Below are 56974 nucleotides of genomic sequence, written 5' to 3'. Positions count from 1 at the left end.
AAAATCGTCGGAATGCCGGCATCGATGAAAGTCGCTTGTAACTTACCAAAACCTGGCACTTCAAATTCATCAACGACGTTGCCGGTTGGGAACATAGAACTGCCCTTCCCGCTCTCATCAGCGTCTTCATCTGAAGCTGGGTCCATAAATTCAACCTGTACTTCGGCTGCTGGGAACGTCACACCGTCCAGTTCAAAGTCACCAGTTTCTTGCACTTCACCGTTGGTGATCGGCACATGCGCAATAATGGTTTTCTGAATATTCGCTTGCCAGATACGCACCACACAGGTGCCATTATCAGGAATACGCGATGCGTCGACTAGCCCATTACTAATGGCAAATGAGCCGACGGCTGCGGTTAAGTTGCCGCAGTTACCGCTCCAATCAATAAATGGCTTATCAATCGACACTTGGCCAAATAAATAATCCACATCGTGGTCGGCACGTGAGCTGCGCGACAAAATTACCGTTTTACTGGTGCTTGACGTTGCGCCGCCCATACCGTCAGTGTGTTTGCCATAAGGATCAGGGCTACCAATCACGCGTAATAAGAGTTTATCGCGAGCGGGACCTGGCGTTTGCGCCGCCAAAGGCAAATCGTCGAGTTTAAAAAACACCCCTTTTGAGGTGCCGCCACGCATATACGTGGCGGCAATTTTCAGTTGTGGAGGAAAAGCCATGGCGATTATACCTCACCCGCTAAAAAGTCTTGTGCGAAACGTTGAAGCACACCACCGGCTGAGTAAATTGACACTTCTTCGGCGGTATCCAAACGGCACTTGGTTGGCACTTTAACGGTTTCACCATTGGCGCGATGAATCACTAATGTCATCACGGCACCCGGCTTCACGTCACCTTCAACATCAAAAGTTTCGGTACCATCAATGTTTAATGTTTTACGGGTGGTACCCGCTTCAAATTCAAGCGGTAACACACCCATACCTATTAGGTTGGTGCGGTGAATACGCTCGAAGCCTTCGGCAACGATACATTCAACCCCAGCAAGACGAACACCTTTGGCAGCCCAGTCACGTGATGAACCTTGGCCGTAATCAGCACCCGCCACAATAATCAACGGTTGCTTGCGCTCCATGTAGGTTTCAATCGCTTCCCACATGCGCATGACTTTGCCTTCTGGTTCAACACGCGCCAACGAGCCTTGAATCACTTCACCGTCGTCGTTCAATACCATTTCGTTGAACAATTTCGGGTTAGCAAAGGTCGCGCGTTGCGCCGTCAAATGGTCGCCGCGATGCGTGGCGTAGCTATTGAAATCTTCTTCTGGTAAGCCCATTTTTGCCAAGTACTCGCCAGCCGCACTGTCAGCCAAAATTGCGTTTGAAGGCGACAAGTGATCGGTGGTGATGTTATCACCAAGTACCGCTAATGGACGCAGGCCTTTTAGGCTGTTACCCGAAGCAAATGAGCCTTCCCAGTATGGTGGACGGCGAATATAAGTGCTCTGCGGACGCCAGTTGTACAGCGGATCGGTTTTCTCACCGTAATCCACATCAATGCTAAACATTGGGTCATACACTGTGCGGAACTGCTCAGGTTTCACCGCTTGTTTCACAATCGCATCAATTTCTTCATCGCTTGGCCAGATATCTTTTAAGGTGACTGGCTTACCATCGTGATCAAAGCCCAACACGTCTTTTTCAATATCAAAACGAATGGTACCCGCAATGGCATAAGCTACAACTAATGGTGGTGATGCCAAGAATGCTTGCTTCGCATACGGATGAATCCGACCATCAAAGTTACGATTACCTGAAAGTACTGCGGTTGAGAATAAATCACGCTCAATAATTTCTTTTTGAATTTTCGGATCTAGCGCGCCACTCATCCCGTTACAGGTGGTACACGCAAAACCAACCACACCAAAACCTAAATTCTCAAGTTCAGGTAGGAGTTTGGCGTCTTCAAGGTACATTTTTACAGTTTTCGAACCTGGTGCCAGCGAGGTTTTAACCCATGGTTTTCGGGTTAAGCCCAGTTTATTCGCGTTACGCGCAATCAAGCCCGCAGCAATCATGTTGCGTGGGTTACTGGTATTCGTACAACTTGTGATGGCTGCAATGATCACGGCACCATCAGGCATCAAACCGTTCTCTGGTTGCTCAATGTGTTTCGCAATACCACGTGAACTCAGTTCGGCTGCCGGTAATAAGGCGTGCGGATTCGAAGGGCCAGCTAAGTTACGTTCAACTTTTGACAAATCAAAGGTTAATACACGTTCATATTCAGCACCTTTCATGCTGTCAGCCCATAAGCCTGCGTGCTTAGCGTACTTCTCAACCAATTCAACTTGCTTGTCATCACGACCGGTTAATTTCAAGTAGTCAATGGTCTGCTGATCAATATAGAACATGGCCGCGGTGGCACCGTATTCTGGCGTCATATTTGAAATCGTCGCGCGATCACCAACTGACAAGGCATCGGCGCCCTCGCCAAAGAATTCCAAATACGCACCAACTACGCGTTCTTTACGCAAGAAATGTGTAATCGCGAGTACCAAGTCAGTACCGGTAATGCCAGGTTTCAATTTACCGGTTAATTCAACACCGATGATATCTGGCAGGCGCATGTAAGAAGCACGACCCAACATCACGCTCTCGGCTTCTAACCCACCAACACCCACGGAGATAACACCAAGCGCATCAACCATTGGCGTGTGGCTATCCGTACCCACACAAGTATCTGGAAATGCCACGTTGTCACGTATTTGCACCACTGGAGACATTTTCTCAAGGTTGATTTGGTGCATGATGCCATTACCTGGCGGAATCACATCCACGTTTTTAAACGCAGTCTTTGTCCAATTAATGAAATGAAAGCGGTCGTCGTTACGACGGTCTTCGATGTCACGGTTTTTCTCAAAGGCGTCTTTTTCAAAACCCGCATGCTCAACCGCCAGCGAGTGGTCGACAATCAACTGAGTTGGCACCACTGGGTTTACTTTTGCAGGGTCGCCGCCTTTAGCAGCGATAGCATCACGTAAACCTGCTAGGTCAACTAATGCGGTTTGACCAAGGATATCGTGACAAACCACGCGCGCTGGATACCATGGAAAATCTAAGTCACGTTTGCGCTCAACAATTTGTGTTAAGCAAGCGGTTAAATCTTCCGGATTACAGCGACGCACTAACTGTTCAGCTAAAATTTTTGAGGTGTATGGCAGGCCGTCATATGCGCCTGGCTTTATCGCTTCTACCGCGGCACGTGTATCGTAATACTGTAACGTGGTGCCCGGGAGCGGTTTACGAAATTCGGTATTCATGGCTATGCCCCTTCATTAACATCAGTGTTTTCTATCGGAAAGCCAAAAAGAGGCACCGAAGTGCCTCTTTTTCATCTGCTTAGCGGTCTTCCAAAGCAGGTACTGGACGCGGTGCCGGACCGATATAGTCGGCACTTGGGCGAATAATGCGGTTATTCGCGCGCTGCTCCTTCACGTGCGCAGTCCAACCGGTGACACGCGACATCACGAAAATGGGCGTAAACAACTTGGTTGGAATGCCCATGTAGTGATAAGCCGAAGCATGGAAAAAGTCGGCGTTCGGGAACAGTTTCTTCTCACGCCACATCACTTCTTCACAACGCACAGATACATCATATAAACGGCTATCACCAAATTCCTTCGAAAGCTTCTCAGACCATTCTTTGATGATATCGTTACGCGGATCGAATTCACGGTAAATCGCATGCCCGAAGCCCATGATCTTCTCTTTACGCTCAAGCATGCCCATTAACGTCTTCTCAGCATCATCGGCATCTTTCATGTTTTCAATCAATTCCATGGCCGCTTCGTTCGCACCGCCATGCAATGGACCACGCAATGAACCAATTGCGCCGGTTACACATGAGAAAATGTCTGACAAGGTTGAAGCACAGACGCGCGCAGTGAAAGTTGACGCGTTAAACTCGTGCTCTGCATAAAGAATCAGCGAGGTGTTCATTACATCAGTGTGCAACTTCGATGGTGCTTTATCATGCAATAAATGCAAGAAGTGCGCGCCAATTGAATCGTCGTCGGTTTGCGTCTCGATACGCTTGCCTTCATGGCTAAAGCGATACCAGTACAGCAAGATGCTTGGGAAAGCTGCCAACATGCGCTCAATTTTCGCATCCGCTTGGCTGAAATCTTCTTCGGGCTCAATGTTGCCTAAGAACGAACAACCGGTACGCATTACATCCATCGGGTGCGCATCAGCTGGAATGCGCTCAAGCACATCTTTCAGTTCTTGTGGCAAACCACGCTGCTTTTTCAAGCGTGCTTTATAGTCAGCCAGTTGCTTTTTATTCGGCAACTCACCATGCGACAACAAGTAAGCCACTTCTTCAAAACTCACTTTGTCAGCTAATTCTTTAATGTCATAACCGTAATAGGTTAAGCCTGAACCGCTTTTACCAACGGTACATAGTGCTGTTTCGCCTGCGACTTGTCCGCGCAAACCCGCGCCTGTTAATTTCTTATCAACCATCTCTAACTCCTTATATAAATCGTTAATCGTTAGCCGTTACTCGTTATTCGTGGTTATCTTTTTCGATTAACTAATAACGAATAACGAACAACGTTTTTTATTTTTTGAATAACTGATCGAGTTTGTCTTCGAACGCGTGATAATTCAGGAAGTCATACAACTCCGCGCGCGTTTGCATACTATCGACAACATCTTTCTGATGACCCTTTGCCAAAATGCTCTCATAGACGTTGAGTGCCGCTTTATTCATGGCCCGGAAAGCACTTAGCGGATACAAAACTAACTCGATGCCAACCTCAGCTAACTCGTCTTTGCTAAACAGTGGCGTAGCACCAAACTCGGTGATATTCGCAAGTACTGGCACATCAAGTGCTTTGGTGAACGCTTGATAGTGTTCAAGGGTATGAACGGCTTCGGCAAAAATAGCGTCCGCGCCAGCGTCAACACAAGCTTGTGCGCGTTCAATGGCGGCATCCAACCCTTCTTGTTGGAACGCATCGGTGCGTGCCATGATGTAGAACTGATCGTCAATGCGCGCATCAACGGCTGCTTTCACGCGGTCTACCATTTCAGCTTGCGATACAATCTCTTTGTTTGGGCGGTGACCACAACGCTTTTGAGCGACTTGATCTTCAATGTGGAAGCCAGCAGCGCCAGCGCGAGTCATTTCTTTTACTGTACGAGCAATGTTGAACGCCCCACCCCAACCGGTATCTGCGTCCACTAACAATGGCACATCAGTTGCGCCAGTAATGCGGCGAATATCTTCACACACGTCATTTAACGAGGTCATACCCAAATCAGGCAAACCAAACGATGCGTTCGCAACACCTGCACCTGACAAGTATAGCGCTTGGTGACCCACGCGCTCGGCCATCATTGCGGTATAAGCGTTAATGGTACCGACAATTTGCAGTGGCTTATTGTCAGCAATAGCTTGGCGGAATTTCGCACCCGCACTTTGAACTTGTGTCATGTTACTTCCCCAATTGTTGCAGTTTTAATTCGATATTACCGCGCGACGCGGCAATGTGGCGGCGCATCAATAGATCCGCCAATTCACCATCACGGTTCGCAATGGCGTTTATAATCGCTTTGTGCTCATCAAATGCGCGTGAAACGCGTGGCCCGTTCATACCAAGCTGAACACGGTACATGCGTACGAGAAAATAAAGCTCGTCGCACAACATATTAATCAAATATGGGTTTTTACTGCCGATGATAATGCGATAATGAAAATCCAAATCACCAGCTTCTTGGTAATAGCTCTCGCCTTCACGTACACGCTGAGTCGTTAAATGTTGGTCAAGCAGGCCGCGTAATTGTTCAATTTCATGATCGTCCATATTTTCCGCCGCCAGTCGACACGCTAACCCCTCGAGTTCTTCACGAATTTGATAGAGTGCACGAAGTCCTTCAGTGGAAAGTTTCACTACCCGCGCGCCCGCATTCGGAATACGCTCAATCAGATGACAGCGCTCTAAACGTGCCATCGCTTCGCGCAAAGGGGCGCGACTCACGTTGAATTTGCGCGCCAGTTCAGGCTCGCTAATCTTACTACCCGAGGCTATTTCGCCTTCCACGATAGTCCGCTGCATCTCAAGCAGAAGTCGATCGGATGAAGTGACGGGCGACCGCCATAATGGGCTTTGAGGTGAATTCGTCATGATTGTCGACATATTTTATAAACCGCGTGAATGATACGCTTATTTTCAACGAATTCCAAGTGAGAACGCGCCGCCATTGTCGACAATTTATTTTTTAAAGGTGGGATAAGAAATCGTTATCAATAGTAAATAGCATTAAAACACCGTAACTTTTAATTGGTGCTTTTTATCGTATTGCACCATGTAGCCAACCGTACGACTCAACTCAGTGTTTGTATACGCATCATGTACCTCGACCTTCGCCGAACACAATACCTCACCGGTTGCATAATTTGTTCGCAATGTCGTGACACCAACCATCGTTAATTCAACATGACTCGGTAACTTTTCTGAAATTAACTGACGAATTTCTCGTTTGGCTTGTGCCGCGTCACAGGAGGGACTTAGCTCACTGCAGCTCGTGAACAAAAAACAGCTAGCACCGATTATAACAAAGCGAATTGTGCGCAAAATCACCCCTTCTGACACCGCTAGGATAAAAGGAATCCCTTCCTGACCACCTATCCCTGAAGTATCTATCGGGAGATAGATAACATTTTAAAAACATTTAAATATGCACATTGACTTTACATAGAATAGAAAGCTCTCGAGCGAAAGGCAATATAACATTCGCTAGTAAGCATAAATTATCTGACGAAGAGAGGCTTATTGCTCAGCAAGTTCCGTTTTGCTTTGCTTGGTAATCGGCGCGAAGTCATTGTGTTGGAACACATCGTTTAGTATGGACTGCTCCATAAAGCTCCGCATTCCCGATTTACATGGGAAACGAATAATAAGATGAATTTCACCGGCGGCTGGCACTGAGATAGTGACGCGAGGGTCTGCGGATGGTACGTCGATACCGCGATGATCACTCATCCGCTGCATATAACGGCGAGCTTGTTCAACATAGTCGGCGCAGTGACGGTTAGCTGACTCTAACAAGGCTGATTGCGCGGCGTGCCAGTTGTCTTCACGTTTGAACGGTACGGTGAATACATGAAGTACGAAGTCGTGTGTATAGCTTTCATTTACCACAGGTTCAGAAACAAATAACGAGTTGGGAATGGCGATCATTCGCCCCGTACGTTGATGTGAGTGCTTGCCTGGCCCTACTTCCAAAATAGTTGTGGTCAATAGGTTTTGATCGATCACATCACCACGAAACTCTTTAATTTGAATACGATCACCAATACTAAATGCACTGCCCCCTGATTTAACTAGGCTTCCAGTCAAACACATAATAAGTTCTTTGGTAGCCACCACAAAAGCTACTGCTATCGCAACGATACCAAGCGCTAGGGTACGCAGTTCTTCCGCCCAAATCAGCATCAGACCGATAACCATTAACAACAATAATGCATTACGCGTTTGTACAAACCAACGGCGACGCAAATCAGTTGAACGAACACTCTTGCGGATAAATTTTGACAATATGGCACGAATAATCACTATCGCTGTCACCAATATCAGAGTGGCGATAATTGGGCGTAGTAGCTGCTCAGAAAACTGAAATTCGTTAAACAAATTTGTCAATGTATCCGTATACATAGGTTGGCCTAGTCGGTTTTAATTTTTATGACGAATATCTTACACCAGATTGGTAAATATTCCGTCAGTCCCTCGAGTAAAAATGATGTATATGCTATCTTTTATAGCCCAACATGAGGAGTAACTGTATGTCTATTAAAAATATTTTGTTAACTGCTTTATGTACAGCCGCGTTATTTACTACAACGGTTACCCAAACGGCACGCGCTGATACTTGGCAACTTGACAGTGAAAGCTCTGTACTCAACTTTGTATCGGTTAAAAATGATCATGTGGCAGAAACTCATCGTTTTACCGATTTACAGGGCTCCTGGGAGGATAACCAGGTTAGCATTGAAATTCCTGTGGTTAGCTTAGATACCCAAATTCCTATTCGAAACGAACGAATGCTCGAGCATTTATTCCAATCGACCGAATATTCAGTGGTTACTGCAACAGCAAAATTAGAAGATGATGTGTTGATGGCAATGTCAATCGGCGATTCTGTACCGATTGCTGTTGAACTCGATGTGTATATCGCCGGCGAGAGCGAAACCGTCAGTTCCTATTTGCAGGTAACGCGTCTTGCTACAGATCGATTTCTAGCGACGACAACGCAGCCTGTTATTATTGATGCCAAAGCATTTAATCTAGTTGCTGGTATCGACAAACTGCGCGAGATTGCAGGGCTTTCTCGCATCGATTACAGCGTTCCAGTAACCTTTAGCGTGCAGTTTACGCAATAATGGCGGCAGCTGTTCGCCCGGCTACAGCAACCGATGTAGCGCAACTTGCAGCCCTCGAAAGCAGCACTTATGCGGACGAGGGCTACCCTGCTCCGCTGTTTTATCAAGCCTTGGCGCAATGGCCGCAATGGTTTCTTGTCGCTGAAAGCGACAACATCGTTGTCGGTTACGTTTTGGCCGCGCCAGGCTCGGATAAAACCTTATGGATTATGTCGGTACTCGTCGACAAAGTAGCGCGCGGACAAGGTGTTGGACGACAACTAATGCAGTCGCTCATTGCTAATGTACACAACCATACGCGTGAATTTTCTCGATTAGCGTTAACCGTCTCTCCTAATAACCACGGCGCTATTCATTTGTATCGCCAATTAGGCTTCAAAGATATTAAACAAATCAATGATTTTATGGGACCTAGCCAACATCGTTTATTAATGCACTACGATGCCTGTTGACGGTGAGATTAAAACTCTCCTATAGTGGCTTCATAATAATTTAATAAAAATGTAAGGCACGAAGTCTCTTGTCGAAAATACGGATCAACCCTTTTGTTGTTTCGGCAACACTATTTACAACGCTGGTAGCGACCTTAACAATAGGCCTGCTCGGTCTAGTCATGAACGCGATTGTCGAGCCGCAAAGCCTGTTTGAACGGATGCTATCCAATAACTCATCGCTCATCTGTATCGCGATTGGCATTGCTATCGCCGGCCTATTATTTAAACGTTATCAATTACAGTGGCTGGGTGCAGGTATTATCATTGTTGCCGCTCTCCACAGCTTATTGGTCAACACGAGCTTGCATGACATCTTCTACATGTCGTGGTTAAGCGAGTACGAAGCCGCCCTCTACTTGCCTATGATTCTTTTATTCATCGTACTTGGTGTCATGCTGGCGATGAACCCGAAGCATCCGATACAACGCATCTGGATGCGCGTATCTTCGGCTGTGGTAACTGTTTCAGCGGTGATCATGCTTGCTCTGCATGTCAATCCGAACGGTTTTATGCTTCTCGGCCCGCATCCAGATATTACGAGTGTAGCAGCCGTGTTACTTTTGTTTTTGGGGGTTGGCTACAGTTTGCTTTCAAGGCAAGAAAGGTTTGCTTCTGCTTTACCTGGAAAGCAAGCCATGGCTATTGGCTTTATGACCGTATTCCTAACTAGCGTGGCTTGGTATTTTATGGGATACGCTAGCCTCAAGGAAATTCAACAACAAGCCGAGCGTGAAGTGGTCAGGCTGGCAAGTGCTCGCAGTACCATGGCCATGGTGAATGTGCAATTGATGAGCCGAATGACAGAGCGTTGGGAGCAAGCGGCCAGTAAAAATTTCGAGTTTGATCGACGCGCCGATGTCCAAGCCTATCTTCGAGATATCCCTCATTTGCTGAGTTTATCCGCACTCGATACCAATATGAGAACGTTATGGACGGAAGATCGTCCCGACAGCCGCATGCCGAGTCTTGAAGTGCTCGCGATGCCCGAAGTGCAAAATTGGTTGGTGCAGCACCACATTAAAACAAACTTTATGATTCCTGAGTTGCAATTCATGCAATCAGAAGCACCGGCGGTTGCGCTCATGATTTTGCCAATCGCCGATGTGGTTGACGACATGCGCTATTTGTTAGCTGTATTCGATCTGAATCAAATGATGAATCCGGCTACTCGCCTTACGAATGATAGTATCAAGGTCTATACTCGGCTTTCAGAGCAAGCAGAGCGTAGCTTTGAAGATAATAAACCGACCCATGAAAATGAATTGGCGCTCGCATCAACGATTCTTCCATTACCGCACGGACCGGAGCTAGAACTTCACGCAACGCTCTATGAGTTTAAAGAGCTTTCTTACGCCGCCAATATGCGAACCGCAATTGTTAGCCTTGGTTTATTGTTCAGTCTCGCGTTTGTTCTGATGTTTGAACAAAATCGTGCATTACGCCACCACAGTCACAAAATCACACTCACTCAAAAACATTTACGCAAGCAACGCCAAGAGCTGTCAGTAAACGAGCAACGCTATCGCAGTTTGTTTAGTCAGCACCCAGATCCGGTATTTTCACTTGATTGCGAAGGTAAGTTCACTCATGTAAACGATGCTTTTTGTGAACAAGTTGAGGTGACTCGTGAACAATTACTTGATATGCACTTTAGGGCGTTTTTAGACGACCATGAATATGCTCGCATTCTGCCAATCTTTAACGAGATTATTCAAACGGGACAAAGTCATCGTTATGAAGCAGAAGTAATTACCTATGTTACTAAAACGAGAAAGATTTTTGACATTACGAATCTGCCAATCATTATTGGTGGCGATGTTTTAGGTACGTTCGGTATCGGTAGAGATATCACACAAATTAAAGAGCAAGAGCAACAACTCAATTATCAGGCGCGCCATGATAACCTGACGGGCTTGTTCAATCGTGCTGCATTTGAAAGTGAGTTAACGCACTTTGTACGGCAGCAGCAAAGTTCGCCTTCGGAACAACTACTCGCTGTTCTGTTTATCGATTTAGACGGCTTTAAACCTGTCAATGATAGTCTTGGTTTACAAGTTGGCGATGAAATTTTGCAGCACGTCGCCGCGCGTCTGCAACACCACATTAAACAACCAGATATTCTTGCGCGTTTCAGTGGTGACGAATTCGTACTTGCCACGAACCGTTGCGAGTCAATTCCGCAGCTTGAAGCCTTGGTTGCTGAAGTCATGGATTTTATCGATGAACCCTATACGATTGGCAAGCAGAAAATATATTTAACCGCCAGTATCGGCGTGACCGTATACAAACCAAGTGACAAAGATGCATTGAGTCTAATCCAACAAGCAGATGTCGCCCTGGCTCAGGCGAAACAACAAGGTCGCAATCATTGGCAATTTTATAGTCAACAGCGCAAATCCATGTCTGCGTCCGACATTATTTTACGTAGCCAGTTGCAACAGGCTATCGATAGTGAATCATTGCAACTCTACTACCAGCCTATTATTGACTTTAGTTCAGGCAAGATAGTCTCGGTCGAGGCGCTGATGCGCTGGTTTCTTGATGATGGAACCGCCATTTCACCGCTTGAATTTATTCCCTTAGCAGAGTCGACAGGGCAAATTATTCCGGCGGGAGCTTGGGCTTTGAAACAAGCCTGTCACGATATGCAAATGCTACATGCTGCCGGAATCCAACGTGTTGCCGTGAACTTGTCGGCACTGCAGTTCCACCGAGCGAATTTCTTCGAGCAAATCGAGACCGTTCTTAAAGAGACACAAACATCTCCTGAAATGTTGGAGCTCGAGCTCACTGAGAGCATCTTGATGGAAAACACTAATAATGCCATCAGTGTACTCGAGCGTCTGCGAGAACGCGGTATTCGTGTCGCAATTGACGACTTTGGTACTGGATTTTCTGGCTTGAGTTATCTGAAAACTTTACCGGTAAGCAAGTTAAAGATTGATCGGGCGTTCATTAAAGAGCTCGAGCAATCATTAAGCGACCAAGTCATTACGCAAGGCATCATTAACATGGCCAAACAGGTTGGCCTAGAAGTCATTGCTGAAGGCGTTGAAACAAAAGAACAGATTGCTTTATTAAAACAATTCGGCTGTGGCTATGGGCAAGGTTTTTATTTTGCTCGCCCAATGCCACTTGCCGATTTATTAATATTTATCCAAAACCATGACCTGACTTAATCAATTATTTCAGGTCATCGTCATGCTGCTCAAGATCCCACGGTAAGCTACCCGGTGAAATATGCATAAACTGTAAGTAATTCTCGAACTGGTTAATCACATCGTTAATGATGTCATTTGGCTCATAGCCATACAGATCATAAGCTTGTCCACCTTGGCGTAAGAACACCTCAGCACGATAATATTCAGTATCTCGTTTATCGCGCTTGTCGGTTATCGCAAACTGCGGACGCTGATAAGCGCGCATGCGCACTTCATAACTGAAATCAACTTCATCTTGTCGACGAATGGTAAGTATTGCACGAACATGATCAGCGTCGAATGCGGTTTCCGTTTCCCAGTCTTTGGTGCCAAGTTCTTTCGCTACATCGCCAAGGCATTCCATAACCGTATGCTCAACAAACTCGCGCACTTCTGTCTGACGGGGGAAGTCAACAACCCCAGCTAGGCGTTTCTTCCAATACGAAGGGCCTGCGTGCACGCCTCGACGATGGGTTCGCATAGCGGTTTTTAAGCTCGCATATTGATGCCCTTCTATTACCAGCGCCCGCCACATACCAAACGCAGCAATTAAAATAATGACCGCAAACGGTAACGCACTAGTAATCGAAGCGGTTTGCAATGCGCCAAGTCCACCAGCTAGCAATAGCACCCCCGCCACCACGCCTTCGGCACTGGCCCAAAACACGCGTTGCCATACCGGCGTGTCGGCAATACCGCCCGACGCAAGTGAATCAATAACCAGTGAGCCTGAGTCTGATGAAGTGACGAAAAACGTGACAATCAAGACCACCGTGGCAAAAGATAGAATATTCGTCCACGGTAACCGTTCATAGAGCTTAAACAAGGCAATTGCCTCATCATTTTGAACTTCGGTTATTAGCGCTGTGTAGCCTTCATTCATAATCATGTTTAGCGCGGTATCACCAAACACGCTAAACCAGAAGAACGTAAACATGGTTGGGACAAACATGACACCGAATACAAATTGACGAATCGTGCGACCGCGGCTAATTTTCGCGATAAAGAGGCCGACGAATGGTGCCCAAGCAATAGTCCAACCGAAAATAAACAAGGTCCAATTACCAATCCAGTCGCTACGCGAATAAGCTTGAAGGTTAAAGGTACGCTCCACAATATTGTTTAAATACGAGCCAGTATTCTGTAGATAGGTTTCTAAAATATGAACCGTTGGGCCGGCAAAAAATACAAACAATAAGATAAACAGCACAAGCGTCATATTCACGTACGATAACCGTTTGATACCTTTATCTAAGCCAGCAACCACCGACATAATCGCAAACACCGTAATCACCGCAATCGCAATCAGTTGGACCGTCGTATTCACAGGTATTTCGGGCCACAAGTAGTTGAGCCCCGCATTAATTTGAATCACCGATAAACCAAGCGTCGTCGCGATGCCGAACATGGTGCCAAGAATCGCAAAGGTATCAACAGCGTGACCCATTGGACCATGAATCTTTTCACCAATCATTGGGTAGAGCGTTGAACGCATCGACAGTGGAAGGCCATGACGGAAAGAAAAATAAGCAAGTACCAATCCCACCAGACCATAGATTGCCCAAATATGAAAGCCCCAATGGAAGTATGCAATCTGCATGGCTTGCTTCGCCGAATCGACGGTTTGCGCCGCACCTACTGGTGGGCTCGCATAGTGCAGCACTGGCTCGGCTACACCGAAGAAAAGTAAGGCAATACCGTAGCCGGCCGAAAACAGCATGGCGAACCACGCGGGGAAACTGTATTCCGGCTCTGCATGGTCTGGGCCCAATTTAATACGTCCCCATTTGGAGATGGCAACAACCACAATAAAAACCAAAAATATGGCAACAGCCAACATGTAGAACCAACCGAAATCCTTGGTTATCCATGCTAATACATCACTGAACAATTCACCGGCAAGTTCGGGACTACTCAATGTACCGATGACTAACAACGCAATCACTGCAACGGCTGGTATAAAAACCGGCACTAAAATTGCGGAGTTCCATTTCGCTTTTGTGTTCGACATGCGTACTCACTCCCTTTGATTTTTGTTATTTAACCCTATGCGCTAAGAGGAAAAATTTCAAATCTGCGGCAACTCTGATAGCCTATTTCGAAACTTCCTGGAGCACTACAGACTATGTTTCACCGAATTGCTGGCCCAATTGCTGCGGTTTTATCTTACTTGTTGGCTCATTTCCTATTTGGCATGCCTACCGCCGCGGCATGGACGTTAGCAACCACGGTTTGGGTTGCTTGGTGGTGGATAACTGAAACCATTTCGCTTCCAGCCACGTCACTGCTACCCTTTGTACTGTTACCACTTGGCGGTATTGCAAGTGCTAACGAGGTCTCTGCGGCACTTGGTAACCCGATTATTCTGCTCTTCATGGCAGCGTTCATGTTGGCCAAAGCTGTCGAATTAAGCGGTGTACACAAACGAATCGCTTTGAGTTTAGTTCGTAAACTCGGCAACAGCAGCGCCCGCCGCATGATATTTGCCTTTATGATAGCTACTGCTTTTTTGTCGATGTGGATCTCAAATACGGCCGCAGTACTTGCATTATTACCTGTTGCGTTGGCACTGGCTGACGCGAGCCCCGATCACAAATTTCAACGTGCACTGCTACTCGGACTCGCTTATTCAGCGTCAGTAGGTGGTATCGCGACATTGATTGGTACCCCACCAAATTTAATTTTTGCCTCGGTTTACGAGAGTTATACCGGCACCAGTTTTGGCTTTATGCGATGGATGCAAATTGGACTACCGCTTGTCATCATTGGTATTCCAGTTATGGCCTGGTGGTTAACGCGAGGATTAACCTCAGAGGCTCATCTCGAAATCGCCGAAAGTGGCCCAATTCGTAGTGCGGAAAAACGTGTGTTGCTTATTTTTGGCATGGTTATCCTGCTATGGATGACGCGCACGGCGCCATTCGGCGGCTGGTCCGAGGCGCTCGGCTTAGGCACCATGGGCGATGCAACCGTTGCGTCCATGGGCGTTTTAGCGCTGTTTATTTGGCACGATAAATACGGTGTTTCATTGTTAGAGTGGCGCGATGCGGTGTCGATTCCTTGGGGTATTCTATTACTTTTCGCCGGAGGTATTGCACTCGCACAGGGCTTTGTCAGTAGTGGATTAAGCCAAATTATTGGCGATGGTTTGGTGGGTCTGGCGGGCCTCCCGACCTGGCTTTTAGTATTCCTGTTAGCCATTTCCGTTAGTTTTCTTACCGAGGTCACGTCAAATACGGCCACCGCAACGCTGCTTATGCCGGTGTTGGCAGCTGCTGCAGGCGCGCTGAACTTACCTCCAGAGTTGCTTATGATTCCAGCGGCTATTGCTTGTAGCTGCGCGTTTTGTTTACCGGTAGCCACACCTCCGAACTCGATCGTATTTGCGTCGGAACGGCTGACAATCAAGATGATGGTACGTGAAGGTATGGTTTTAAATGTGATTATGGCGGCATTGACTGCCGCCATTGTAATGTTATTTGTGTAGCTATTACTCGTTGAAATTAAAAGTGGATAACGCCCATATAGTCAGCGATATTGACGTCGTATGATGTGGTTTGTTTGAGAAAATCTGACATCGCTTCTAATGAGTCTGGTTCGCCATGAACTAAGTACACCTGTAGATCAGGTGGCAATGGCGAGCTATGCAGCCAATCGCCTATTTCTTGATAGTCAGCGTGGCCAGATAAGCCATCAAGGCTGCGGATCCGTGCTTTAACCGGAAGCCACTCACCATGCACTTTAATACGTTCGACGCCCTGTTCCATCTTGGCACCGCGCGTTCCCCCCGCTTGATGGCCAGAAAACAGAACAGTCGCGCGATGATCACCCAACCAATGTTTAAAGTGGTGTAAGATGCGCCCGCCCGTAGCCATACCACTACCAGCAATAATGATATGTGGCCCATGTTGCTTCGCAATCGCCTTTGAATCTTCAACATGCGGGGTATAAATTACTTGTTGTTCGGCAGCTTGACATTGCTCAGCCGTTAAACGATGAAACTGATGATAATCACCATAAATATCGGAGGCTTTTATCGCCATCGGACTATCTAAGAAAATCGGCATTCGCGGTATTTTTCGCTCAGCCATTAAGCTAACCAGCATATGCTGAAGTAATTGGGCGCGCCCTACTGCAAAACTTGGGATAAGTAATACGCCGCCGCTTGCCGCCGTTTCATTCACTACCTCTGCAAGTTGCTCCCACGGGTCGTCTGCCTCATGACGACGGTCACCATAGGTTGACTCAACCAACAGTATGTCCACCGACGGCATTGGCTCCGGCGGTTTCATCAAGATATCGTTAGGGCGACCGATATCACCACTAAACCCGATTCGTTTACCTTTATGCTCGGCAACAATACTTGCAGCGCCGAGAATATGCCCCATCGGATATAACGAAAACTCAATATCGCCAACTGCAAACTGTTGCTTAAAATCAATTGGATGGAGCAACTTTAAAGCGGCCTCTGCAGTGGCTTCATCATACAAGGGTTCAGGATTTTCGTGGCGACTTAACTTATGGCGACCGTAGAACTTCGCATCCTCTTCTTGAATTTTTCCGCTATCCGGCCACAACAAGCCACATAATCTAGCCGTCGCATGGTGGGTAAAAACAGGACCTCGATAACCATGTTTGTAGAGTACAGGAATAAACCCTGAATGATCGAGGTGTGCATGCGTTAGTACAATTGCATCAACATCTTGAATGCCCATTGGCAAAGGCTGCCAATTGCGTCGACGCAGCCACTTGTAGCCCTGATACATACCGCAATCTACCAACACGCGTGTTGTATCTGTTTCAAGTAAGTACTTCGAACCAGTAACCGTTTCACAACCGCCTAGAAAGGTTAAATGCATAGACGACTCCTTGTTTGCTGGCTATTTTGCTATCGCCAATTAAAGCAACCAGTCAATTGGTAGTAATGCCAGCGTTTTCATGCCTAATCGACGCCACCACGATACGCCAGGTTCAAAATGATAGCGAGTTATTCGTGGACCTAACCGCTCTTCCCAGTAGAGTTTACCTTGTTTATCAAGATCAACACGATACGCATAATTAGGTACGGTATCGCGAAACGCTTGATCAATTTTTTGCGCGAGTGCGGCGCTGTGAATAATAAATCCAAGTTCGGTGTTGAGCGCTATCGATCGCGGATCAAAGTTAAAAGAACCTAAAAAAACTCGCTCTTTATCAACACTGAAGGTTTTTGCGTGCAGGCTAGATGCTGAGGTACCGAATCGCTCTTTACCTTTCAGACGCTGACGCCGCAATTTACGCTCTTGTTTACGCGCAAGTGGCGATACCTTTTGCACTTCATAGAGTTTAATGCCCGCCGTAATTAACGCTTTGCGCCATTTGGCATACCCTGCGTGAACAACAGCGACATCGGTTGCCTCTAACGAATTAGTTAAGATGGTGATATCGACACCGCTAGCCGCTAGTTCACACAATTGTGCGACACCGGTCTTTGTCGGCACAAAGTAAGGCGAAACCAACTTCACACAGTGTTGCGGATTGCCGATTGCTTGCTGAAGTTGGTAAGCCAGCAAGTGTTGCTGCTGTGCTAAACCTAACGTTTTAGTTGGACTATCCGACATCAACCGAACGTCAGCCCAGACAAAGTCTAACGTTTGGGTCAAAAAATCTTGCACAAACGGTAATTCACGAATGGCTTCTATGTATTGCCGTGCGCTAGGGTCGGCTTCAATCACGCTCGCGCGTTGCTCCAATTTCGTCAAACTTTGTGGCTTCGTTAACGTGAACAATTGACTGAGTGGAACCGCTGAGGCGCTATTCCAATATTTCTCAAATTCTTGTTGGGCCTGCTTTACTACCGGACCAATCATCAGCGCATCGAGATCGGCAAAAATCATATCATCGTGCGCACCAAAATATTCATCACCAATATTACGACCACCACTAATCAAAACCTGTTGATCAGCAATAAAGGCTTTGTTGTGCATGCGGCGATTAACCCGAGCAAAATCAAAGAAATAATTAAGAAATCGCGGGCGACGAAGCTTCAGCGGATTATAAAGACGAATTTGAATATTTGGATGGCTTTGTAAGCCAATCAACACCGCATCTAAGCCAGCAGTGTTGTGGTCATCCAGCAGCAATCGCACGTTTACACCACGCTCAGCCGCTTCATGTAGGGCCTCAAACAGTAACGTACCGGTACGATCGTTACGCCAAATATAATATTGAATATCTAGGGTATATTGCGCGTGGCGAGCTAACACAACCCGTGCTGCAAATGCTTCACGAGCATTAATTAGCGGCACCACACCACTTTGCTTTGGGTGTTCAGCTAGTAACGGCTGTATAGCGGTTGCAAATCGGCCTTCAGGCGCCTCGGTCATGGTTTACTAGTAGCATCCTTGTTATCGTCTTTAACCGTCGTCGAATCGTCCGGTAATGCTGAAGATTCCTCGTCGGGGCTCAACGCCCCTACACATAAGCGACAATCGCCGGTGTCACTGACCGAACTCTCAACATAGCGCAATTTATGTCGAGAACGCCCACGGTTAGCGGAAATTTGAAACACGCGCTCGCGCTCATGTTCCGCTTGCTTATCATCGGATTTGTCTACCTTATCACTCATGCTTCGCCTCCAATGCAGTGGCGCGTTCGGCGCGTTGCGCCTCATCGTGAGTTAATTGCCAGCCATGCAACTGCTTATCGATAATATCAGCGAGCGCATCAATATGAGCTGGCTGTGCATTCAAAGCTGGAATATAAGCGTAGTCGATACCGCCGGCTTCCATGAAATACTCGCGATTTTCCTCGCCAATTTCTTCAATTGTTTCTAAACAATCGGCACTAAACCCAGGGCAAACAACCTGAACACGCTTAATTCCCTGCTCTGGTAATGCTTTTAAAGTAGCATCAGTATACGGTTGTAGCCACTCTTCACGACCAAATCGTGATTGAAACGTGGTCATATATTCGTGTTTTTCAAGACCTAATTGCTCGGCGATTAAGCGCGAGGTCTTATGGCATTCACAGTGATAAGGATCGCCATCATGCAAATATCGAAGCGGCACGCCGTGATAACTTAGAATGAGCTTCTCTGGCTTACCATGCGTCTCCCAAAATTTTCGAATACTATCGACTACTGCAGCAATATATTTGGGCTCATCGTGATAATGCCCAACAAAGCGAAAATCAGGAAGCCATCGACGCTTGTTGAAATCTTGACTGATAGCATCAAAGGTTGAACCGGTAGTTGCGGCCGAGTACTGCGGGTAAAGCGGCAATACCACCAGCTTACGAACACCAGCATCAAACAATTTTTGTAGGCCTGAGGCAATGGATGGATTGCCATAACGCATCGCATACTCAACCACCACATCATCGCCATATCGCTCAGCTAACTTCGCTTGCAACGCCTGCTGCTGATCTTGCGTATGAAATAAAAGCGGCGAACCTCGCTCTGTCCAGACCGTTTTGTATGCAGCCGCAGAACGACGTGGGCGAATTCGTAAAATAATACCGTTTAAAATTAACCACCACAGTAAACGCGGTACTTCGACCACTCGGGGATCTGAGAGAAATTCGCGTAGGTAACGGCGTAGCGCAGGCGTCGTGGGTTCATCCGGCGTACCAAGATTGGTAACGAGTACGCCAATTCTATCGGTTTGTGCATGACTAAACTTAGGACTACCTTGAAAACGCATGCTTACTACTCCCTTATGTACACATTTATGTCCACAATTGAACTTTTTGACGAATCTCGCCCGACTCTATCCACTCACGCAATTGATCGGCCATACGATGGCCGTGCTCAACCGCTTGTTGCCAATACTTAAAGCGGTCTTCAACACTTAGTTTAGCGAAATCGGTGCGATCCGGAATCTTGCCATATGGTAATGACGCAATAAATTCGGGTGACGGTGACATAAGGATCACATTCGGCCACTGTTTCCCGCGCGTGCGTCGCCATTTCAGGCTTTTATCAAACCAGCCTGGTACTACTTGATGGTAAAAATGCGGATACAGCACCAACCCATTCACCGCACTAAAATCGAGATCAAAGTGATAATCGGTGATGCCTCCATCGCGGTACATTCCAGGCGGCGCACCCGCGATATCCATCACCCCTTCCAGAACCATCGGAATCGAGCCGGTAGCCAATAGCGCTTGTTTAAAATTTTCCTGACTAAGAGGCACCGTATAAGTCGGAATATCTTGCCAACCTTTAGCAAATTCAACGGTGGACTGCGGATGGTGCATAATTACCCGATCATAAAAACGCCCCAAATGCCGACGACTCATGGCATTGGCAGCCGCAGACCCAAGTAATCCAGCAATTTGCCGACGTCCGTTGGTACCAGTTAAACCACGACACCGAGTGACAATCCAATGATGTCTATATTTATCTTGCTGCAACAAGTCAATCACTGCGGCATCAGGAACATATTCATGCAACAATTTGATGGCTTCATCGGTAATTTCGCGCACATCAGGTTTCGCACTGTAAGTTTGTTGGCGATACAACCGGCAGAATAAATCGCTTGCGGCCACCGGATCAGCTTGCCCTAAACTTGCAAAACGCCAAGCCCCAGCGGAAGTTCCCAGCATATCGAGCGGTTGCGTGCGCTGGCTGAAAAAGTCACCGAACAAATAACGATCAATGCCCTGCAAAACAAACCACTTAGGACCACCAGAAGCGCCTAACAATAAGCCAATATCATCTGCGTTTAAGCCGTTATCTTGAATATGTAACCAAGCGTCGCGCCCTGCCTTAATGGTCAACCAATCGGTGGTCATGTTCTCTGTATTCCTTGCTCGTACAACGTGTTATATGGTCTGAGTATATCGAAAAAGCGCACGTTAAACAGCTCTTGTCGCCTCGATTGTGGCAATCTGATATGCTTGCCGCACTTACCGAATTTCCTTTGTTAAAATTGACCTAAACGAATTCAAGAGAGTAAAAATGAAAGTCATTTCATTCAACATTAATGGTATTCGCGCGCGCTTACATCAGCTTGAAGCGCTCATTCAGAAGCATCAACCCGATGTGATTGGATTGCAAGAAACCAAGGTTCACGACGAACAGTTTCCGCTCGCAGATGTTGAGGCGATGGGCTACCACGTGATTTTTCACGGTCAAAAAGGCCATTATGGTGTGGCGCTGTTAAGTAAAAAGCCGTTAGAAAATCCAACGTTTGGTTTTCCAAACGATGGTGAGGAAGCCCAACGTCGAATGATTATGGGTGACTATATTACTGATAGTGGCGAGCGCGTGCGCGTATTAAACGGTTATTTTCCGCAAGGTGAAAGTCGTGACCACCCGCTAAAATTCCCAGCTAAAGAAAAGTTCTATGCTGACTTGATGAATTACCTGAATAATGAGCTCGACAGCGAACAGTCGGTTGTTGTTATGGGTGATATGAATATTTCGCACCAGGATTGTGACATCGGTATTGGTGACGACAACGCAAAACGTTGGTTGCGTACCGGCAAATGTAGCTTCCTTCCAGAAGAGCGCGTGTGGCTGAATACGCTGCTAGATTGGGGATTAATTGACACCTATCGTCAGCAACACCCAGAAGTAACCGATCAATATAGCTGGTTCGATTATCGTTCACGGGGCTTTGACGACAACCGAGGACTACGAATCGATCTCATTTTGGCAACAAAAAAGCTAGCAGCGGTTTGTAATGATAGCGGCATTGACTACGAACTACGTGGCATCGAGAAACCGTCTGATCATGCGCCAATTTGGAGTTCGTTCTCTATTTAAGTAATCTTGCCGCCAGGTTAATGCTCGTCTGGCGGCAGTTCTTGGAGTGCTTTTTTTAATATTTTTGCTAAATCCATATAGGTCGGCTGCGCCTGCGGTTGCACCTTCAGTTTTTTCGCCAAGTCACCATACCAATGCTTCAAGCGCGGATCTAACTTCGTATTTGCGCGGCGTCCAAGCCAAAACCAACCTTGAAACGGCAACGACAGTAGGAATAACGACGTGACCAACGCCTGCGGCACCAGCATGTGTCCCTGCCACTGCCATTGCACCGCAAGATTAATCACCGCCAGAGCCGGCATCCACCGAGCTGCAAATTGCACCGCAGGCACCACTCGGCTCTCGGTCATTGCAGCGACAACGGCGTGCCGAGGCCAAATGTTGGCGTAATGCTGGCCATCTTTCATTAATTTAAATAAGTTCATAAGTGCGTTATTCGTTAATCGTTAATCGTTAATCGTTAATCGTTAATCGTTGTAGTGTGTCTGTTTTTTCGAATAACGACAAGCGCAGCGATCGAATAACGAAAAACGGTTTTTCTAGCCAACTGTACGGAAATCAATCATTACAAAATATCTATATAATTCATCACGTTACATACTTCACTGCAGCTAACTCACAGAGTTATCCACATAAATTGTGGAGAATTCACAGCGGCTTTGTCACAATGCGCCTACAGATGTTTTACAAGAAAGAGAAAATCGACACATGAGTATTACAGTTTACGGTATTCCTAATTGCGATACGGTTCGCAAAGCACGCAAATGGCTCGAGCAACAACAGGTTACGTTTCATTTCCATGATGTGCGCGCTGAGCCAGTTCCAACGAGTACTATTGCTGTTTGGCTAGAGCAACTTGGTAGCGATACCGTTATTAACAAACGCAGTACGGCATGGCGGCAACTCAGTGCTGAGCAACAACAAATAGCGACCAACGAGGATGCGGTGCGCCTATTGCAAGAGCACCCAACGCTAATGAAACGCCCCCTATTGGATTGTCATGGTACGTTATCTGCGGGCTTTAATGAAAAGCTGTGGCAGTCTGCATTGGAGCAGCGCTAGTGGATACAGTTGCCCTCACCTGTGAGTTAATCCAACGCCCATCGGTTACGCCAAATGACGAAGGCTGCCAAGAACTTATTGGTCAACGTCTGGCGCAGCTCGGCTTTCGATTAGAAACCATGGTGTTTGAAGATACAACGAATTTATGGGCTCGTCGGGGTACCGATGGACCCGTGTTTTGTTTCGCCGGCCACACCGACGTGGTACCTGCAGGAGCCGAACATGCTTGGATCTATCCACCATTCTCGGCGACGCGAAAAGACGGCTATATATACGGCCGTGGCGCCGCTGATATGAAGGGCAGCTTGGCGGCGATGGTGGTTGCCACTGAACGGTTTGTCGCAAGCCACCCGAATCATAAAGGCAGTATTGCATTTCTTATCACCAGTGACGAAGAAGGCCCTTTTATAAACGGTACGCCGAAAGTCGTCGAAACGCTTGAAGCACGGCAAGAAAAAATAACTTGGTGTCTGGTTGGCGAACCATCGAGTACAGCGGAACTTGGTGATGTGGTCAAAAATGGTCGCCGTGGTAGCCTTACCGGAGATTTAATCGTGTTTGGTATTCAAGGGCACGTTGCCTACCCCCATTTAGCTGAAAATCCAATACATATGGCATCATCGGCTTTAGCCGAGCTAGCGCATTCGCATTGGGATGACGGTAACGATTCGTTTCCACCAACCAGTTTTCAAATTTCCAATATTCAAGCAGGAACTGGCGCTGGCAACGTTATTCCTGGCGAACTGCATGTTCAGTTCAATTTTCGTTTCAGTACGGAATCAACCTCAGAACAACTTAAACAGCGCGTCATCGACATTGTTGAGCACCACAATTTAGACTATTCGTTAACGTGGAAACTCAATGGCGAGCCGTTTTTAACCGAATCCGGTGAATTGGTTGATGCGACGGTGAAGGCTATCGCGGAATTTACCGGCCGACTTCCAGAGTTATCCACTGCTGGCGGCACCTCGGATGGTCGCTTTATTGCGCCAACAGGAGCCCAAGTCATCGAGTTAGGGCCAGTGAACGCCACAATTCATAAAGTGAATGAATGTGTCAGCGAAGAGGATTTAGATACATTGACGCGAGTTTACGAAAAAGTCCTTGAGAACCTATTATGTTAACCCTTGAGCAGTTGTACGGTATTAACTCTAACCATACCGAACAGATCGCAGGTGAACGCGATGGTGTGCGCCTACAGGAACCCGTTGCGCAAGCTTATATTGCCATGCGCGACGCTGCAGCCGACGCTGGAATAACCATGGCAATTGCTTCTGCTTTTCGTGATTTTGAGCGTCAACGCACCATTTGGAACCGAAAATTCAATGGCGAAGCGCCGCTGTATAATGATCGCGGCGAGTTACTCGATGCGACAAACCTCTCGGTAGGTGAAAAAATTGAAGCGATATTAACTTGGTCAGCGCTACCCGGCGCTTCTCGACATCATTGGGGTACTGACTTTGATGTGTACGATCCGACGCCATTTTCCACCGGTGAGCGCAAACTCGAATTAATTCCGGCAGAGTACCAAGAATCTGGGCCGTGTTATGAGCTACATCAATGGTTAATAAAACATGCTCGCGATTTTGGTTTTTTCTTCCCATATGCACGCTATCAAGGCGGCGTTGCAGCCGAGCCTTGGCATCTTAGCCAACAACATCTGGCTAACCAAGCACACGCGGAGATAAACGTTGAGCAGCTTACCAACGTACTAACCAAGTATGATGTAGCTGGGCGCGAATACGTCATTGAGCAACTGGCTGAAATTAAGCATCGTTATATTGACAGTATCTGCAATGCAGATATCACATCAGGTGATATATGGTTTGGTTAATGATTTTACTTGCGGTTGGCATTATTGTCGGTAATTTAATGCTGTTAAAACATACCGCACATATAAAAATGCCGTCGCTGAAAGATAAACAGCAACGGCATCAAGATGATTCAGATGACGATGATTGGCGTGACGATTAAAGCGGAACGCCCAACCGTGCAGCCACCTCTTCATAAGCTTCAACAACACCGCCTAGACCTTGACGGAACCGATCTTTATCAAGCTTTTTACGCGTTTCTTTGTCCCACAAACGGCAACCATCTGGACTAAACTCATCGCCCAAGACAATATTGCCATCGCCGTCGACACCAAATTCAAGTTTAAAATCAACCAACAACATACCAGCGTCGTCAAACAACTTTTTCAGTACGTCGTTTACTTTGAAAGTAAGCGCCTTCATTTGTGCCAACTGCTCAGCGGTTGCCCACCCGAAACTGATTGCCAGAGATTCGTTGATCATTGGGTCATGTAGCGCATCGTTTTTCAAAAACTGTTCGAACGTTGGTGGATTCAACTCCTGCCCTTCGGTTACTCCTAAACGGCGCACTAAAGAACCTGCCGCATAATTCCGAATAACGCATTCAACTGGAATCATCGCTAGCTTTTTAACCAATGTTTCCGTATCGCTCAATACTTGATCCAATTGAGTTGGAATGCCTGCATCTTCAAGCTTCGCCATGATGAAGTTGTTGAACTTATTGTTCACCATACCTTTGCGATCCAGCTGCTCAACTTTCTCACCATCAAAGGCTGAGGTATCGTTGCGGAACTGAAGAATTAAGCGTTCAGGGTTATCCGTGGTAAATACGGTCTTGGCCTTACCCCGATACAATTCAGTACGTTTTTCCATGAGCAGCTGTATCTCCGAACAGTTAGCGAATTAAAGTGGCGATATTATACGCCACTTTGGGTGCGAATTTCAGCAGCAAACGGTGCAAAAATTTGCATCACTTCGTCCGCACTTAACGCTTCTCGGTCACGGAACAGAGTAATCGATGTGCGCTTCGCATCGCCGGTTACTTTCACTTCATAGGCGCCTTCAGGTAATTCTAGTTTCCCGTCGGAACGACCACCCCAGAATGATTCTTCAAGTTCGTAAGTAACATAAAAGCGACCGATTTCACGGTTATAATCGTCAACTTTAAAACCTACTTCTGGCAACACGTCTCGCATCAATGCCCAGGTATAACTGAAGCTAGCGCCCATAATAAAGCTTGCATAGCCGTCTTCATCAAAGCCCATATCAACAAGCACAGCGCCTTCATCATCAACATCGGCAACACCCGTTTGTTGCGTAATCGCAATTTCACTAATCACCATGTTGAGTGCTGTAGTGGCGGCATCACGATCACGGAAATCAAGGTAGCTATTGTCAATTTCAACGGTATCCTCGGCTGTTAATTGACGTTCTATAACCGAGCTATTAACCGCCGTTGTTCTGCCATGTTCTGCGGTTGCAAAATCAAACCGGAAACGGCGGCGAATACTTACTTCCTCTTCATCTTCACCGTATACAAACGTCTCAACCACCCAATCTGTTTGAATACTTTGACGATTAACCTGCTCAGTGACGCCGATATTTCGCATCCGTAAGGCCTGCAGTGCCCCCTGCCAGACATACTGTTCGATATCGGACATCCCATCAAGCTCATCAAAATAAATACGAACTTGATCTTCCGCCTCTTCAACTCGGCTACCATCAGCCACTGGCCACACTAATTTCGGTGCTAAGATTGGCACAGCTGTTCCGATCGGTCCTGAACGTTCTGCATCCGGCACTGTGTAACGATTGGTCGGTTCCGGTAGTTGTTTATTTGGTGCAGGTTGAATTGAACCTTCGACGGCAAGCTCAGTGTAATCAAACTTACCTTCTGCTTGTTGTTTAGGGGTAAACGTACATGCACTAGCAAGTACCGTGGCAGCACCTGCTAGTACCAATAAATTAGCTTTCATTATTACTCCGCTTTAGATTAAACCTGCTTGTTTTAATGTTTGTTCGATATGTTGTTGCTGCGGAAGTTCCGGTTCCGTCATCGGTAATCGATAATTCGCTTCTAATTTGCCCATTTGCGCAAGCGCCCATTTCACTGGAATTGGGTTCGATTGCACAAACATCGCCTCATGAATACTGGCCATTTCAGCGTCAATTGCTTTCGCTGTTGCGGCATCACCTGCTGTTGCGGCGACAACCATCGCTTTCATTTTTTCTGGCACCACGTTGGCGGTAACACTAATAACGCCGTGTCCACCCAACAACATAAACTCGCAACCGGTCGGGTCATCGCCGCTCAACAAGATGAAGTCGTCGCCGCAGAGTTTACGTAATAACTCAACTCGAGCAACATCACCTGTCGCTTCTTTAATGCCAACGATATTTGGAATTTGTGCCAGTTCTGCTACTTGCTCCGGCAGAATATCAGACGCTGTGCGCCCTGGTACGTTGTACAACAACTGCGGTAACTCTGAAGCTTCCGCGCAGGCTTTATAGTGCGCTAATAAGCCGCGCTGAGACGGCTTGTTGTAATAGGGGTTAACGTTCAAAAAACCTTGAATGGGCAAGCTACTCATCCGCTCCGTGAGCATCACCGCCTCAGCGGTTGCGTTCGACCCGTTACCGGCAATCACAGAAATACGGCCGTCTGCAATCTCCGCCACAGCCGCCACCACCATGATATGCTCTTCGTGACTCATTGTGGCAGATTCACCCGTTGTTCCCATCGCCACAATCGCATCAGTGCCTGCTTTGCAGTGCCAGTTCACTAGCTCTTCCAGAGCATTAAAATCAACGTTGCCTTGATGTGTAAACGGCGTCACGAGTGCGACGATACTACCTGTTAACATATTGCCCCCAATCTTTAATGTACGTCTCATGGTACTTTTACCACATGCTAATGACAAGGCTGGCACAGGCTTTGCTTCATGCCAATGCATCTTTTATCATGATTGCCTCGTATATAAATATTCACACGCGATGGAACGGAGCGATTATGAATACTTTAAAAGCAGGTGATAAAGCACCTCAATTTACCCTTCTTGATGCAAATGAGCAGTCTGTTGCACTCGCTGACTTGCTCAAAAAAGGCCGTGTTCTTGTTTATTTTTACCCTAAAGCAATGACACCGGGCTGCACAGTTCAAGCCCAGCAGCTTCGCGATCATCAACAACAATTGCGCGAACATAATGTGCAAGTGGTTGGTATCAGTACCGATGAACCAAAACGGTTAGCCAAGTTCACTGAACGTGACCAACTCAACTTCACCTTGTTAAGCGACGTTGATCATCAGGTTGCCGAAGCGTTTGGTGTCTGGGGCCTGAAAAAATTCATGGGTCGCGAATATGACGGTTTGCATCGTATCAGTTTTCTAATCAACCAAGACGGCAACATTGCCCATGTGTTTGATAAATTCAAAACCAAAGATCATCATCAAGTGGTCTTAGATTATCTCGCAGACGCCTAATTTTTGTCTTCCAGCAATTCGGTTGGTTCTGGCTTGGTAGATAACGCTGTAATCACGGCTTTTACCAAGCTAGCCAACGGGATTGCAAAGAACACGCCCCAAAAGCCCCATAGCCCGCCAAATACTAGCACCGCAGCAATGATATAAACTGGGTTTAAATTAACAACTTCGGAAAACAAGAGCGGCACCAATAAGTTGCCGTCTAACGCTTGAATAATCAGATAAACCACCATGACCCAAGCAAACATGCCAGTCCAACCAAATTGGAACAATGCCACGAGAAAAACTGGAAGTGTCACAACCGCAGCACCAATATAAGGAATTAATACGGAAAACCCGACAAGCACAGCGAGTAACGCGGCGTAACGCAACTCAAAAAAAGCAAAGCACAGATAGGTAAACACACCGACCACAACAACTTCGACAGCCTTACCGCGAATATAATTCATAATTTGCATATTCATTTCATCGCTGACTTGGGCAATCAAACGACGGTTGCTGGGTAAGATGCGGCTCACATGACGCAAAAGTTGGTGTTTATCCTTCAGCATAAAAAACACCAGTAAAGGCACAATAATCAAATAAATCAATAATGCCATGATGCCCACAATACGACCCAACGATTGGCTTAATAATGTTTCACCAAATAGCAGTGCTCTGCTCGTTGTCGTTTCAATAAACGTATTAATGTTGGCTTGGCTAATGTATTCAGGAAACATCTCTGGCAGTCGGTTCAGTAGTACTTTTACTTGGGCAAACATTTGTGGCAACTCGCCAACCAGCGCTACTGACTGCTGCCAAATAACGGGTACCAAAAAAAGCAATAAGACAACGTTGAGTGCAACAAAGCTAAGAAACACAATACCAACAGCACTCAATCGGGGTATTCCGGTGCGTTCTAATCGTTGCACCGGCCACTCAAGGAGGTATGCCAATACCAAGGCAACTAATATGGGCGCCAATATATCGCTGAACAAAATAATCAGCGCAAACGTAGTCAATAACAGCAAAAACAACGTGACCGCATCTGGGTCTGAAAACTTGCGGTTATACCATTGTTTTAAGTAATCAAACATTTGTTGCAACTCCAAAAATTCGGGTAAAGATATTGCATGCTACCCATAGATACCACATCATAGCTTTGAACGTACCAGAGTAACAGAGCTGCGCGATGAAAACGGGAACCTTTTCACAATTTTATACTCGAAGCAGCAGGTTAATTAGGCGTATAAAATGAAGCAGTTTATCGGAACAATCGCAGCAATCGCTCTCGCTCTTACTTTAGCCACGAGTGCTAATACCACTCATGCCCAAGATCGCATTCCAGAAATTGGAACAGCTGGCGCAGCCGTAATGACTATTGACCGCGAGCGCATTTATGGCGATATGTATATGCGTCAGTTGCGGGCGCAGGCTCCGTTAGTCGGCGACCCTGTCTTAGATGAGTATTTACGCGACATCGGTTCTCGCATGGTTCGAGAAGCTGACGGTGTGCGCTTTCCATTTAACTTTTTCTGGGTGAATCAAAAAGATATCAATGCGTTCGCATTCTTTGGCGGATACATTGGTGTTCATACGGGGTTAATTTCAGAAGCTCAAACCGAGAGCGAACTAGCTGCGGTGCTAGCTCACGAGATTGCTCACGTTTCACAACGTCATATTGTTCGTAACATGGAACGTATGTCGAATGCTTCACCAACAACCATGGCGGCCATGTTAGGGTCAGTAATTTTGGCTGTCATTAACCCGCAACTGGGTATGGCTGCGTTAACCGGCACCATGGGCGTATCGCAGCAAATGCAAATAAATTATACGCGGCAATTTGAGCAAGAAGCCGACCGTATTGGTCTTTCAATTCTGGTCAATTCGGGCTTTGACCCAATGGGTTCACCTGACTTCTTCGGTCGTTTGAGCGAGAAATATCGCTATACCTCTCGCCCACCTGAAATTTTATTAACGCACCCGTACAGTGAGAACCGTTTGGCTGACATGCGAGCTCGCGCCGAATCGATGAGTCGCCCTGAAGTTCGTGATTCACTCTCTTTTTTACTAGCGAAGTATCGAATACAGGCACGTCACCTCCGGCAGCTCAGTGAAGCGGAATTACGGCGACAAATGGAGACGGCGCCAAATGATCAGGTGAAAATTGCCGCAACCTATGCGCTGGCAATTGTACTATTGGATAATCGGCGTTCAGAAGAAGCCGAAGATGTCTTAGCGTCGTTACTAAAACGCGACCCCATGAATACCTTTTTCATTGACGTTCAAAGCGATATTTTATTAGCACAGAATCGTTATGACGATGCCTTGGCAATGCTCGAAAACGCTTATATGCGCCAGCCTAACGAGCAAACAATTACGCTAAACTTTGCCAACGTTGCTGTTGAAGCAAAACAATTCGAGCTAGCTATTACATTATTACGAGAATTTTTAGAGCGTCACCAAAACAATGTACTGGCGCTTGATTTATTAGCAACCGCCTACCGATTAAACGGCAACAGCAGTTCAATGCACGAAACCCAAGCCGAGCTTGCGGCATTGCATGGGGCTTTTGATCAAGCGATTGACCACTTGCATAAAGCGCACAAGCAAAGTGGCTTGGAAATTGAAAAACGGCGCTTGCAAGCGCGCATTGAACAATTAATGGAACAAAAACAGTTATTACAGAAGCTCAGTTCGTAAATTTAGTGTGCTTCTTTTAACTCCAAGCCGGTTGCTTTTGCCAGGCTCGCTAAGGTTTGTTCACCAAGCAACGGGCCTTTAATTTCACCACTTGGCGTGACCACAAAAGTCGCCGGTAAGGCATTTGGCTGGGTAAATGGCAACATCGGCACAGGTTCGTTTTGAATTAAAGGGAATTGAATATCATATTCCGCTCGCAACGCCGCAAGTTCCTCATTATTCAACCCGTCAAAACTAACACCCAGTAATGTCACCTGATCGCCGTAAAGTTCATGAAACTCATTTAACTCAGGTAGCTCACGCAAGCATGGCGCACACCACTCAGCAAAGTAGTTGACCACAACATAACCACCTTCGAGCTGTTGCCAGCTATGACTACCAGCAGTGTCGGTATGAAAATCAGGTGCCGGCTCACAGCCGCTCAAAAATACTGCAGACGCCAGCATTGCAACTGGCAAAAATCGACAACGCATAGAGTTTCCCTTAAGCTAACGCATTATTTACTAGAGGATTCATAGTTATGGCACAGGTCACGATTTATCATAACCCACGTTGCTCTAAGAGCCGCCAAACCCTACAACTACTCGAACAACATAACATTGAACCAGAGATAGTTGAGTATCTTAAAACTCCGCCTAGTGTGACAGAAATTCAGACCTTGATACAACAACTCGGATTTATTTCAGCGCGAGAATTGATGCGCTCCAAAGAAGATACGTATAAAACACTCGATTTGGCCAATGAACAAGATGAAAAAAAGCTAATAAAAGCCATGGCTGAACATCCGAAGCTTATCGAGCGCCCTATTGTCGTGGTTGGTAATCAAGCTCGCTTAGGACGTCCACCTGAAGCGGTACTCGAGATTTTGCCAGAATGAGTGCCAGTATTATCATTCTTTACTATAGTCGCAGTGGCGCCACCCAAACGCTGGCTGATGCTATTGCGGACGGCGTATTAAAGGCCGGCGGCGAGCCATTGATGCGCACCGTTACAGGTGCCGGCGACCCAGCAAGTCAGCGTGACCTAGAAATTAGTCAAGACGAGCTCAAGCAGTGCGATGGTTTGATTCTTGGCAGTCCTGTGCGATTTGGACACATGGCAAGTGCATTACAACAGTTTTGGGAGCAAACCAGTGTCACTTGGCTCAAAGGTGAGCTCGAAGGTAAACCAGCAGCAGTCTTTACTTCGGGTAGCAGTATGCATAGCGGCCAAGAATCGACTCTGCTGTCAATGGGGGTGCCGCTGTTACACCACGGCATGTTATTATGCGGCATTCCTTATACTGAGCCAGCAATTCAGCAAACCCAATCCGGTGCATCACCGTATGGCGCAAGCCATGTTGAGCATGGTCATGGTAAACACCTAACAGAACATGAATATCAGGCCGCCGTTGCACTAGGGCAACGAGTCACAGTGGCAGCCTTTGCATTAAAAACTGCACGTACACAGGGTAAGTTATGAACCTCGATCAAAAAACTCGGCAAATTCGATTCCTTGCTCTGGCAAGTTATCTCGGTTTATTAGCGTTAATGATTATTTGGCAAGTTTGGTGTCAGCGGGATAGTGAGTTTAGTTTGGTTTTTCGACTGGGGCTGTGGGTCGTTCCGCTATTGTTCGCGTTACCAGGCATGCTGCGTGGCAAACCGTACACCTACGCGTGGACCAACTTCATTCTCATGTGGTATTTTTTGCATAGTCTCACCATGCTGTATGTTGCACCGGAACAACGTGGATTTGCGCTAGCGGAATTACTATTAACTAGTGCCGCGTTTGTAGGTTGCACATGGTATGCACGACGCCAAGGTAAGGCGCTTGGTTTAGGTTTGAAGAAACTTAAAGATAGCAACTAAATAGCCAAAACATCTTTTATAAATGGAATGGTTAAACGCCGTTTAGCTGCAATCGACGCCCGATCTAATCGGGCGAGGCATGATAATAAACTACGCATATCCCGCCCTAATCGCTGCACCATAAACTGTGCAGCTTCCTGTCCTAAATGCAATCCAAGCGCTTTAGCACGCACTTGTAGGGCTCGTACTTTCTCGTCGTCATTCAAGGCATGGACATGCATACTCAATCCCCATTGCAAACGCGAATGCACATCAGCCAAAGCTACTTGAAGATGACTCGGCGCATGTTTCGCGGTCACCACAATGCTTCCCTGCCCCGCATCTTTCACACGGTTTAACAGCGCGAACAATTCAAAACACCATGATTCACTCGTACTAATAGCATCTAGATCATCGAGGCAAATAAGTGAGTAATGTTCTAAACCCTGTAATATTTGTGGCTGCACTTGATCATGTAACTCCGCCAACGGCACATACATGACTGTATCTTCAGCCGTGGCGCACAGAGCATGCAACAAATGACTTTTACCAACCCCGTCAGCACCCCATAAATAGACCAATCCCTTTGGCAGATTCTGTAAAACTTGCACCAACTCGTGATTTGACCCGCGCACAAATGTCGCGAAGGTTTCATCATCAGGTAATTGAATCGCTAATGGAAGCTGGGCAATTGCACTCAAGATTGGCTCCAACGATATATTGGCATTTCAAACTCAGAGCGACGATCTGGGTTTACCGCTGTAAACGGTTTACTTAAGTCGATGGCCTGCATGATTTGGGCTACATCTGTTTGGATAAACAATTCAAACTCGGCTTCATGCTCGCCGTATTGAATAAGCTGAACACGATTGACTGAAGGTAGTTCAAGCAATAACTTTTCTGCTTTTAATACATCCATGAATTGGCTAAGCTCGCGCACTTTTATCCGCCATGTTCCCGCCATCTCTGCATTGCTACCGATGCGAAAGCGCTGTGATAATTGTTGCGTAACATCTGCAACCAACATGCTTCCTAGCTGTTCTGGCTGCATTGCGGTCACTTCGCCGCGCCAGCGAATACCACCCAACACTAATGTCCAATCGAGCATCCAGTCATCGTCGGTGACGGCACTATCAGCTTGATACATGCGAGCGACTACTACCCCGTCGGTATCATAACGACTGCTAGCAAAGGCGATGCGATCTTCAAATCGCGCCCACAAATCAACGACAGAAAGACTCATTGAATCGTTTAAATCGAGTAACGGTAATTTAACCGGCAGTCCACGTGTTTCTGCCGCCGTTTTAAGTTCATTGATTACCGGCCAATCGTCACCGCCACCTAATATTTGGCGCTGTAAATTCTCATCTTCCGCCACTACCCAAAATAATAACTCTGGGCGTCGACTGCTCCATACACCGGAGTCGGCCTGCTGAATTACACGATCGATTTGTGGCTGGTCAAACTGAACCCATAACAGCAATTCTTCAGCTTCTTGTTGATAACCGTATTGAACCACAAAATTACGCACATTTTGCAATGCTAATTGCACCGATTCATGCTCAAGAACCGCATCATCACCGGAAACTTTCAACAATGTATTCGTTAGCGCAGTGCGCAAAGCTTCGTTACGTTCGCTAGCGGTTTGGCTTTCTACGGCTACACGAGCCTGATAAAGCTGCTTCACCTCCACTGCTGCATGCCCCGTCCGTAGCGGTGTCAGCAGGTTAAAGCTGATTAAAAAGAATCCAATTAAGGCGATTTTTAGGGTTCGCATAGCTACCTCATCACAACATCTTGTGCTCATCATAAACAGCCCTATGCTTGCTCGCAAGTAACAAGCTGTGGATAACCTCTTGACGTTTCCGAAAATTTACCAACGTGATAAACTTGCCCAATAAAAACACCGAAACCAAGTCAAGGAATGCCTCATGCTTAAGCAACAATTGCGCGCCATCAGCTCACTGCTGACGAGTATCACGCTTATTGGCATATGCACCGGCATGACCAGCACGCTCTTGAGCTTACGTGCCACTATTGAAAACTTTGGTACGCTCACCACCGGTATCATCATGTCGGCGTATTTCATTGGCTTTTTGTTCGGCACCACCCGCGCACCAAAAGATATTCGCCGTGTTGGATATATCCGCGCCTTTGGGGGGCTTGCGGCATTGGCTGCGGCATCGATATTGATTCAGGCCATCTGGATTGACCCCATCGTATGGTTTGTCATGCGTTTTCTAACCGGTTTTGCTATCTCGGCAATCTTCGTGATTGTTGAGAGCTGGCTAAATACCATGGCCGATAACAAGAATCGCGGTACCCTACTTTCGGTTTACCTCGTACTTATTTATGGTGGCTTAGTTGCCGGTCAGCTTATTCTTGGTATCACCGACCCGGCAGGATTTATCGCATTCGCACTGGTTGCATTACTAATAAATCTATCTCTTATTCCGATATTAGTTAGTGTAACCGTTGAACCCACTTCGCATGAACCACGCAAAGTCGCTATTCGCAGTCTTCTAAAACTCGTTCCTCTGGGTATGGTTAACGCATTTATCATGCAGGCCTGTTACGCCATGTTTTATGGTATTGGCCCCATGTACGCAACTTACATTGGGCTATCGGTGGCGCAAGTTTCATTATTTATGGCAGCATTCATACTCGGCGGAATGCTCGCTCAAGCCCCTATCGGGCTTCTCTCTGACCGCATTGACCGTCGCATTGTCATGGCCTTTTGTGCTGGTTCTGCAGCAATTATGGCGTTCGTGCTATCGCAATTAGATGCAAACGTAGCTTGGCTGATTTACTTGTGCGTTGGCTTGTTCGGCGCCTGCGCATTACCGTTATATTCGTTAGGCATGGCGCATACCAATGACTTTTTAGAAAAAGACCAAATGGTTGGCGCAACGGGTGCCATCATCAAAGTCGGTGGTATTGGCTCGATTATTGGCGCGCCATCGGTAGCCGCCTTGATGCAGTTTGGGGCGGTAAATTACTTCTTTTTACTCATTACGGTGTTAACAAGTATTGTGTGCGGTTACTCACTCTATCGCGTGACCCAGCGACCCAAAGCAGGTGACCAATCGCATAGTGCATACGCGATGTTGGCGCCAACGCAGACGTCTGATGAATTACTCACCACATTGGCAAGTGAACAAGAAATGTTAGATGAGGAATATCAAGAGGCGCAGTTAGACGCTGATCCGGAAAATGATCAGCGTCCGTCTGGCGGTGCAAGCACTTAAGCTTGCACCCAACTGGTAACCAACTGCTGAGCTTGTTCGGCCAACTCATCAAGATGCTCGGCACTCACAAAACTTTCGCAATAAATCTTATAAACTGGCTCAGTACCGGATGGACGTGCGGCAAACCAGCCATTTGCCGTGGTCACTTTCACGCCACCAATTAATGCATCGTTCGCTGGTGCTTTGGTAGTGATCGCCGTCACTGCATCACCTGCTAACTCAGTCAATTTGAGTTTATAAGCACGAATATTGCCGAAGCCAGCATTCATTTCTGTCGACGAGGCTACATCAATACGCTTGTAATATGCAGTGCCATACTCTGCACAGAGTTCATCATAATATTGGCTTGGATTCTTTCCGGTTTTTGCGCAAATCTCCGCTGCTAATAAAGCAAGAATAATCCCGTCTTTATCGGTCGACCAGGCTTGCCCTGCACGGTCGAGGAAACTCGCACCAGCACTTTCCTCACCACCAAAGGCTGTAGTTCCCGCAAACAGCTCTTGAGCAAACCATTTGAAACCAACCGGCATCTCACGCAATTGGCGTTGGTGCTTTGCAACCACGCGATCAATCATGGCGCTAGAAACGAGTGTTTTTCCAATCGCTAGCTCAGGTTTCCAACTGCGATGCTGACACAGATAATCGATGGCAACGGCAAGATAATGATTCGGGTTCATTAGGCCATGCGTAGGCGTCACAATACCATGACGGTCGTAATCAGGGTCGTTACCTACCGCAATATCATATTGGTCTTTGAGTTTTAATAAGCTCGCCATCGCATACGGAGACGAACAATCCATGCGAATTTTGCCGTCTTTATCCAAGCTCATGAAGCGGAAGCTAGCGTCAACGTCCGCATGATGAACTTCGATATTCAGACCATAATGCTCAGCAATCAGTGCCCAGTAACCAGCACCCGCGCCGCCCATTGCATCGACACCAATTCGCAACTTCGCATCAGCAATCGCTTGCATATCAATAACTTCATGCAAGCTCTCAATGTAAGTTTTACGCCAATCAACCTGCTTGAGCTTCTTGCTCGCACGTGCTTCAGCGTAGGAAACAGCGTTGACGCCCATCAACTCTGAAGACAACAACGCATTGGCATACTTTTCAATGGTTTTTGTCGCATCGGTATCGGCTGGGCCGCCATGGGGTGGATTGTATTTAAAGCCACCATCCGTTGGTGGATTATGAGACGGGGTAATGACCACACCATCGCACAAGTCTTTCGTGCGGCCACGGTTATAGCGTAAAATCGCATGGCTAATTACCGGCGTTGGTGTATAACCATCGTCTGTTTGAATATGCACTTCAATGCCATTGCCAATAAACACCTCAAGCGCTGTCATATATGCCGCTTCGGAAAGTGCATGGGTGTCGCGTCCTAATAGCAGTGGCCCTGTGATGCCCTGCTCCTCACGGTACGCTACTAAAGCTTGGCTAATAGCAAGTATATGGGCTTCGTTAAATGAACGAGTTAGGGCGCAACCACGGTGACCCGATGTGCCGAATTTTACTTGCTGTTGGGGATTCCTTGGGTCGACTTCGTTAACAAAATAAGCACTCACGAGTTGTGCAATGTTCGTTAGATCTTCAGCTGCTGCCGGTTGGCCGGCGCGAGGATGCAAAGCCATTATAAAAAGTCCCTAATTTTTTCTGCGTGTTCCTGCGAATAACCCAGTTCAAGTGCCACCTGGGTTAACATTGATTTCTTACGCGTCGTGTTATTGTTGGTCACCACAAAGTAAGGCGCATCCGGTATTTGCTTCGGATTCGTACTGGTACCTGACGCTTCAAGCTCGGCTTCGGTTTTTGCAAAATATTGTCGATCGCGTCCACTAATTTGCAGTACTGCATCAAACTTTTTACTGTGGCATTTATATAACATGCTCAATATGTACAAAAACCGAGCCACAATGCTACGTTGACCAGCGAGGTCGGCACGGGTCATCACATCAAAAATGGTGCGGCGTCCAAGTCCTTCATTGCTGGCATTGGCGGTTGTATCCGTTGTCTCAGGCATTGCAATCACCGGTTGTCCGGTAGCTTGCTCAGCCGGCCCTAACCCCAATAAGCGACGCAATATTGCCGATGCACTCTCGCCAATATGTTGGGTATGGCTGGCAATATAGCGGTATAATTCGTCATCAATTTCAATGCGTTTGGTCATTAGCCGATCGCTTCTCGTTAGCTATATTAAATATGGATGGTGCTTTAAGGCACGTCTTTTGCACGCTATTATACCCAAGCATCAGCTAGGGTACAGGAATTCAACATGAGCACAGCACAGATTCTTAATTATGAAGTGATAGGTAGCGGCGAGCCCGTGGTTTTATTACATGGCTTATTCGGTGATTTAGATAACCTCAAGGGTCTGGGGCGTGATTTGAGCGAAGATTATCAGGTGATTCTGGTTGATGCGCGAAACCATGGGGATTCGTTTCACAGCGATCATATGAATTACGCGGATATGGCCAATGACCTTGCCGCAACGCTTGACGAGCTCGATATTGATTCTGCTCATATTGTCGGTCACTCCATGGGCGGGAAGATCGCGATGGAATTTGCTCTTACTTACCCTAAAAGAGCGCGCAGTGTGATTGCAGCTGACATCTCGCCAGTGGCTTATGATCCAAAACATCGTCACATTTTAGACGCATTGCGTGCGCTTGATCTGAGTCAAGTAAACAGTCGTACTGATGCTGACAAGCAACTTGCACAACATATCGATACCAAAGGTGTACGCCAATTCTTGTTGAAAAACTTACGCCGTGACGACACGGGTTACCAGTGGCGTATTAATCTTGAAACGTTAGATAGTTGCTATGAAGAAATTTCTGGTGCTGTGCGCAGCGGAAACTATGATGGCCCTATTTTGTTCATTAAAGGTGGTGATTCAGACTACCTAATGAATGAACACGCTGATGAAATTAAAGCGCGATTTAGTCAGGTTGAGGTGAAAATTATTGAAGGCGCGGGACATTGGCTGCATGCCGAAAAACCACGCATTTTCAACCGACTGGCGCGGGCGTTTATTGAGAATCATTCTCGCACCTAAGCGGCCTTCATGCTATACTCTGCGTTCTTTTTTGAAATTATTCATACAACCAAACATCAGGTGTTGCTGTTATGCTGTCAGAACATTATGAATTGATTGAAACCTTAGGGACGAACTTTGCCATTGCATTTTTGTTTGTGCTAATTGGGTTGGCTATTCAAGATGTTCTGAAGAAAGGCGATGTGCCAAAATTTGGGCGCTGGTTTGTTTGGTTGGTATTATTTTTAGGGTGCGCTGGCTTTATTGCGAAAGGCATTATTCAAGCATTCTGGGAAGCAGGTCTTTAATTTTTACAGCAGGTAGTAAGACTCTATGGCAAGTGTAGGTATATTTTTCGGTAGCGACACTGGAAACACTGAAGCTGTTGCGCAAATGATCCAAAAAGAATTGGGCAAACATTTAATTGATGTGTTTGATATCGCAAAATCAAGTAAAGAAGACATCGCTTCTTATGATTTGCTCATGTTTGGCATTCCAACTTGGTATTACGGTGAAGCCCAGTGTGATTGGGATGACTTTTTCCCTGAACTGGAAGAAATTGACTTTAATAACAAGCTGATTGCAATTTTTGGCTGTGGCGACCAAGAAGACTACGCTGAATACTTTTTAGATGCGATGGGTACCATTCGTGATATCGTGGAAGCACGTGGCGGAATTATTATTGGTCACTGGCCAACCGATGGTTACGAATTTGAAGCATCGCGAGCATTGGTTGACGATAATCACTTTGTTGGTTTAGGTATTGATGAAGATCGTCAGCCTGAGCTAACGAAAGAGCGTGTACAAAAATGGTGTGCACAAATTCGTGACGAAATGGGCTTAGATCAATTAGGCTAAGCAATATTAGCGAATCGAACTCGAGTAGCGAAGAAATCATGAGCAACAAAGACGAATTACAATTAAAAAAAGCTGGCCTGAAGGTCACGTCTCCACGAGTAAAAATCTTAGAGATCTTAAAAAATCCAAACAACCAGCACATTAGCGCTGAAGATGTTTACAAGATTTTGCTCGAAAAAAACGAAGAAATTGGCTTAGCCACGGTATACCGCGTGCTTAACCAATTTGATGACGCCGGTATTGTAAGTCGTCACCACTTTGAAGGTGGCCGCTCGGTGTTTGAGCTTAGTGCGAAAGATCACCACGATCATCTGGTTTGCTTAACTTGTGGCCATGTCTTTGAGTTTGAAGATGATGTTATTGAAGAGCGTCAACTGCAAGTGGCTGAAGCAAACAATATTAAGCTAACGAATCACAGTTTATATCTTTATGGTGAGTGTAAAACGCCTGATACGTGTGTAAATAACCAAAATACGGATATGGACTAAACTGATTTCGAATTTTGATAGAAAAAACGCGACTCGAAGTCGCGTTTTTTATTGCTTACTAACAAGTGCGATTATTACTCACTATCACTCCAAGTATCACGCAATCCAACCGTCTGGTTAAAAACGAGCTTACCTGCTTGACTGTCTTTACTATCGGCGCAGAAATAACCAATACGCTCGAACTGATAAGCTTTCGTCGCTTCAGCGTTAGCTAGGCTTGGCTCAACAAAGCCATGTTTCACAACCAGTGATTCAGGATTCAACGTACTGAAAAAGTCTTCTTCAGCACCTGGGTTTGGTACTTGGAACAAACGGTCATATAAACGGAATTCACACGGTAGTGCATGTGCTGCCGCAACCCAGTGAATCACACCTTTGACTTTGCGCCCGTCAGCCGGATCTTGACCCAAGGTCTCCGGATCATAGGTACAATAGATGGTGGTGATATGACCTTCCGCATCCTTCTCAACACGCTCAGCCTTGATGACATAAGCGTTACGCAGGCGAACTTCCTTACCTAACACCAAGCGTTTGTATTTTTTGTTCGCTTCCTCACGAAAATCTTCACGCTCAATTAGAATTTCACGCGCGAATGGCACTTGACGCATGCCCATGCTGTCGTCGTTAGGATGATTCGGCGCATTTAACTGCTCTTCATGAGTTTCTGGATAATTTTCGATTACCAAGCGAACCGGATCGATAACCGCCATTGCTCGTGGTGCGCTTTGGTTCAATTCATCACGAATACAAGCTTCAAGCATACTCATCTCAACCTGGTTATCCATTTTGGTAACCCCGATGCGGTGGCAGAACTCGCGAATTGAACCTGGTGTATAGCCACGGCGGCGCATTCCCGCAATAGTTGGCATACGTGGGTCATCCCAGCCACTCACTTTGCCCTCTTCCACTAATAAGTTCAGCTTACGCTTACTCATGACCGTGTACTGAAGGTTTAAGCGCGAAAACTCAATCTGTTGCGGATGACAATCAATACTGATGTTGTCCAGTACCCAGTCATACAAACGACGGTTGTCTTGAAATTCTAAGGTACATAGCGAGTGCGTAATGCCCTCAATGGCATCCGAAATACAGTGCGTGAAATCGTACATTGGATACACACACCACTTGTCACCCGTTTGGTGATGATGCGCAAAGCGGACACGATAGATTACTGGGTCGCGCATACACATAAATGGCGAGCTCATATCAATTTTGGCGCGCAAACAAACTTCACCTTCTTGATATTTGCCGGCTGTCATATCCGCAAAAATCGTTAAGTTTTCTTCAACCGATGTATCGCGATATGGGCTGTTGCTACCTGGCTCTTTCAAGGTACCGCGCATTTCACGCATTTGCTCTTGTGACGAAAAATCACAGTACGCCAAGCCCTTTTCAATGAGTTCTACAGCGAAGCCATGCAACAGCTCAAAATAATCTGATGAATAACGTGGTTTACCTTCCCACGTATAGCCAAGCCATTTCACGTCTTCTTGAATCGAATTGACGTAATCCACTTTCTCTTTCAGTGGGTTGGTATCATCAAAGCGCAGGTTACAGCTGCCCTTATAGTCTTCCGCGATGCCGAAATTCAGCACAATCGACTTAGCGTGACCAATATGCAGGAATCCATTTGGTTCAGGTGGGAAGCGCGTATGAACGCTCTGATGCTTTCCTGAAGCCAGATCTTGGTCGATAATTTGGCGGATAAAATTACTACGAGGCGCGTTCGCTGCCATATCTGCGGCCATGAATTACTTTACTCCGATGCTAATTCGAAAAATGACCGTTATGATCGCAGTTTATCGGCACCTGCGCAAGACCTATAGATTGAGGTTGAAGAATCGATAGGCCTGTTTTATTTCAGCTTGAGCTTGTTCTAACGAGGTGATTTCAAAACGTAATGCCGTTCCCGCTGTTGCTTGCGCTAGCGCCATCCGCCCAGACCAGCTCACCACGCCTATTTTGGGGTATCCGCCAAGGGTTTGGCAGTCATTTAGCATGACAATAGGCTGTCCATCCGGTGGTATTTGAATTGCACCGAGCGGCAATGGCTCCGAGATGATTTGCGGCCGTGTCCACGCTATCGGTTGATTGCCCTGTAAGCGCACCCCCATACGATCTTGCTTTGCCGTAACTTGTAGCGATTGCTTTACTAAACTTTGCTGCGCTTGTAGCTCAAATTGGGCATATTGAGCCATCGGTATAATTGGAATGCGCAGCTCTGTGGTACTCGATATCCGTGGAATTAAATCATGTTGAGGGCGTCGGTAAGGTACCGGCTGCGTCAACTCATAATATCCAGCATCCAGTTCATCGCCGCTTTGCAATGGCTTGCCGTTACCGCGCAGCCCCCCTAGCCCATCTCGCATCACCGTAGCAACTGAGCCAAAAGTTGGCGTAGCGAAAAAACCACCTGCCACCGCAAGATAACTACGCAGCCCTCGTTCAGGCGCATCGATACGTACTTGATCGCCTGCGTTAACACGAAAAACTTCCCAAGTTGCAATCGGCTGTTGGTTCTTCGTTAGTTTCACTGGTGCGCCGCAGACCACCCAGTAACTCGTGCTTAGCGCAGTCACACTTAATCCACCCAGTGTGATTTCCAGTTGTGCTGCTGATGCAGCATTACCGAGCAATTTATTAGCCCACAAAAACGCACGCTCATCGATGGGTCCACCGCGAGTGATACCTTGTGATAAATGACCAAACCGCCCCCAATCTTGCAACGTTGTCAGCAAGCCCGGTTGTTCAATACGAAGCGCCGGATAACTCTTCGTATTAGTCATCATGGCGCTCCTCAATGTGATTCGATTGGCTGTTTGCTTCAATTTCTAAAAAACGTTGTTTGGAAACGGATGTGAAACGCACCTGATCGCCGGCTTGCAGTTTTAATCCTGATCGATCCGTCCACCCGGCGACGCGACCGATAATATTCCACCCACCTGGCGACGTACGCGGATAAATGGCTGTTTGTTGATTAGCTATCGCCACGCTGCCCGCGGGTACTTTAGTGCGCGGGGTATCGAGTCGTGCCACTTGCAATGCGTTAGGTACATCACCTAAATAAGCAAAGCCGGGAGCGAATCCAATGGTATATACATGGTAAGTTTCCGCACTATGACGCTGGCTAACCTCTTCTGCGCTTAGCCCCGTACAATGGCAAACACGCTCGATGTCGAGCGCAAATTCAGGTTCGTAACACACGAAGTACTCGTGAATACCAGCAACCTTCGGTGTTACCTGTCGCTGCTGTAGCTCGATAAGTTGTGCTTTCAGCCAGTGCTGAACGTGTTCAAAAGTGGTGCGTTGAATGTCGTACACAACCATTAGTGTGTGATAAGCAGCAACCACGTCGCTCAACCAAACGGGCTGTGCTTGAATAATGGCCTCACGTAATAAATGAACCTGTTGGTTAATTTGCTTATCGACTTTCGCGTCAAACACGATCATTACCGCATCAACGCCAGCTATTTCAATTGAAGCTTGTAGGTTAAATGCCATTTAGAACCTGTCGGATTGCGACAACGGTTGCAATCGATTCAGCGTTATCACCGTGCACACATAATGTTTGTGGTTGTAAACGCAATTGTGAACCATCGCTTGCAATAATTGGCTCACCACAAGCAAACGCTTTTGCTTGGTCAAGAATCGTTTCGCGATCAGTAAACACTGCGTCTGCATATTGGCGCGACCGCAGAGAACCATCAGGTTCGTAACGTCTGTCGGCAAATGCTTCGAAACACAACTCGACGTTGCAGTATTCGGCAATACGCTGTTGCGTGGTGTTATTTGCCCTTGCCAAAGTTAATAAATACAGGGGCGGATGTGCAGGATGACTGTTGTTTTGTTCAGCTATTACGCGGCAAACCAATTCAAATAATTCTTGATCACGCTGCATATCGTTATATAGAGCACCGTGAGGTTTTACGTAACTTAGCTGTGCACCGGCTTGCAAACACAAAGCTCGTATTGCACCAATTTGATAATGCAAGATGGCCTTTAATTCGGCCTGCGGAAAATGCAAGGTTCGACGGCCGAAACCCGCTAAATCTGGATACGCTGGGTGAGCACCAATTTCGACCTGGTGTTCGACGGCTAATTGAATGGTTTGCGCCATAATTGCTGGGCCACCGGCATGAAAACCACAGGCAATATTGGCCATATCAACATGCGGCATTACCGCGGCATCATCACCCATCGTCCATGCCGCAAAGCTTTCACCCATATCACAATTGAGTTTGATCATAACTACTTATCAACCGAATCCTCTGATTCTTCATTACGTGCACCACGCGCGCCGGCGAAGCGAGCATAACTGTAGGCAAACAAATAAACGCCAACGCCAACGCTTGAAATAAATAATGGTGCAAGCGTTAGTCCACCAATCTGATGCGCACCGTAAACAGCTGCAGCGCCGGTTAACCCTAACGTAGTCAGTGATGCTGCGACCAAGGTGATTGGCTCAAGCCACTTCAGCAATACGCGCCCCCCCAACAAGTTCACCAAAGCACCGAGAATAATCCCCCAAGCAATTGGCACGCCAAGTTTATACCAGCCTAGCTGCCAATCAATGATGGCTGCCCACAATTGTTGTTCGCTAGCATTATAAAACATCAGGCCGACAAGACCCGCTAAAATAACTAACCGTGTGGTTAACGACATAATGGTTCCCTACTTTTGCGAGCCTAGATAAATAACCAAGACAAAATAGCGATAATAATCGCAATAACCGGCACCCACAAAATTGGGGATTGATACCATTTTAAAACAGGTTGTTGGTACGGTTCGGGATTGGCTTCGGCTTTTGGCTCTGGACGTTTTTGTCTTAGCAACCACACCACACCAATAACCAATAACACCACGCCTAATTGGCGATAACTTGAAGTGGCCTCGCCTGCTGGTGCTAATACGGCGAGTAATATACCCAGAACGATGACCGCAAGTGCACTAATTCGTGTCGTACTTGTTGTTTTCATAAGCTTATGTTTGCCCTTTTTGTTTTTCTTTTCGCCAAACTATTAGAAACCATATCCAACCGATGATTTGCATGAACACACCAACAATAATGGTGCTTAAGTTTTGCTCCCAGATACCGCTTAACATGGCAGCAAAACCAATAACCGCTAGGATGAGTGGATAAATCATCGCAATCTCCTTATGTGGAATCTACACCTTACTGAAATCTTCCGCTCGGCGAAAGACTTCAAGCATTATATTCGACTATTGTCGGGGCGAGTGCCATACTGTTTTTAGTAACAATTATGATGAGGCAGCTATGACCAGAGCCCCGCAAGAAACTCAACTTGAAACCTGCGAATCAGAGCATTTACAACATGATGCCAGCGTCTACGGATCATTGCAGCGACAGTTAACGCCCCATTTAACGGTTCACCGTATTCTGCCACAACGCGCTATTCGAATGATTGGACCGTGGTGCTTCTTAGACCACTTTGGTCCAGTTGCACCAGCCAATTATCGCCAGTTTGATGTTCCGCCACACCCACATATTGGCTTGCAGACCATCACGTGGTTGCTGTCTGGGCAACTTCTCCATCAAGATAGTTTAGGTTATGAACAGTCTTTACGCAGCGGTCAGTTAAATTTAATGACAGCTGGACGAGGCATTACCCATGCTGAAGTGGCCGATAACGATCCTGATCAACCGTTACATGGATTACAACTGTGGCGAGCACTTCCGCCTGAGCATGAACAAACAGAACCGCGCTTCGATCATTATCAACAGGTGCCAAAGTTTAGTCTCGGCGATTGCACCGCTACGCTTATTTGCGGAACTTATGCGACCGAGCAGCGCCGCTGGAATAGTCCGGCACTAAGCTTTAGTCCAAGTATGGCGATGTTATTGCAGACACCACGTACAACCGCTGTCGAGTTACATCTTGATCGTGATTTTGAATACGGCATCTACGTTGTTAGTGGGCAACTCGAAACGCTTGAGAAAACCACTCGCGCGCATCAATTAATAAGTCTGGGTAGCAATCGTCAACATGTGGTTCTGGAGTTTGCTGCCGATACCCAGATTTTAGTATTAGGTGGTGAGGCATTTGAACAGCCAGTAAAAATGTGGTGGAATTTTGTTAGTGCGTCGCAGCAACGCGTCGAGCAAGCCCAGCAAGATTGGGATGCCGGCCATGAGCGCTTTGGAAAGGTTGTTCAATACCAGACAAAAAAAGGTAACTAATGGGAATTGTCAGCTTTGTGAGTAAAGCAACTCGCCGCCTTGGCTTATGGTTTCTTGCCGCAGGGGTAACGCTTGCCGTGCTGTTTACTGCGGTATTGATTTATAAACTCACGGTATTTGAACCTGATCCGCCGGTCGCTGCAAACTGTCAATCTTTGCAGCTCATTGCAACTGCCGACGGTGCAGCAGAGATTCACGTTTATGATTGTCAGCGTGGCAACTCTGGCAATAGCTGGCATGGTTTTGAAGTATGGTTGTTTGAACCCAAAGCGAATGATTGGCTACGAATTGCGACCGCTGAACAAGGCCCCTGTTTAACAATATCGTGGCAGCGTGATGGCGAATTAGTTATTCATCACGGTCACAGTCGTGGGGCCTTAAATATCGCCAAATCCTCAGTGGTGTATGATGACGCAAATGGGCGTCCAGCGACCATCAGCGTCACCACCAAACGCGAAGAAAAAGAGTGCCCGCTTTAACCGAGTTTCATGACCCATTTCAATGGTAAGCGCTTCATCAAAAAGCCGATAAGCGCCCATGGCCAAGTTGGCACATAGGCCTGCACGGGCTCTTTTTCTATCGCTTGAACTAACTTACGACAGCCAGTTTCGGTATCAATCATGAACGGGGTATTCTTCACTTTTTCATTAATTTCAGAGCGAATGTATCCGGGTAAAATGGCACTCACTTTGATCGGCGAGCGTGATTTAATTAAGTCGGCACGAATCCCTTCTGTAAGCGCCAGTAACCCCGCCTTTGTCGCCGCATAAACAGTCATCGCTCGCGGCATTCCGCGTAGTGCACTAATGGAACTTATGGTTACCAAATGCCCGCTATTTTGTTCACGGAAGATCTCGAGCGCTGCCTCACATTGTGCTAATGCCGCCACGAAGTTGGTTTGCGCAGTTTGCACATTGGCATAGAAATATCCAGTACCCAGCGATGCCCCTTTACCCATTCCAGCGTTCACAATCACCCGATCGATACTGCCAAACTCTTCTTTGAACGCTTTAAATACAGCAAATACGTCGTCATGCTGATTCACATCTAGCGCCTTCACGCTTACTTTAATATCTGGGTAGCGTTGTTCTAACTCTTGCTTCAAGGCATCAAGGCGTTCCGTGCGCCGAGCGCACAATGCTAAATTTCGGCCATACTTGGCGAACTCTCGCGCCATGCCCTCGCCCAGTCCAGAGCTTGCGCCAGTTATCAATATTGTTTTGCGCATGAATTATCCTTGTTTTATTAGTTTGCGAGCTCTCCAGTGCAAATAATGCACTAAGAACCAAAAATTCTTGAAAGCTGGATTGCGGGTTTGTTTGTGGTGGTAACGGAAATAAATTTGTTGAGCAATCACACTCAAACGAAATAATCCGAACACCTCGTAAAAACGGAAATCTTTGACATCTACGTCCATTTTATCGCAGTAATATTCAATAACTTCTTGGCGCGTTAGCATGCCCGGCAAGTGCGTTGGTTGACGACGGGTCGAGCGTGCAATACGGTCATCATCGGCCTGAATCCAATAAGCGAGGCTATTCCCTAAATCCATCAACGGATTACCTAACGTCGCCAACTCCCAATCGAGCACACCAATGATCTTGGTCGGATCATTGACATCTAGCACCAAATTATCAAAACGAAAATCATTGTGGGTCATACAAATCGTTTCATGTTTGGGCATATTCGCTGCCAACCACTGCATCAATTTTTTGCCCGAAGGTACGTTCCAAGTTTTCGCTTTTTTATAGCGTTCGCTCCAACCATGAACTTGGCGCTCGGTGTAACCAGCGCCCTTGGCTAAATCGCTTAGGCCGGCAGCTTCGATATCAACTCGATGCAGCTCAATAAGTACATCGAGGGCATTCAAGCATAGGGTTCGAGTTTGCGCTTCAGTTAAAGCTAATTCACGCGGCATGTTCTTGCGTGGAATAATCCCAGCAACCCGATCCATGACATAAAATTCATCGCCAATAATACTTGCATCATCGGTATACAATCGCATTTGGGGCACATACGGAAATACTGGTTTCAAAGCCTTCTGCAGACGATATTCGCGGCCCATATCATGAGCCGACTTGGCTTTGGTTCCCGCCGGAGGTCGGCGCAATATGAGATCAGCATTATCGAATTGTATGCGATAAGTCCAATTTGAAGCGCCGCCACTGTATTGCGTAATGCGCATTGCTCCTGAAAGTTCTGGCAATTGTGTTCGTAGCCAATCACTCAAGCGCTGCTCGGGCAATTCTTCGCCAGAGCGCACTGATGTAGCTTGATCTTCTAGCTGGTTATCGGTCACTTAGGCCTCCCGATACTTGGCGAGCTCAACCTTGGCTATGGTGCTACGATGCACTGCATCAGGGCCGTCAGCGATGCGTAATGCCCGAGCCATCGCAAACAGTGCGGTAAGCGGCGTATCATGGCTCATGCCGGCTCCGCCATAAATTTGAATCGCTTCATCCACCACCTGCTGCAATACATTCGGAGCCGCAACCTTAATTGCGGAGATTTCAGCGAGCGCTTTCATTGCGCCAACTTGATCGATTTTCCACGCTGCGTAAAACGTTAACAAGCGGGCTTGATCAATTGCAATCCGCATATCGGCTACACGTTCAAGGTTACCATTTAATTGCAGTATCGGCTTACCAAAACCAATACGTTCCTGCCCTCGACGTATAAACAGTTGTAACGCTTTCTCGGCAGCTCCTAAAGCGCGCATACAGTGGTGAATGCGACCCGGCCCCAATCGTCCCTGGGCAATTTTGAAGCCATCGCCAAGACCACCGATAACATTTGCTTTAGGCACCCGAACGTTTTCAAATAGTACCTCGCCATGTCCGTACGGCGCGTCATATTCACCAAATGCAGGAAGCATACGCTCCACCGTCACACCAGCCGTATCAAGCGGCACGAGCACCATTGAGTGTCGTTGATGCTTTGGTGCATCAGCGTCGGTTAAACCCATCACTATGGCAAACTTAGCATGAGGATGACCAAGCCCTGTCGACCACCATTTGCGTCCATTGATAACAACTTCATCGCCATCAGCGACAATACGCGCTTGCATATTTGTGGCATCAGAAGAGGCAACATCAGGTTCGGTCATACAAAATACGGAGCGAATCTCACCGTTCAATAATGGCGTTAACCACTGCTGTTTTTGTGCATCGGTACCAAAGTGATACAGCACTTCCATGTTGCCCGTATCCGGTGCATTACAATTGAAAATCTCCGGGGCGAGCAAACTATGGCCCATCACCTCAGCAAGCGGTGCATACTCAAGCGTCGTCAGTCCAGCCCCTAATTTGGCATCGGGCAAAAATAAGTTCCACAGCCCGGCTTGCTTAGCTTTCTCTTTTAATTCTTCAACAATGGGCGCAACTTGCCAATGCCGCCAATTCGAATCAGGGTTTAAGCGGCGATTTTCTTTGTGATAATTCGCTTCAATCGGTTCAATATGTTCTCGCATGAACGCAATCAAGCGCTTGCGATAACTGAGAGTTTTTTCACTTGGCGTAAAATCCATAAGCCTGCCCTGCTGATTTTGAGTTTAATTATTATTTAAACGACCGTTTGAATGATTGTAGTGAGTCAGCGTGAAAATAAAAGCCTTTATATCGTATTTAATGATCGTTGTGCCGTAGCGGGAAGTCGCTCGGCGAGAAAATCAATAAACACCCGGACGGCCGGCAACAAGCCGCGACGGTAAGGGTAAACCATATGCATAATACCAACAGGCAATGCCCAGTCAGGCAACACCGGCTCAAGTAAGCCTTCTTGGATGGCTTGTTCGCACAGGTAGTTCGGCAATGAGACAATGCCTAAGCCTTCAATTGCCGCTTCACGTAACACAATCATGTCATCGGTGATTAAGCGCGGACGAAAACTTACGGTTAGTTTTTCGCCGCTTTTTGATGTTAAATCATAGCGATACCGACCGCTGGTATAGTGCAAACTCAGGTGCGGATAGTGCACAAGATCAAGTGGATGCTGCAAAGGTTTTTCTATACGCGCCACCTCGCCTCGAGTGGGACTGCGATAGAGTGTGCCTGGGGAATCCGCCAGCGGGCGCGCTATCAATGAGGAATCTTCGATATAAGGTCGGACACGTAACGCAACATCAATACCTTCATCGATGAGATTCACTGGCCGATTTGTCACCATTAAATTAATCCGTACCTCAGGATACAACGCCATAAACTCAGGTAATAAGGTAACTAGCATGCTTTGGCTAATGGCATAAGGCGAGCTAACGTGTATTTCACCTCTTGGCGTTTCCTGCACCATTTGCGTAACTTGTTGTGCGGCTTCAGCGGCTGCCACCAATGTTTCACAGTGTACTAAGAACGCTTGCCCGATATCGGTCAGTTTGAGGCCTCGCGTACTTCGATGAAGTAAACGAACGCCTTGCTCTTCCTCGAGTTCTGTCAAACGACGGCTCACTGTTGATTTTGGCATATTGAGTTCGCGAGCACCTGCACTAATACTGCCCGCTGCAACTACCCGCGCAAAAATTAAGTAATTGGTTAAGTCTGGAATCGCCATCGACCTCTTCCTATTAAACTGTTCAATTCCGTTCCATTTATGGAACGCTTATTCCCAATATAACCATCTACCATCATAAATGGAACATTATTAGACTTACGTCATTGAATAAAAAACCACAGCGCACATGAATTTGAGAGGTTTCTATGAAAATTTTACATATTGACTCAGGTATCTTTATTGAACAGTCAGTCAGTCGCAAAATTAGCCGCGACATCGTTACCCACTTAACCACACAGCAACAAGCTGACGTAACGTATCGTGATTTAGTGGTAAATTCGGTACCTCATCTCGATGCCGAAGCATTATTAGCCAGCGAAAGCCCACTGAGCGATGAGTTGATTGCGGAGGTTCAGGCGGCTGATGTTTTAGTTATTGGTGCGCCAATGTACAACTTCACTATTCCAACCCAACTCAAAGCTTGGCTTGATCGCATATTGAAGGCTGGTGTGACGTTCAAATATACCGAGCAAGGTCCGCAGGGATTGTTGCAAGGAAAAACTGCATACATTGCCTCGGGTCGTGGTGGTATTTACAGCCAGGGCGATGCAGCAGCGCTCGACCACCAAGAGAGCTATCTACGCAATGCCTTAGCCTTTATCGGCATTACTGATGTTCATGTGGTACGTGCAGAAGGCGTCAACCTCGGTGACGAGCCACGCCAACAAGCGTTAGCCGCAGCGGAAGAAGCAGTCGCTGAGTTGTAATCAGAAATTGAGTGACGGTTCTACGGCCTCCCCCGATTGGTCGTGATTAGCGCACCACCCTTGGTGCGCTTTTTTTTTGGTGATTTATACAATCTATCTAATCGGTGTGAGCTAAATAACGCAACAATGCGGCCTGTTGTGAAATAGTTTCTTGTCTTAATGCCGTTTCGTAAAGAGTAATTAAAGCTGAGCACAGTAGTTTAGGTTGATCACGGTATCGCTCAGGTTCTGCGATAACATCAGGATAATTCGGATAATCACGTGCAATAGTGTCTAACATATTTTGCGCCAATACCCTGATACTTCCCAATTTCACTTGATAATCAGGTTGCAGATCCGTCTCTTCAATGACTCGTTCTATAGCCTGACGATGCATGCCGTATAAGTTTGTCGGTAGTACCTTTTCTAACGCTAAAGGTTGACCAAACCATTCCGGATGCAAATACTGTATGCATTGCTGCGAATCGATGAAATTTAAATAATTAAGATTATCAACAACGGTTTGCCAATAATTTACTAACGCGTTATCAGGTGCCTGCTGTAGATGGTCTGCTTGCCAAGTTTTCTGTAATTCTTGTATTGCGTTACTCGTGGCAAAACGATCACTTGCGACAACTTCATCAATGACTCGAGATGCAAGTAACTCGAGGTGTCCTGGATACCACATACTAGCGCCGTCGATACCTATCGCTTGACGAATAAACTGTTCGGAAACGCCATGTCGGCGATATATGCGTTTAAATTCATCATTAAGTTGAGCAAGATTGTCAGTTGATGACGGCAATGACGCACTGTGAAAACCGAGAATTCCTCGCTTGCTCAAATATCGATTGCGTCCTCCCATAAACGCCAACGTACAGGCACTGGAACATTCACTTGCCACGTAGGTGTCAAACTGTTGCTGCTGAATATAATCGTAAAGTTGTACCGCCTCAGTCACCCGTCCCCCTTTCGAGTTAAGATGAATCACCTCAATTGCCGGGTACTGACGAACCACTTCACGAATACTTTTAGTTGTGCCAAACGGAATAAAACCAATCAGCTCAAGTTCTTTGCCCTCATTGAGAACCCGGAGTTCGAACGAACCCACGGTATCGCCATTTGCCATGAGATCGACACCTTCTTGAAACTGCGGTATTCCAATCTCAGTAAAATCCAGCACGGCACGAATTGCTGCTAGTACCACCATAACTCGAACTACATTTGCCCAAAGCGGTCGACCACCTTGCGACGTGTGATATTTTGCCGAGCGCCAAATACCAACCAGTTGCCAAATCGTCAACGGAATTATAAGACTACAGAGCACGACGAGAATGCTGCCGAATAAACTGGAACTCACCGCAAATGAGCTGATAAATGAATTCGTGAGTGCAACAAGAATGGATACGGCGACGGTTAATCCAACGCCGATAACCCAGTAGGCGATGCCTAGAGAATAATCGCCGCGCCAATGTGAAACGATGATATTCTTTAGGGTGGTGAGCATAACTTAACGAGTTCCTGTGTTTCAGTCATCTGATTAAAAACGCGGATCGTTTTCACACGGAATACCATTGTTATTGTCATCAAGATACGTACCAGGGCAGAATTCGAGAAAGAATTCGGCCTCAGCGCGCGATTTCATTTGCGGACAATACAAGCGCCCATCACACTGGAACTCTGGCTTCTTTTGCACAACCGTACCCTGTACCGACTGAACAAAATAGCTCAACAACCCACTACGGTTTTCCGGAGTAGGTTTTTGTTCTTCGAAGTAATTCCATACAGCAAGAATTAGCGCAGCAATTAGTATTATTTTTTTCATGGGGAGTACCTTGTTAACAACAGACTTAATAACACTCACACCACATTTGTTATGCACTAATCGTAGTCAATAGATTTGAATATTACAATTTTATAAAAAGAATAGTTATTTTTTAATATTTCACGGTTCAATCATAACAATAGATATAAAGTCTCAACGCCGTCGAACCACGTTGATCAAAATACCACCAATAATCAAGCACGCCGCAATAAAAAGTCGCCACGTAATTTTCTCATCAGCAACGAGCACTCCCCCAACGGTCGCAATTAACGGAACACTGAGCTGACCTATCGCTGCTGTGCTTACTTGAATACGGGGTAATACCAAATACCACACGGCATAACCTAAACCCGATGTCACCGCGCCCGAGAGAATTGCCAGTAAGATACCTTTTGTTGAAACCATTAAATCAGGAATAAACCAGATTAAAACTACCGAAACCACGGCTATCGCACGGGTGAAGTTATACGTGGTATCGCTCAATGGCGCCGCACTTCCTCTGCCATGCAGTGAGTAGAATCCCCATGCAGTTCCAGCGGTAATCATCAACACCACAGAAACCCACGACGCTGGTAGTTGCAAGGTGGGTGCGACTAAATACCCCAAACCTATCAACGCTATGGCACTGCCTAGCCATTCGCGTAGTTTGACGCTTGCGCCCTGCACAAGATTCATTCCAAACATCGATAACTGCACGGCAGCGAATAGCACCAAGGCGCCAAATCCAGTTTCAAGCACAACATAGGCATAAGAGAAAGCGATAGCATATACCGAGAGTGTTAGGGCTCCCCACCAACTGCCCCTCGCTGAATTAGCGTCATCTTGCAACACGTTGCGCCGTAAATTCCGGCGCAAAAAGCCGAGTAACAGCCACAGTGCAACAGCACCACTAACAATGCGGAACCATATAAACGATGCAGGATCTATCGAATTATCAAGTAATGCATAGCGAGCAATAATTGAGTTACCTGCAAACGCTAACAAAGCAATGATAAAAAATAAGGCTGTTTTCATTGATAGATGCTCGTTAAGTTATCCTGATACATACAAAAAAGCCGCTCAATTGAGCGGCTTTTAGCATGACTGAACTGGAGGCTATTACCAACCAGTTTTTTCACGCAACGCTTTACCGATATCGGCCAAGCTACGTACAGTTTTAACGCCGGCCGCTTCAAGAGCAGCAAACTTCTCGTCAGCAGTACCTTTACCACCAGAGATAATCGCACCGGCGTGGCCCATACGCTTACCTGGAGGAGCAGTAACACCAGCAATGTAAGAAACAACTGGCTTAGTCACGTTGTGCTTGATGTACTCTGCAGCTTCTTCTTCTGCAGTACCACCAATTTCACCAATCATCACGATCGCTTCAGTTGCTGGGTCTTTCTCGAACATTTCAAGAATATCGATGAAGTTTGAACCAGGAATTGGGTCACCACCGATACCAACGCAGGTTGATTGACCGAAGCCTTCGTCAGTCGTTTGCTTCACGGCTTCATAAGTCAACGTACCTGAACGCGAAACGATACCTACTTTACCAGCCTTGTGAATGTGACCAGGCATGATACCGATCTTACATTCGTCAGGCGTGATAACACCTGGGCAGTTTGGACCGATCATACGCACGCCTTTGTGCGTCAAGTATTCTTTCACATACAGCATATCCAAGGTTGGAATACCTTCAGTGATACATACAATCAGTTCGATACCAGCGTCTGCCGCTTCAATGATTGAGTCTTTACAGAATGGCGCAGGTACATAGATAACTGATGCAGTTGCACCAGTTACTTCAACTGCTTCACGTACGGTGTTGAATACTGGTAAACCAAGGTGGGTTTGACCGCCTTTACCTGGGGTTACGCCGCCAACCATTTGCGTACCGTAAGCAATCGCTTGCTCAGAATGAAAAGTACCCTGACCGCCAGTGAAACCCTGGCAGATAACTTTGGTATTTTTATCGATCAAGATAGACATTATTGACCTCCTGCCGCAGCAACCACTTTATCAGCAGCGTCAGACAAACTTTCTGCTGCGATGATGTTCAGGCCACTTTCTGCTAATTTCTGACGACCCAATTCTGCGTTGTTACCTTCAAGGCGCACAACAACAGGCACTTTCACGCCAACTTCTTCAACGGCGCCCATGATACCTTCAGCGATCATGTCGCAACGAACGATACCACCGAAAATGTTTACCAATACGGCTTTAACAGCGCTGTCAGACAGGATGATTTTGAATGCTTCAGTAACACGCTCTTTGGTTGCGCCGCCACCAACATCCAAGAAGTTTGCTGGTTGACCGCCAGCAAGCTTAACGATGTCCATGGTACCCATCGCCAAACCAGCACCGTTCACCATACAGCCAATGTTACCGTCAAGCGCTACGTAGTTGAGTTCCCACTTAGCTGCTTGTGCTTCACGCTCGTCTTCTTGCGAAGGATCGTGCATTTCACGGATTTTAGGCTGACGATACAACGCGTTGCTGTCGATGTTGATTTTACCGTCTAAGCAATGCAGGTTGCCCTGCTCAGTGATAACCAGCGGGTTGATTTCTAACAATGCGAAATCATACTGTTCGAACATTTTCGCTAAGCCCAAGAAGATCTTAGTGAATTGTTTCACTTGCTCTGGGTTTAAACCTAGTTTGAAACCAAGCTCACGACCTTGGTATGGCTGTGCACCAACGGTTGGGTCGATGATAGCCTTTAAGATTTTCTCTGGTGTTTCTTCAGCAACTTTCTCGATTTCAACACCACCTTCGGTTGACGCCATGAACACGATTTTACGTGTCGCGCGGTCAACAACTGCGCCTAAGTACAGTTCTGAAGCGATATCAGTCAAGCTTTCTACCAAAATTTTAGCAACCGGCTGACCGTTTGCGTCTGTTTGGTAAGTCACCAAGTTTTTACCTAACCAGTTGCTCGCAAATGCGCGCACTTCGTCATGACTAGATACTAATTTTACACCGCCCGCTTTACCGCGGCCGCCTGCGTGTACTTGAGCTTTAACAACCCAACGATCACCGCCGATTTTTTTGGCAGCTTCAACGGCTTCGTCTGCAGTGTCTACTGCATAGCCTTCAGATACTGGCAAACCGAACTCTTTAAAGAGTTGTTTAGCCTGATACTCATGCAAGTTCATGATGATCTTCCGATTCGTTTGAACAACAAAAGCAGCGTCATGCTGCTTACCCGAAAATTCGCGCGTATTTTACAGTTTCGCACGGAAAAAATACAGCCGCTGTTCGCATTGACACGCAATTGCAACACAGCGGCTGTGCATTATGTTATAGGTCCAACAACAAACGTTGTGGATCTTCTAACAACTCTTTGATGGTTACTAAGAAACCAACTGATTCTTTACCGTCAATGAT

General features: G+C 46.7%; 62 protein-coding genes (2 of these 62 only partly in view). 22 read left to right on the top strand and 40 right to left on the bottom strand.

Annotation, left to right across the window (positions count from 1 at the left end; genetic code table 11):
• The 7 genes from prpF to CWI76_RS01550 form a co-directional block, all read right to left on the bottom strand.
• Positions 1-680 carry the 5' portion of a 2-methylaconitate cis-trans isomerase PrpF gene (gene prpF / locus CWI76_RS01580; protein WP_126758634.1) on the bottom strand. Its footprint begins 517 nt before the window's first position, so 680 of the gene's 1197 nt are visible here — the first part of the coding sequence; it begins with the start codon at positions 678-680; its stop codon lies off the left edge, out of view.
• Positions 681-685: 5 nt separating this feature from the next.
• The gene (acnD, locus tag CWI76_RS01575) at positions 686-3280 is read right to left on the bottom strand and encodes a Fe/S-dependent 2-methylisocitrate dehydratase AcnD (RefSeq protein WP_126758633.1); all 2595 of its coding nucleotides are present in this window, start codon (positions 3278-3280) and stop codon (positions 686-688) included.
• Positions 3281-3359: 79 nt separating this feature from the next.
• On the bottom strand, positions 3360-4484 hold the full coding sequence (gene prpC / locus CWI76_RS01570) for a bifunctional 2-methylcitrate synthase/citrate synthase (protein WP_126758632.1): 1125 nt from the start codon (positions 4482-4484) through the stop codon (positions 3360-3362).
• Between the two features lie 97 nt (positions 4485-4581).
• Positions 4582-5460 (bottom strand): methylisocitrate lyase, encoded by an 879-nt coding sequence (gene prpB / locus CWI76_RS01565; protein WP_126758631.1) that lies wholly within the window; start codon positions 5458-5460, stop codon positions 4582-4584.
• Position 5461: 1 nt separating this feature from the next.
• Positions 5462-6163, bottom strand: coding sequence for a GntR family transcriptional regulator (locus tag CWI76_RS01560; protein ID WP_420849464.1), 702 nt, complete (start codon positions 6161-6163; stop codon positions 5462-5464).
• Positions 6164-6286: 123 nt separating this feature from the next.
• Positions 6287-6601, bottom strand: a complete 315-nt coding sequence (locus CWI76_RS01555; protein WP_126758630.1) for a hypothetical protein — start codon at positions 6599-6601, stop codon at positions 6287-6289.
• A 195-nt stretch (positions 6602-6796) separates the two neighbouring features.
• Positions 6797-7681, bottom strand: coding sequence for a mechanosensitive ion channel domain-containing protein (locus tag CWI76_RS01550; protein WP_126758629.1), 885 nt, complete (start codon positions 7679-7681; stop codon positions 6797-6799).
• Between the two features lie 128 nt (positions 7682-7809).
• Between CWI76_RS01550 and CWI76_RS01545 the strand changes: the two genes are divergently transcribed.
• The 3 genes from CWI76_RS01545 (at position 7810) to CWI76_RS01535 (ending at position 12079) form a co-directional block, all read left to right on the top strand.
• Positions 7810-8406 (top strand): YceI family protein, encoded by a 597-nt coding sequence (locus CWI76_RS01545; protein WP_157980792.1) that lies wholly within the window; start codon positions 7810-7812, stop codon positions 8404-8406.
• Entirely contained in the window at positions 8406-8858 is a 453-nt protein-coding gene (locus tag CWI76_RS01540) for a GNAT family N-acetyltransferase (protein WP_126758627.1), read from the top strand. The genes CWI76_RS01545 and CWI76_RS01540 overlap by 1 nt, the downstream gene beginning before the upstream one ends.
• Before the next feature lie 161 nt (positions 8859-9019).
• Positions 9020-12079 carry a putative bifunctional diguanylate cyclase/phosphodiesterase gene (locus CWI76_RS01535; protein WP_126758626.1) on the top strand — a complete coding sequence of 1020 codons (3060 nt, stop codon included), beginning with the start codon at positions 9020-9022 and terminating at the stop codon, positions 12077-12079.
• 4 nt (positions 12080-12083) lie between these two features.
• Here CWI76_RS01535 and CWI76_RS01530 read toward each other — a convergent pair whose 3' ends face one another.
• Positions 12084-14111, bottom strand: coding sequence for a BCCT family transporter (locus CWI76_RS01530; RefSeq protein ID WP_126758625.1), 2028 nt, complete (start codon positions 14109-14111; stop codon positions 12084-12086).
• Between the two features lie 114 nt (positions 14112-14225).
• Here CWI76_RS01530 and CWI76_RS01525 point away from each other — a divergent pair, with 114 nt between their 5' ends.
• Positions 14226-15587: an SLC13 family permease gene (locus tag CWI76_RS01525; RefSeq protein ID WP_126758624.1), complete on the top strand. Its 1362-nt coding sequence runs from the start codon at positions 14226-14228 to the stop codon at positions 15585-15587.
• Between the two features lie 16 nt (positions 15588-15603).
• On the opposite strand, the gene CWI76_RS01520 is transcribed toward CWI76_RS01525, so the two are convergent.
• The 5 genes from CWI76_RS01520 to CWI76_RS01500 are packed head-to-tail and all read right to left on the bottom strand — an operon-like array spanning position 15604 to position 20875.
• Positions 15604-16959 (bottom strand): MBL fold metallo-hydrolase RNA specificity domain-containing protein, encoded by a 1356-nt coding sequence (locus CWI76_RS01520; protein ID WP_126758623.1) that lies wholly within the window; start codon positions 16957-16959, stop codon positions 15604-15606.
• 39 nt (positions 16960-16998) lie between these two features.
• Positions 16999-18465 carry a phospholipase D family protein gene (locus CWI76_RS01515; RefSeq protein ID WP_126758622.1) on the bottom strand — a complete coding sequence of 489 codons (1467 nt, stop codon included), beginning with the start codon at positions 18463-18465 and terminating at the stop codon, positions 16999-17001.
• Positions 18462-18707, bottom strand: a complete 246-nt coding sequence (locus CWI76_RS01510; protein WP_126758621.1) for a hypothetical protein — start codon at positions 18705-18707, stop codon at positions 18462-18464. Before CWI76_RS01510 ends, CWI76_RS01515 begins: the two co-directional genes overlap by 4 nt.
• Entirely contained in the window at positions 18700-19782 is a 1083-nt protein-coding gene (hemH, locus tag CWI76_RS01505; protein ID WP_126758620.1) for a ferrochelatase, read from the bottom strand. Before hemH ends, CWI76_RS01510 begins: the two co-directional genes overlap by 8 nt.
• Positions 19783-19807: 25 nt before the next feature.
• Positions 19808-20875, bottom strand: a complete 1068-nt coding sequence (locus CWI76_RS01500; RefSeq protein WP_126758619.1) for an alpha/beta hydrolase — start codon at positions 20873-20875, stop codon at positions 19808-19810.
• 166 nt (positions 20876-21041) lie between these two features.
• On the opposite strand from CWI76_RS01500, the gene xthA reads away from it, so the two are divergent.
• Positions 21042-21851 carry an exodeoxyribonuclease III gene (gene xthA, locus CWI76_RS01495; RefSeq protein WP_126758618.1) on the top strand — a complete coding sequence of 270 codons (810 nt, stop codon included), beginning with the start codon at positions 21042-21044 and terminating at the stop codon, positions 21849-21851.
• A 17-nt stretch (positions 21852-21868) separates the two neighbouring features.
• Here xthA and yfbV read toward each other — a convergent pair whose 3' ends face one another.
• A complete protein-coding gene (gene yfbV, locus CWI76_RS01490) occupies positions 21869-22276 on the bottom strand; it encodes a terminus macrodomain insulation protein YfbV (protein WP_126758617.1) in 408 nt (135 codons plus the stop codon).
• 283 nt (positions 22277-22559) lie between these two features.
• Between yfbV and CWI76_RS01485 the strand changes: the two genes are divergently transcribed.
• Genes CWI76_RS01485 through CWI76_RS01470 form a run of 4 tightly spaced genes read left to right on the top strand, consistent with a single transcriptional unit; the run spans position 22560 to position 24887 of the window.
• On the top strand, positions 22560-22913 hold the full coding sequence (locus tag CWI76_RS01485; protein WP_126758616.1) for an arsenate reductase: 354 nt from the start codon (positions 22560-22562) through the stop codon (positions 22911-22913).
• Positions 22913-24037 carry a succinyl-diaminopimelate desuccinylase gene (dapE, locus tag CWI76_RS01480; RefSeq protein ID WP_241967923.1) on the top strand — a complete coding sequence of 375 codons (1125 nt, stop codon included), beginning with the start codon at positions 22913-22915 and terminating at the stop codon, positions 24035-24037. Before CWI76_RS01485 ends, dapE begins: the two co-directional genes overlap by 1 nt.
• On the top strand, positions 24031-24747 hold the full coding sequence (locus CWI76_RS01475; protein WP_126758615.1) for a M15 family metallopeptidase: 717 nt from the start codon (positions 24031-24033) through the stop codon (positions 24745-24747). Before dapE ends, CWI76_RS01475 begins: the two co-directional genes overlap by 7 nt.
• A complete protein-coding gene (locus CWI76_RS01470) occupies positions 24735-24887 on the top strand; it encodes a DUF2897 family protein (protein WP_126758614.1) in 153 nt (50 codons plus the stop codon). The genes CWI76_RS01475 and CWI76_RS01470 overlap by 13 nt, the downstream gene beginning before the upstream one ends.
• Here the strand turns inward: CWI76_RS01470 and purC are convergent.
• From purC to dapA, 3 genes are read right to left on the bottom strand one after another with little or no spacing between them, the layout of a single operon-like run.
• Positions 24884-25597 carry a phosphoribosylaminoimidazolesuccinocarboxamide synthase gene (purC, locus tag CWI76_RS01465; protein ID WP_126758613.1) on the bottom strand — a complete coding sequence of 238 codons (714 nt, stop codon included), beginning with the start codon at positions 25595-25597 and terminating at the stop codon, positions 24884-24886. The two genes, CWI76_RS01470 and purC, sit on opposite strands and share 4 nt — an antisense overlap.
• A gap of 44 nt (positions 25598-25641) precedes the next feature.
• Complete coding sequence (gene bamC, locus CWI76_RS01460) at positions 25642-26700, bottom strand: outer membrane protein assembly factor BamC (RefSeq protein ID WP_126758612.1); 1059 nt, start codon at positions 26698-26700, stop codon at positions 25642-25644.
• A 12-nt stretch (positions 26701-26712) separates the two neighbouring features.
• On the bottom strand, positions 26713-27588 hold the full coding sequence (gene dapA, locus CWI76_RS01455) for a 4-hydroxy-tetrahydrodipicolinate synthase (RefSeq protein WP_126758611.1): 876 nt from the start codon (positions 27586-27588) through the stop codon (positions 26713-26715).
• A gap of 146 nt (positions 27589-27734) precedes the next feature.
• Between dapA and bcp the strand changes: the two genes are divergently transcribed.
• Complete coding sequence (gene bcp, locus CWI76_RS01450; protein ID WP_126758610.1) at positions 27735-28205, top strand: thioredoxin-dependent thiol peroxidase; 471 nt, start codon at positions 27735-27737, stop codon at positions 28203-28205.
• Here the strand turns inward: bcp and CWI76_RS01445 are convergent.
• Positions 28202-29281 (bottom strand): AI-2E family transporter, encoded by a 1080-nt coding sequence (locus CWI76_RS01445; protein ID WP_126758609.1) that lies wholly within the window; start codon positions 29279-29281, stop codon positions 28202-28204. The genes bcp and CWI76_RS01445 overlap by 4 nt on opposite strands.
• A gap of 157 nt (positions 29282-29438) precedes the next feature.
• On the opposite strand from CWI76_RS01445, the gene bepA reads away from it, so the two are divergent.
• The gene (gene bepA / locus CWI76_RS01440) at positions 29439-30887 is read left to right on the top strand and encodes a beta-barrel assembly-enhancing protease (RefSeq protein ID WP_126758608.1); all 1449 of its coding nucleotides are present in this window, start codon (positions 29439-29441) and stop codon (positions 30885-30887) included.
• Between the two features lie 2 nt (positions 30888-30889).
• Here bepA and CWI76_RS01435 read toward each other — a convergent pair whose 3' ends face one another.
• The gene (locus CWI76_RS01435) at positions 30890-31360 is read right to left on the bottom strand and encodes a TlpA family protein disulfide reductase (RefSeq protein ID WP_198678546.1); all 471 of its coding nucleotides are present in this window, start codon (positions 31358-31360) and stop codon (positions 30890-30892) included.
• 47 nt (positions 31361-31407) lie between these two features.
• Here CWI76_RS01435 and arsC point away from each other — a divergent pair, with 47 nt between their 5' ends.
• The 3 genes from arsC to CWI76_RS01420 are packed head-to-tail and all read left to right on the top strand — an operon-like array spanning position 31408 to position 32737.
• Positions 31408-31764, top strand: coding sequence for an arsenate reductase (glutaredoxin) (arsC, locus tag CWI76_RS01430; protein WP_126758607.1), 357 nt, complete (start codon positions 31408-31410; stop codon positions 31762-31764).
• Positions 31761-32348 carry a flavodoxin family protein gene (locus tag CWI76_RS01425; RefSeq protein ID WP_126758606.1) on the top strand — a complete coding sequence of 196 codons (588 nt, stop codon included), beginning with the start codon at positions 31761-31763 and terminating at the stop codon, positions 32346-32348. Before arsC ends, CWI76_RS01425 begins: the two co-directional genes overlap by 4 nt.
• Positions 32345-32737: a DUF2069 domain-containing protein gene (locus CWI76_RS01420; protein WP_126758605.1), complete on the top strand. Its 393-nt coding sequence runs from the start codon at positions 32345-32347 to the stop codon at positions 32735-32737. Before CWI76_RS01425 ends, CWI76_RS01420 begins: the two co-directional genes overlap by 4 nt.
• On the opposite strand, the gene hda is transcribed toward CWI76_RS01420, so the two are convergent.
• Both hda and CWI76_RS01410 read right to left on the bottom strand, forming a co-directional pair.
• On the bottom strand, positions 32734-33417 hold the full coding sequence (gene hda / locus CWI76_RS01415; RefSeq protein ID WP_198678545.1) for a DnaA regulatory inactivator Hda: 684 nt from the start codon (positions 33415-33417) through the stop codon (positions 32734-32736). The genes CWI76_RS01420 and hda overlap by 4 nt on opposite strands.
• Positions 33414-34493 (bottom strand): DUF2066 domain-containing protein, encoded by a 1080-nt coding sequence (locus CWI76_RS01410; RefSeq protein WP_157980791.1) that lies wholly within the window; start codon positions 34491-34493, stop codon positions 33414-33416. Before CWI76_RS01410 ends, hda begins: the two co-directional genes overlap by 4 nt.
• A 154-nt stretch (positions 34494-34647) precedes the next feature.
• On the opposite strand from CWI76_RS01410, the gene CWI76_RS01405 reads away from it, so the two are divergent.
• The gene (locus tag CWI76_RS01405) at positions 34648-35964 is read left to right on the top strand and encodes an MFS transporter (RefSeq protein ID WP_126758603.1); all 1317 of its coding nucleotides are present in this window, start codon (positions 34648-34650) and stop codon (positions 35962-35964) included.
• Here CWI76_RS01405 and pgm read toward each other — a convergent pair.
• Together pgm and seqA are read right to left on the bottom strand one after the other, a co-directional pair.
• Complete coding sequence (gene pgm / locus CWI76_RS01400; protein WP_126758602.1) at positions 35961-37601, bottom strand: phosphoglucomutase (alpha-D-glucose-1,6-bisphosphate-dependent); 1641 nt, start codon at positions 37599-37601, stop codon at positions 35961-35963. The genes CWI76_RS01405 and pgm overlap by 4 nt on opposite strands.
• The gene (seqA, locus tag CWI76_RS01395; RefSeq protein ID WP_126758601.1) at positions 37601-38137 is read right to left on the bottom strand and encodes a replication initiation negative regulator SeqA; all 537 of its coding nucleotides are present in this window, start codon (positions 38135-38137) and stop codon (positions 37601-37603) included. The genes pgm and seqA overlap by 1 nt, the downstream gene beginning before the upstream one ends.
• A gap of 105 nt (positions 38138-38242) precedes the next feature.
• Between seqA and CWI76_RS01390 the strand changes: the two genes are divergently transcribed.
• From CWI76_RS01390 to fur, 4 genes are all read left to right on the top strand, one after another.
• On the top strand, positions 38243-39025 hold the full coding sequence (locus CWI76_RS01390) for an alpha/beta fold hydrolase (protein WP_126758600.1): 783 nt from the start codon (positions 38243-38245) through the stop codon (positions 39023-39025).
• Between the two features lie 71 nt (positions 39026-39096).
• A complete protein-coding gene (locus tag CWI76_RS01385; RefSeq protein WP_092854554.1) occupies positions 39097-39312 on the top strand; it encodes a DUF2788 domain-containing protein in 216 nt (71 codons plus the stop codon).
• Between the two features lie 25 nt (positions 39313-39337).
• Positions 39338-39862, top strand: a complete 525-nt coding sequence (gene fldA, locus CWI76_RS01380; protein ID WP_126758599.1) for a flavodoxin FldA — start codon at positions 39338-39340, stop codon at positions 39860-39862.
• Between the two features lie 38 nt (positions 39863-39900).
• The gene (fur, locus tag CWI76_RS01375) at positions 39901-40350 is read left to right on the top strand and encodes a ferric iron uptake transcriptional regulator (protein WP_126758598.1); all 450 of its coding nucleotides are present in this window, start codon (positions 39901-39903) and stop codon (positions 40348-40350) included.
• Positions 40351-40424: 74 nt separating this feature from the next.
• On the opposite strand, the gene glnS is transcribed toward fur, so the two are convergent.
• The 7 genes from glnS to CWI76_RS11600 form a co-directional block, all read right to left on the bottom strand.
• Entirely contained in the window at positions 40425-42086 is a 1662-nt protein-coding gene (gene glnS, locus CWI76_RS01370) for a glutamine--tRNA ligase (RefSeq protein ID WP_126759347.1), read from the bottom strand.
• Positions 42087-42170: 84 nt separating this feature from the next.
• Entirely contained in the window at positions 42171-43139 is a 969-nt protein-coding gene (locus tag CWI76_RS01365; RefSeq protein ID WP_126758597.1) for a 5-oxoprolinase subunit C family protein, read from the bottom strand.
• Positions 43129-43851 (bottom strand): 5-oxoprolinase subunit B family protein, encoded by a 723-nt coding sequence (locus CWI76_RS01360; protein WP_126758596.1) that lies wholly within the window; start codon positions 43849-43851, stop codon positions 43129-43131. Before CWI76_RS01360 ends, CWI76_RS01365 begins: the two co-directional genes overlap by 11 nt.
• Positions 43841-44596, bottom strand: a complete 756-nt coding sequence (locus CWI76_RS01355) for a 5-oxoprolinase subunit PxpA (protein ID WP_126758595.1) — start codon at positions 44594-44596, stop codon at positions 43841-43843. Before CWI76_RS01355 ends, CWI76_RS01360 begins: the two co-directional genes overlap by 11 nt.
• Positions 44597-44598: 2 nt before the next feature.
• Entirely contained in the window at positions 44599-45012 is a 414-nt protein-coding gene (locus tag CWI76_RS01350; protein WP_126758594.1) for a hypothetical protein, read from the bottom strand.
• Between the two features lie 23 nt (positions 45013-45035).
• Positions 45036-45326 carry a hypothetical protein gene (locus CWI76_RS01345; RefSeq protein WP_126758593.1) on the bottom strand — a complete coding sequence of 97 codons (291 nt, stop codon included), beginning with the start codon at positions 45324-45326 and terminating at the stop codon, positions 45036-45038.
• Positions 45327-45330: 4 nt separating this feature from the next.
• Positions 45331-45495 (bottom strand): hypothetical protein, encoded by a 165-nt coding sequence (locus CWI76_RS11600; RefSeq protein ID WP_157980790.1) that lies wholly within the window; start codon positions 45493-45495, stop codon positions 45331-45333.
• Between the two features lie 130 nt (positions 45496-45625).
• Between CWI76_RS11600 and CWI76_RS01340 the strand changes: the two genes are divergently transcribed.
• Positions 45626-46549 (top strand): pirin family protein, encoded by a 924-nt coding sequence (locus CWI76_RS01340; protein ID WP_126758592.1) that lies wholly within the window; start codon positions 45626-45628, stop codon positions 46547-46549.
• 17 nt (positions 46550-46566) lie between these two features.
• Positions 46567-47028 carry a hypothetical protein gene (locus tag CWI76_RS01335; RefSeq protein ID WP_126758591.1) on the top strand — a complete coding sequence of 154 codons (462 nt, stop codon included), beginning with the start codon at positions 46567-46569 and terminating at the stop codon, positions 47026-47028.
• On the opposite strand, the gene CWI76_RS01330 is transcribed toward CWI76_RS01335, so the two are convergent.
• The 4 genes from CWI76_RS01330 to CWI76_RS01315 all read right to left on the bottom strand — a co-directional run bounded on the left by CWI76_RS01330 (position 47025) and on the right by CWI76_RS01315 (position 51094).
• Positions 47025-47777 (bottom strand): SDR family oxidoreductase, encoded by a 753-nt coding sequence (locus CWI76_RS01330; RefSeq protein ID WP_126758590.1) that lies wholly within the window; start codon positions 47775-47777, stop codon positions 47025-47027. The two genes, CWI76_RS01335 and CWI76_RS01330, sit on opposite strands and share 4 nt — an antisense overlap.
• A 3-nt stretch (positions 47778-47780) precedes the next feature.
• Positions 47781-48848 carry a phosphotransferase family protein gene (locus CWI76_RS01325; protein WP_126758589.1) on the bottom strand — a complete coding sequence of 356 codons (1068 nt, stop codon included), beginning with the start codon at positions 48846-48848 and terminating at the stop codon, positions 47781-47783.
• A complete protein-coding gene (locus CWI76_RS01320) occupies positions 48849-50075 on the bottom strand; it encodes an acyl-CoA dehydrogenase family protein (protein WP_126758588.1) in 1227 nt (408 codons plus the stop codon).
• 86 nt (positions 50076-50161) lie between these two features.
• Complete coding sequence (locus CWI76_RS01315) at positions 50162-51094, bottom strand: LysR family transcriptional regulator (RefSeq protein WP_126758587.1); 933 nt, start codon at positions 51092-51094, stop codon at positions 50162-50164.
• 146 nt (positions 51095-51240) lie between these two features.
• On the opposite strand from CWI76_RS01315, the gene CWI76_RS01310 reads away from it, so the two are divergent.
• On the top strand, positions 51241-51801 hold the full coding sequence (locus tag CWI76_RS01310) for an FMN-dependent NADH-azoreductase (protein WP_126758586.1): 561 nt from the start codon (positions 51241-51243) through the stop codon (positions 51799-51801).
• A gap of 97 nt (positions 51802-51898) precedes the next feature.
• Here the strand turns inward: CWI76_RS01310 and CWI76_RS01305 are convergent, their stop codons facing one another.
• The 6 genes from CWI76_RS01305 to odhB form a co-directional block, all read right to left on the bottom strand.
• Positions 51899-53287, bottom strand: a complete 1389-nt coding sequence (locus tag CWI76_RS01305) for a COG3904 family protein (RefSeq protein WP_126758585.1) — start codon at positions 53285-53287, stop codon at positions 51899-51901.
• Between the two features lie 33 nt (positions 53288-53320).
• On the bottom strand, positions 53321-53605 hold the full coding sequence (locus tag CWI76_RS01300; protein WP_126758584.1) for an excalibur calcium-binding domain-containing protein: 285 nt from the start codon (positions 53603-53605) through the stop codon (positions 53321-53323).
• A gap of 153 nt (positions 53606-53758) precedes the next feature.
• Positions 53759-54619 carry a DMT family transporter gene (locus CWI76_RS01295; RefSeq protein WP_126758583.1) on the bottom strand — a complete coding sequence of 287 codons (861 nt, stop codon included), beginning with the start codon at positions 54617-54619 and terminating at the stop codon, positions 53759-53761.
• 84 nt (positions 54620-54703) lie between these two features.
• Entirely contained in the window at positions 54704-55576 is an 873-nt protein-coding gene (sucD, locus tag CWI76_RS01290) for a succinate--CoA ligase subunit alpha (RefSeq protein WP_126758582.1), read from the bottom strand.
• Positions 55576-56742 carry an ADP-forming succinate--CoA ligase subunit beta gene (gene sucC / locus CWI76_RS01285; RefSeq protein ID WP_126758581.1) on the bottom strand — a complete coding sequence of 389 codons (1167 nt, stop codon included), beginning with the start codon at positions 56740-56742 and terminating at the stop codon, positions 55576-55578. Before sucC ends, sucD begins: the two co-directional genes overlap by 1 nt.
• A gap of 145 nt (positions 56743-56887) precedes the next feature.
• On the bottom strand, positions 56888-56974 hold the 3' end of the coding sequence (odhB, locus tag CWI76_RS01280; protein ID WP_126758580.1) for a 2-oxoglutarate dehydrogenase complex dihydrolipoyllysine-residue succinyltransferase. It continues 1485 nt past the right edge of the window; the window shows 87 of its 1572 coding nt (coding positions 1486-1572); the start codon falls outside the window, past its right edge — the gene reads right to left on this strand; its stop codon occupies positions 56888-56890.

Source organism: Pseudidiomarina marina, assembly GCF_003987045.1.
GTDB lineage: Bacteria > Pseudomonadota > Gammaproteobacteria > Enterobacterales > Alteromonadaceae > Pseudidiomarina > Pseudidiomarina marina.
The sequence above is the reverse complement of the archived record's forward strand: the minus strand, read 5'-3'. Positions and strand labels throughout refer to the sequence as shown.

Coding starts and splice junctions, on each gene's coding strand:
- sucD (WP_126758582.1), bottom strand. CDS start 55,576: ATGTCTATCTTGATCGATAAAAATACCAAAGTTATCTGCCAGGGTTTC.
- CWI76_RS01560 (WP_420849464.1), bottom strand. CDS start 6,163: ATGTCGACAATCATGACGAATTCACCTCAAAGCCCATTATGGCGGTCG.
- CWI76_RS01300 (WP_126758584.1), bottom strand. CDS start 53,605: ATGAAAAAAATAATACTAATTGCTGCGCTAATTCTTGCTGTATGGAAT.
- CWI76_RS01390 (WP_126758600.1), top strand. CDS start 38,243: ATGAGCACAGCACAGATTCTTAATTATGAAGTGATAGGTAGCGGCGAG.
- sucC (WP_126758581.1), bottom strand. CDS start 56,742: ATGAACTTGCATGAGTATCAGGCTAAACAACTCTTTAAAGAGTTCGGT.
- CWI76_RS01425 (WP_126758606.1), top strand. CDS start 31,761: ATGAGTGCCAGTATTATCATTCTTTACTATAGTCGCAGTGGCGCCACC.
- CWI76_RS01510 (WP_126758621.1), bottom strand. CDS start 18,707: ATGAGTGATAAGGTAGACAAATCCGATGATAAGCAAGCGGAACATGAG.
- purC (WP_126758613.1), bottom strand. CDS start 25,597: ATGGAAAAACGTACTGAATTGTATCGGGGTAAGGCCAAGACCGTATTT.
- CWI76_RS01445 (WP_126758609.1), bottom strand. CDS start 29,281: ATGTTTGATTACTTAAAACAATGGTATAACCGCAAGTTTTCAGACCCA.
- CWI76_RS01320 (WP_126758588.1), bottom strand. CDS start 50,075: ATGGATTTTACGCCAAGTGAAAAAACTCTCAGTTATCGCAAGCGCTTG.
- CWI76_RS01350 (WP_126758594.1), bottom strand. CDS start 45,012: ATGTCGTTAACCACACGGTTAGTTATTTTAGCGGGTCTTGTCGGCCTG.
- dapA (WP_126758611.1), bottom strand. CDS start 27,588: ATGTTAACAGGTAGTATCGTCGCACTCGTGACGCCGTTTACACATCAA.
- CWI76_RS01365 (WP_126758597.1), bottom strand. CDS start 43,139: ATGATGACTAATACGAAGAGTTATCCGGCGCTTCGTATTGAACAACCG.
- CWI76_RS01420 (WP_126758605.1), top strand. CDS start 32,345: ATGAACCTCGATCAAAAAACTCGGCAAATTCGATTCCTTGCTCTGGCA.
- hemH (WP_126758620.1), bottom strand. CDS start 19,782: ATGCGTTTTCAAGGTAGTCCTAAGTTTAGTCATGCACAAACCGATAGA.
- bamC (WP_126758612.1), bottom strand. CDS start 26,700: ATGAAAGCTAATTTATTGGTACTAGCAGGTGCTGCCACGGTACTTGCT.
- CWI76_RS01475 (WP_126758615.1), top strand. CDS start 24,031: ATGTTAACCCTTGAGCAGTTGTACGGTATTAACTCTAACCATACCGAA.
- prpB (WP_126758631.1), bottom strand. CDS start 5,460: ATGACACAAGTTCAAAGTGCGGGTGCGAAATTCCGCCAAGCTATTGCT.
- CWI76_RS01530 (WP_126758625.1), bottom strand. CDS start 14,111: ATGTCGAACACAAAAGCGAAATGGAACTCCGCAATTTTAGTGCCGGTT.
- xthA (WP_126758618.1), top strand. CDS start 21,042: ATGAAAGTCATTTCATTCAACATTAATGGTATTCGCGCGCGCTTACAT.
- CWI76_RS01550 (WP_126758629.1), bottom strand. CDS start 7,681: ATGTATACGGATACATTGACAAATTTGTTTAACGAATTTCAGTTTTCT.
- fur (WP_126758598.1), top strand. CDS start 39,901: ATGAGCAACAAAGACGAATTACAATTAAAAAAAGCTGGCCTGAAGGTC.
- CWI76_RS01345 (WP_126758593.1), bottom strand. CDS start 45,326: ATGAAAACAACAAGTACGACACGAATTAGTGCACTTGCGGTCATCGTT.
- CWI76_RS01305 (WP_126758585.1), bottom strand. CDS start 53,287: ATGCTCACCACCCTAAAGAATATCATCGTTTCACATTGGCGCGGCGAT.
- yfbV (WP_126758617.1), bottom strand. CDS start 22,276: ATGAACTTATTTAAATTAATGAAAGATGGCCAGCATTACGCCAACATT.
- CWI76_RS01385 (WP_092854554.1), top strand. CDS start 39,097: ATGCTGTCAGAACATTATGAATTGATTGAAACCTTAGGGACGAACTTT.
- CWI76_RS01435 (WP_198678546.1), bottom strand. CDS start 31,360: ATGCGTTGTCGATTTTTGCCAGTTGCAATGCTGGCGTCTGCAGTATTT.
- CWI76_RS01405 (WP_126758603.1), top strand. CDS start 34,648: ATGCTTAAGCAACAATTGCGCGCCATCAGCTCACTGCTGACGAGTATC.
- CWI76_RS01525 (WP_126758624.1), top strand. CDS start 14,226: ATGTTTCACCGAATTGCTGGCCCAATTGCTGCGGTTTTATCTTACTTG.
- glnS (WP_126759347.1), bottom strand. CDS start 42,086: ATGGCAGCGAACGCGCCTCGTAGTAATTTTATCCGCCAAATTATCGAC.
- acnD (WP_126758633.1), bottom strand. CDS start 3,280: ATGAATACCGAATTTCGTAAACCGCTCCCGGGCACCACGTTACAGTAT.
- CWI76_RS01330 (WP_126758590.1), bottom strand. CDS start 47,777: ATGCGCAAAACAATATTGATAACTGGCGCAAGCTCTGGACTGGGCGAG.
- bcp (WP_126758610.1), top strand. CDS start 27,735: ATGAATACTTTAAAAGCAGGTGATAAAGCACCTCAATTTACCCTTCTT.
- bepA (WP_126758608.1), top strand. CDS start 29,439: ATGAAGCAGTTTATCGGAACAATCGCAGCAATCGCTCTCGCTCTTACT.
- CWI76_RS01470 (WP_126758614.1), top strand. CDS start 24,735: ATGGTTTGGTTAATGATTTTACTTGCGGTTGGCATTATTGTCGGTAAT.
- CWI76_RS01360 (WP_126758596.1), bottom strand. CDS start 43,851: ATGGCATTTAACCTACAAGCTTCAATTGAAATAGCTGGCGTTGATGCG.
- CWI76_RS01545 (WP_157980792.1), top strand. CDS start 7,810: ATGTCTATTAAAAATATTTTGTTAACTGCTTTATGTACAGCCGCGTTA.
- pgm (WP_126758602.1), bottom strand. CDS start 37,601: ATGGCTTTGCATCCTCGCGCCGGCCAACCGGCAGCAGCTGAAGATCTA.
- CWI76_RS01355 (WP_126758595.1), bottom strand. CDS start 44,596: ATGATCAAACTCAATTGTGATATGGGTGAAAGCTTTGCGGCATGGACG.
- CWI76_RS01315 (WP_126758587.1), bottom strand. CDS start 51,094: ATGGCGATTCCAGACTTAACCAATTACTTAATTTTTGCGCGGGTAGTT.
- CWI76_RS01500 (WP_126758619.1), bottom strand. CDS start 20,875: ATGACCACCGATTGGTTGACCATTAAGGCAGGGCGCGACGCTTGGTTA.
- CWI76_RS01520 (WP_126758623.1), bottom strand. CDS start 16,959: ATGCATTTAACCTTTCTAGGCGGTTGTGAAACGGTTACTGGTTCGAAG.
- CWI76_RS11600 (WP_157980790.1), bottom strand. CDS start 45,495: ATGATTTATCCACTCATCCTAGCGGTTATTGGTTTTGCTGCCATGTTA.
- CWI76_RS01340 (WP_126758592.1), top strand. CDS start 45,626: ATGACCAGAGCCCCGCAAGAAACTCAACTTGAAACCTGCGAATCAGAG.
- arsC (WP_126758607.1), top strand. CDS start 31,408: ATGGCACAGGTCACGATTTATCATAACCCACGTTGCTCTAAGAGCCGC.
- CWI76_RS01535 (WP_126758626.1), top strand. CDS start 9,020: ATGAACGCGATTGTCGAGCCGCAAAGCCTGTTTGAACGGATGCTATCC.
- fldA (WP_126758599.1), top strand. CDS start 39,338: ATGGCAAGTGTAGGTATATTTTTCGGTAGCGACACTGGAAACACTGAA.
- CWI76_RS01310 (WP_126758586.1), top strand. CDS start 51,241: ATGAAAATTTTACATATTGACTCAGGTATCTTTATTGAACAGTCAGTC.
- CWI76_RS01410 (WP_157980791.1), bottom strand. CDS start 34,493: ATGCGAACCCTAAAAATCGCCTTAATTGGATTCTTTTTAATCAGCTTT.
- CWI76_RS01515 (WP_126758622.1), bottom strand. CDS start 18,465: ATGACCGAGGCGCCTGAAGGCCGATTTGCAACCGCTATACAGCCGTTA.
- CWI76_RS01295 (WP_126758583.1), bottom strand. CDS start 54,619: ATGAAAACAGCCTTATTTTTTATCATTGCTTTGTTAGCGTTTGCAGGT.
- CWI76_RS01540 (WP_126758627.1), top strand. CDS start 8,406: ATGGCGGCAGCTGTTCGCCCGGCTACAGCAACCGATGTAGCGCAACTT.
- prpC (WP_126758632.1), bottom strand. CDS start 4,484: ATGGTTGATAAGAAATTAACAGGCGCGGGTTTGCGCGGACAAGTCGCA.
- CWI76_RS01485 (WP_126758616.1), top strand. CDS start 22,560: ATGAGTATTACAGTTTACGGTATTCCTAATTGCGATACGGTTCGCAAA.
- seqA (WP_126758601.1), bottom strand. CDS start 38,137: ATGACCAAACGCATTGAAATTGATGACGAATTATACCGCTATATTGCC.